The organism is Streptomyces canus, from assembly GCF_041435015.1.
GTDB classification, from domain to species: Bacteria; Actinomycetota; Actinomycetes; order Streptomycetales; family Streptomycetaceae; genus Streptomyces; species Streptomyces canus_G.
The window spans coordinates 7,472,049-7,529,719 of sequence record NZ_CP107989.1; the positions used below are offsets into that span (position 1 = coordinate 7,472,049).

A 57,671-nucleotide genomic window follows, 5' to 3' on the forward strand; every position below is an offset into this window, starting at 1 on the left:
CGGCCGCTGGGGAATGACAAGATTCAGCAGCCGGAGCGTTCATGGCGGAATCCGGTTGGCCAATTGGCGCAGAGGGGCGGGTTTCACGGGGGCGATTCCCTGCCTATCCTGAAGGGACCCCCCGAGTCGCCCCGGCGACTGCACGATGAGGAGGACTCCGTGCCGCTCTCGGAGCACGAGCAGCGCATGCTCGAGCAGATGGAGCGAGCGCTGTACGCCGAAGATCCCAAGTTCGCGTCGGCGCTCGAGGGAAGCGGGCTGCGTACGTACACCCGGCGGCGGGTCTACCAGGCAGTTGCCGGCTTCCTCGTAGGTATCGCGCTCCTCATGGCCGGTATGGTCGCCAAGCAGGTGTGGCTCAGCGTGGTGGGCTTCCTCGTCATGCTGGGTTGCGCGGTACTCGCCGTGACCGGCTGGCGCAAGGCCCCCAAGCCGGGCGAGCAGCCCGCCGCGGGCGCCCCGCATGCCCGTCGCCAGGGACGCCAGAAGCGCTCGATGATGGATCGGATCGAGCAGCGCTGGCAGCGGCGACGAGACGAACATGGCGGCCAGTAGCCGGCCCGCCGAGCCGCTCCCACAGACGTTCTGAGGGGGTGAGCACCCAGCCGGGTGCTCACCCCCTCACGTATGTCCTCAAGTGCGCGTATGTCCTCAGGACGTCACCCCCCGTCTCCGCAGGACACTCCCACCCCTCACAACACGGTGGCCCGGGCCTTGGGAAGGCCCGGGCCACCGTCGTTCCGCCCTCAGCGTGCGGCGTTTTTCAGCCTTGCTGACCGAACGGTTTGCGCAGGGTCGGCCGGATCGCCGCCGCACGTGCCCTGACCCCGGCCCACCACTCCGACGCCGCCCACACCACCCGCGCGGTGGAACGGGGGGCGATCAGCGCGCGCGCCCGCGTGACCCGGCCGACCGAGCCGCGCAGTCCGCCGATCACCCGGTGGACATCCTGGGCGAGGCCCGCCGTCGGCCGGGGGCGCGGGGCGTAGAGCACCTGCTCCACGGCGTCCGCCACCCGGTGCACCGAGGCCGCGGCCACCGGATCGAGATGCCCGAGCCGTACGATCCGCGCCGCCGCCTTCCGCGGCGTCTGCGAGTCGTCCGGCAGGATCCCGAAGTCCCACGCCGTGTCGGTCAGCTCCTGCCAGGCCGCCAGGGCGTGCGCGGCGGCATCCGCGTCGCTGCGGCCGTGCCCGCGCAGACGTACCGAACGGGTGCGCAGCCGCCACAGCATCGGCGCCAAGGGGATCGACAGCCCGACCAGCCCCACGAACACCCAGAACAGCAGCTTCAGGTACCACCACTGGCCCTGTACGGCCCACCAGGGGCCGCCACCGTCCCCGGACGCCGCGGCCGCGGGCGACGCGCTGTCGCACGCCTCCAGCTTGCGCAGCTGGGCCGAGCAGCTCTCGCTCGCCGACGGGGAGGCCGACGGCTCCGTGGAGGAACCCGCGGACGGCCTCGGCACGTCGGGGGTCAGATCGCCGGTGGCGTCCGGGACGGTGTACGAGGGCACCGTGCCCCGGGTCGGGGTGGGCTCGAAGCGGGTCCAGCCCACCCCCTCGAAGTACAGCTCGGGCCAGGCGTGGGCGTCCTTGAGCCCCACCGAGATCGAGCCGTCCGCCTGCGGGGTGCCGGGCGCGAAGCCCACCGCGACCCGGGCCGGAATGCCCAGGGAGCGGGCCATCGCCGCCATGGCGAAGGAGAAGTGCACGCAGAAGCCCTGCTTGTCCCGCAGGAAGTTGGCGATCGCGTTCGGTCCGTCGCCGACCTCCACCTTGGTGTCGTACTCGAAACCGCCGGTCACCGCGAAGTAGTCCTGGAGCGCGACCGCCTGCTCATAGGGGTTCTTCGCGCCCGCGGTGACCTCGCGGGCGGTCTTGGCCACCACCGACGGCACCGAGTCGGGCAGCTCGGTGTAGTCGCGCTCGATGGCAGCGGGCGCGGTCGGCGCCGACGCGAGCTGCTCTGCCGTCGGCTGCACGTCCAGGCTGTTCACCTGGTACGTCAGCCCGCGCGTGTTCTGCCCGTGGTCGCCGACGAGCGCCATTCCCTCGGGCTCGTAGCGCCAGCTGCCCTTGATCTTCACGCCGCTCGGCGGGTACGGCATCGGCAGGTAGTCCTGCGCGTACCAGTTCGCCGCCGCGATGTTCGTCTCCACCTCCGTGCGTTTGACGTCGCCGCCGAGGCCGACCGGGGTCGGGAAGTCGTCCGGTACGGCCTTGATGGGCCGCTTGGACGGCTTCCAGGTCCGGCCGTCGAACTCGTCCAGGGAGACGATCCGCAGGTACAGGTTGGAGATGTCGGTGTTGCTCCCGGTCCGCACGGACAGGACCTGGCGGTCCTCGTCCACGTTCAGGCTGTCGCGCAGGGTGAGCAGCGGGTTCACCGCGGAGATGGTGCCGCCGTTGCCGTTTCCGGTGCCCACGCCCGCCCCGGTGGCGTCCAGGAGGCCGCCGTTCATCGAGGGCAGAGCGGCCGATACCACGAGGGCGATGCCGAGGCTCGCCACGCCGATCCGCCGGCCGGTGCGCACCGGCGCCACCGGCCCGGGGTCCGCGCCCGGTCCGCGCGCGGCCCCGCCGAAGACGCGGCCCCACTGGGAGAGCCGCTCGCGCCCCTCGGCCAGAAGCAGCAGGAGATAGCCGGCCGCCGCGACCAGGAACCAGAACCAGCCGCCGTGGCCTTCGGACAGTCCCGCGGCGACGGAGTACAGCGCGAGCAGCGGCAGGCCCGCAGGGGCCGCGCTGCGGAAGGTCACCGCGAGGATGTCCACCACGAGTCCGATGACCAGGACACCGCCGAAGACCATCAGCTTGATGCCCTGGGACGCCAGCGGCGCCGGGATCGCGTAGCGCGAGATGTCGTCGCCGCCCTGCTGGAGCAGGTCCCCGAAGTGCACGAAGGCGCCCGGGCCGGGGATCAGCCCGAAGAGGGCCTGGTCCCGGGCGAAGATCAGGGTCAGCATGACCAGCGTGACGAGGGTCTGCGCCGCCACCGTCAGAGGACGGGCCAGCGGGATCCGCCGGGTCACCGCGCCCACGACCGTCTGCACTCCGAGCAGGAAGGCGGCCTGCACGATCCAGGTGACCGGCTCGACCAGCGGGAGCAGGGCGCACGCGGCCATGAGCGTGGCCGCCCACGCGCACAGCGCCACTCGTGCCCGCCCGCTCATCACGGTCCCTCCCCGGCGCCGGCCACGCCGACGCCCGTGCGCTCGCGGTCCGCGAGGCGCCACAGCTCCTCCAGCGAGGCGCCCCGCGGCACACCCAGTGCCGTCCAGCCCGCCTCGCGCAGCATCCGCAGCCGCTCCTGGCGCTCCTGCACCGCCCCGGGCACGTCGGTCGGTTCCCGCACCCAGCTCTCGCTGTCCAGCACGAAGGCGAGCGCGCCCCCGCTGCGCTGCCGCATCTTGGCGACCACCGTGGCCTGCTCCTCGTCGAGGTCGCCGAAGAAGGCCACCAGCAGTCCTTCGTTCCCCCTGCGCAGCACGTCGTACGCGCGCGACAGGCCGGTGTCGTCGGAGTGGTCGATCACCGCGAGCGTGTCCATCATCAGCCCGGCCGCGTCCGCCGTCCCCTGGCTGGCGCCCGCGAAGCCGTCGGCGCCCTCGCCGGGCACGGAGTTGCCGGTGTCCGTCAACAGCCTTACGGAGAAGCCCCGTTCGAGCATGTGGACCAGGACGGAGGCGGCGCCCGAGACGGCCCACTCGAAGGCCGAGTCCGGGCCCGCGCCCGCGTAGGCGAGGCCTCGAGTGTCCAGGAGCACCGTGCAGCGGGCGCGCTGGGGCTGTTCCTCGCGGCGGACCATCAGCTCGCCGTATCGGGCGGTGGAACGCCAGTGCACCCGGCGCAGGTCGTCGCCGTAGCGGTAGCCGCGCGGGATGGCGTCGTCCTCGCCGGCCAGGGCGAGCGAGCGCTGCCGTCCGTCGCCGTACCCCTTCGCCTCGCCGTTCAGCCGTACCGGCGGCAGCGCCTCCACGCGCGGGATGACGGTCAGGGTGTCGTACGTCGAGAAGGAGCGGGTCAGTTCGCACATGCCGAACGGGTCGGTCAGGCGCAGCTGGAGCGGGCCGAGCGGGTAGCGGCCCCGCAGGTCGGAGCGGACCCGGTAGGACACCTCGCGGCGGCCGCCCGGCTCGACGCGGTCGAGCACGAAGCGGGGGCGCGGGCCGAGGACGTAGGGGACCCGGTCCTGGAGCATCAGCAGGCCGGTGGGCAGCCGCGAGACGTTGTCCATCCGCAGATGGACGCGGGCCTCGCTGCCGGCGGGCACGCGCGCGGGGGAGAGCCTTCGGCTGCCCGCGACCCGGTAGCGGGTGCGGTAGAGCACGGTGGTGCAGACCAGGGGCAGCACGGCCAGCATCAGACCGACCCGCAGCAGGTCGCTCTGGCCGAGGACGTAGGCGCAGACGGCCGCGGCGATGCCGGCGGCGAAGAAGGAGCGGCCCCGGGTGGTCAGACCCGCCAGCGCGGTACGCACCCCGCCCTTGTCGCCCCGGTCGGCCTCGGGGCCGTCGGCCGAGGGCACCCCGGTGGACATCACAGGCTCCGCGGCGGCTGCTGCGGATACGCGGGTGCGGTGCGGCCGATCCCGAGGCCGCCCTGCTGGGGCGCGGCGGGAACCGGGGTGCGCTGGAGGATCTCCTGCACGACCTGTTCCGCGGTGCGCCGGTTCAGCTGGGCCTGGGCAGTGGGCAGCAGACGGTGGGCGAGGACCGCCACGGCGAGCGCCTGGACGTCGTCCGGCAGCGCGAACTCACGGCCGCTGAGGGCGGCGGAGGCCTTGGCGGCGCGCAGCAGGTGCAGCGTCGCGCGCGGGGACGCGCCGAGTCTGAGATCGGGGTGGGTGCGGGTGGCGGAGACCAGGTCCACCGCGTACCGCCGGACCGTTTCGGCGACGTGGACGCCGCGGACGGCCTCGACCAGTTTCACGATGTCGTGTGCGTGCGCCACCGGCTGGAGGTCGTCCAGCGGGTTCACGCCGCCGTGGATGTCGAGCATCTGCAGCTCGGCGTCCGCGCTGGGGTAGCCGATGGAGACCCGGGCCATGAAACGGTCGCGCTGGGCCTCCGGCAGCGGATACGTGCCCTCCATCTCGACCGGGTTCTGCGTGGCCACCACCATGAAGGGACTGGGCAGCTCGTAGGTCTGCCCGTCGATGGTGACCTGGCGCTCCTCCATCGACTCCAGAAGCGCCGACTGGGTCTTCGGCGAGGCGCGGTTGATCTCGTCGCCGATCACTATCTGCGCGAAGATCGCACCCGGTTTGAACTCGAAGTCCCGGCGCTGCTGATCCCAGATGGACACACCCGTGATGTCCGAGGGCAGCAGATCGGGCGTGAACTGGATGCGGCGCACCGAGCAGTCGATGGACCGCGCCAGCGCCTTGGCCAGCATGGTCTTGCCGACGCCGGGGACATCCTCGATCAGAAGATGTCCCTCGGCGAGCAGCACGGTCAGCGAAAGCCGAACGACCTCGGGCTTCCCCTCGATCACGCCCTCCACCGAACTGCGTACCCGCTCCACGACGGCGGTCAGATCAGTGAGGCTCGCTCGATCGTCATAGGTGGTCACCCGGCCCTCCTCGGCCCGTACTTTCCGGGCCGACGCTCTGTGACGCGTAACCGGCCCACCCCGAATCACGGACACCACGCGTGAAAAGTTCCGCGTGACGCCACACCCGCATTCTTGCTGCCGTTACCGATTCGTGTCACTCGACTGTGGACAACTGGCTGCACTATGTCGGGTCTTACGGTGTTTTGGGCACCCTGAGGGCCGAAATCAACAGCGAAACGACAGCTAAGGCGGCCGGTTACACGGGATCGATCTCGCGCAGCAGACCCGTCTTCACGTCGAACACGAAGCCGCGCACGTCGTCGGTGTGCACCAGGAAGGGCGAGGTGCGCACCCGCTGCATGGACTGCCGTACGTCCTGGTCGACGTCCCGGAAGGCCTCCACCGCCCACGCGGGACGCTGGCCCACCTCCATCTCCAGCTCGGTGCGGAAGTCCTCGGTGATCGCCTCCAGGCCGCAGCCCGTGTGGTGGATCAGGACGACGCTGCGGGTGCCGAGCTTGCGCTGGCTGATGGTGAGCGAGCGGATCACGTCGTCGGTCACCACACCGCCCGCGTTGCGGATGGTGTGGCAGTCGCCGAGCTCCAGGCCGAGCGCGGCGTGCAGATCGAGTCGGGCGTCCATGCAGGCCACGACGGCAACGTGCAGCACCGGCCGGGCGTCCATACCGGGGTCGGTGAAGGCTGCGGCGTACCGCTCGTTGGCGTCGACCAGGCGATCGGTCACACGGCCGCCGGGGGATATGGCGCCTTCGGTGGGAACGGATGCGGAAGTCGTCATAACCATGACGGTACTGGTCACCGTCGTTCCGGTCCTGCCGTGAGAAGGGAAAAAGAGCGTCATCACGTCCTCTGTGTGAGGTACCCCACAAGGGTCTCGGGTGCACCCGAACGGGTGTTTTCCGCTCTTTCATGGCGTCGAGTCCGCACCGGGGCGCGACGCGCAGGCCGGTTGATTGACCGCGAGAGGCCGTGGACTAAAGTGACGCGAAGCGGGAGGCGAGGCCTCCCTGCTGGACTTTCCCCGGAGACCCCGGCGATTTTCCGGAGATCTCCCCACGTGCGCGGCGCGTACGTACGGCTCGGCCTCCTCCCGCTCCCGGTCGGCTGACGCTTCCGGCGCCGGCAGGCCTCCCCTTTCACCGGAGTCCCCGGCGAAGGGGAGGGAGGGCGGGGACCCGGCGGTGCGTACGGACGCGCCGGACCTGAGAGGGCCCAGAATTCAATGGGGCGCGAAGCGCATTCGAATAAGGGCGGTGGTGGGCGGCGGGAGGGGCAGAGTCGACACGTTCCGGTGATGCTCCAGCGGTGCCTGGACCTGTTGGCCCCCGCTCTCGAGCGGCCCGGAGCGGTGGTCGTCGACTGCACGCTCGGCCTCGGCGGCCACAGCGAGGCACTGCTCCAGCGCTTCCCCGAGGCCCGGCTCGTCGCCCTCGACCGCGACAAGGAGGCCCTGCGCCTGTCGGGCGAGCGGCTCGCGCCGTTCGGTGAGCGTGCCACCCTCGTCCACGCGGTCTACGACGAGCTCCCCGATGTCCTCGACAGGCTCGGCATCGCGCGCGTGCAGGGTGTCCTCTTCGATCTCGGTGTCTCCTCCATGCAACTCGACGAGGCCGACCGGGGCTTCGCCTACGCCCAGGACGCCCCCCTCGACATGCGCATGGACCAGACGACCGGCATGAGCGCCGCCGAGGTCCTCAACACCTACCCGCCGGGCGAACTCGTCCGGATCCTCAGGGCGTACGGCGAGGAGAAGCAGGCCAAGCGGATCGTGTCCGCCATCGTGCGTGAGCGGGAGAAGCAGCCCTTCTCCCACAGTGCTCGGCTCGTCGAGCTGATCAGGGACTCCCTGCCGCAGGCCGCCAAGCGCACCGGCGGCAACCCGGCCAAGCGCACGTTCCAGGCCCTGCGTATCGAGGTCAACGGCGAACTCTCCGTCCTGGAGCGGGCGATCCCGGCCGCGGTGAAGTCACTCGCCGTGGGCGGCCGGATCGCCGTGCTGTCGTACCACTCGCTGGAGGACCGGCTGGTCAAGCAGGTCTTCGCGGCCGGCGCCGCCACCACCGCCCCGCCCGGACTGCCCGTCGTCCCCGAGCAGTACCAGCCCCGGCTCAAGCTGCTCACGCGCGGTGCCGAACTTCCCACCGAGGAAGAGATCGCCGAGAACCGGCGGGCCGCACCGGCGCGATGCAGGGGCGCCGAGCGAATCAGGGAGTCCATCGAGTGAAGTGCGTGAGGCGCGTGAGCCGCGTCAGTGAGTGGGGAAACCGGACTCACTGGAGGGTGAGTGAGTAGGAAACCCGAACTGAGGGGGAGGGCGGCCCGTCTCGCGCGCCTGTTCCCTGGCCCGACGGGCTCCGGACAGGCGGCCCGCACCCCCTTCGTGCTCCTCGTGGTCCTCCTCCTCGGCGGCGGCCTCATCGGGCTGCTGGTGCTGAACTCCGCGCTCAGCGAAGGGTCCTTCAAGCTCACCGACCTCCAGAGGGATACGAAGAGCCTCACCGACGAGCAGCAGGGCCTCCAGCGGGACATCGACGCCTACTCCGCGCCCGAGGCCCTGGTGCGCCGCGCCCGTGAACTCGGCATGGTGCCCGGCGGGGACCCGGCCTTCCTCGACCCGGACGGCACCGTCAAGGGCGTCCCGTCGCCCGCCTCCGACGCCGAACCGGCCTCCTTGCGGATGCCGCTCGTCCTCGCCCCCGAGGTGATCGACAGCGCGACCGTCCCGACGCCGACGGCCGGCTCCACTCCGACGGAGACCGTCGTACCAGCGCCCGAGGCCGTGCCCTCGGTCGTCCCGCCCCCCACGACCCCGACCCCCGGCAGGTGACGGAAGTGTCCGACGATTTCGGCAGGCAACCGCCGCGCCGCCGCGTGCCCGGACCCGCGCGCCCCGAGCGCTCCGCCCGCCCCGTCGGCCGACCGCGCCCGGGCCCCGGAGCCCGCCCGGCCCGCCGCCCCGCGGCCCCCAAGACCATCCGCCTGGGCAGTCCCCGCCCCCGGCTGCGCCTGGTCGGCCTCGCGCTGACGCTGGTGCTGACCGCCTTCGTCGTACGCCTGCTCCAGGTGCAGGCCGTCGACGCGAGCACGTACGCCGCCAAGGCCGAGCAGAACCGGTATGTCGGCTACACGCTGGCGGCCGAGCGCGGCGGGATCACCGACCGCGACGGCGTGGCCCTCGCGACCAGCGAGGACGCGTACGACATCACGGCCGACCCCACGCTGTTCAGCCGCGAGGAGTTGAAGATCGACGACGGCCCTGAGCAGGCCGCCGCCCTGCTCGCGCCGATCCTGGGGCAGGAGCAGGAGACGATCGTCAAGAAGCTGCGGCCCAAGGACCCCAAACTCCGCTACGCCCTGCTCGCCAACCGCCAGACCCCGCAGGTCTGGAAGCAGATCAAGGACCTGAAGTCCGCGCTCGCCACCAAGAGCGAGACCGACCCCGGCACGGCCAACGTCCTCGCGGGCGTCCTGTCCGTGCCGACCACCAAGCGCGTGTACCCGAACGGCGATCTCGCCGCCGGGATACTGGGCTGGGTCAACGCCGACGGCAAGGGCGGCGGCGGTGTCGAGCAGCAGCTGAACTCCCTGCTGACCGGCAAGGACGGCAAGATCCGCTACGCCCAGTCCGGCGGCCGCCAGGTGCCCACCGTGGGCTCCACCGAGACCCCCGCGGTGCCCGGCAGCGACGTCGAGCTCACCATCGACCGTGACATCCAGTGGGCCGCCCAGCAGGCCATCACCGAGCAGGTGAAGGAGTCCAAGGCGGACCGCGGGTACGTGATAGTGCAGGACACGCGGACCGGCCAGGTTCTCGCCATGGCCAACTCGCCCGGCTTCGACCCGAACGACCTGTCCCGGGCGAGCTCGGTGAACATGGGCAACGCGGCCCTCCAGGACGCCTACGAGCCCGGTTCCACCGCCAAGGTCATGTCCATGGCCGCCGTACTGGAACAGGGCGTCGCCACCCCGCTCACGCATGTGATCGTGCCCAACCGGCTGCACCGCGGTGACCGGCTCTTCAAGGACGACATCGACCACGAGACCTGGTACCTCACGCTCAACGGCGTGCTCGCCAAGTCCAGCAACATCGGCACCATCCTGGCGACCGGCCAGCTCGGCAAGACCCAGGCGCAGGCCAACCAGGTCCTCTACTCCTACCTGCACAAATTCGGCCTCGGCCGCTACTCCGGGCTCGACTTCCCCGGCGAGACCCCGGGCATCCTCGCCAAGCCCGCGGACTGGTCGACCTCGCAGCAGTACACGATTCCTTTCGGCCAAGGTGTGTCCCTCAACGCGATGCAGGCCGCGTCCGTCTACTCGACGATCGCCAACGGTGGTGTCCGCGTCGAACCCACGCTCGTGCGCGGCACGAAGGGACCCGACGGACGCTTCACACCCGCCGCGAAGCCCAAGGAGACAAGGGTCGTCAGCGCCAGGACGGCCAAGACGCTGGCCCGGATGCTGGAGTCGGTCGTGGACGACGTGGAGGGCACCGGCACCAAGGCGCGCATCCCCGGCTACCGGGTCGCGGGCAAGACGGGCACGGCCAACCGCGTGGATCCGGCCACCGGCAAGTACAAGGGCTACACCTCCTCGTTCGCCGGCTTCGCGCCCGCCGACAAGCCTCGGATCACCGTCTACTGCGCCATCCAGAACGCCACCAGCGGCAGTTACTTCGGCGGTCAGATCTGCGGACCCGTCTACAAGCAGGTCATGGAGTTCGCCCTGAAGACCCTGCAGGTCCCGCCCACGGGGGCGAAGGCCGCGAAGCTGCCCGTGTCCTACACGCCCTGATCAGCACACCTCAGCACCTCATCAGCGCTCGGAAAGGCCACCAGGAACCACCTCGTGACGACGATCACCTCCGATTCCGGGAACCAGGGCGCCCGTCGCCCCTCACTTCGCTCCGAGGCGGGTGAGCCCGGTACGCTCACCGCCGTGCCACACGCTGATCAGTCCCAAACCACCCAGAAGGGCGCACCCGTGACCTATCCGGGACCGCCCCGGCCGGTCCGGGTCTCCGCAACACCTCTCGCGGAGCTCGCCGACCAGCTGGGTGCCGAGCAGCCGGAGAACGCCGCGCAGGTCACGGGCATCACCCATGACTCGCGTGCCGTCCGCCCCGGCGACCTGTACGCCGCCCTCCCGGGCGCCCGCCTGCACGGCGCCGACTTCGTCACCCAGGCCGTCGGCCTCGGTGCGGTCGCGGTGCTGACCGACCCGGCAGGCGCCGAGCGCGCCGCCGCGACCGGGCTCCCGGTGCTGGTCGTCGAGGACCCACGCGCGCGCATGGGCGAACTGGCGGCCACGATCTACGGTCACCCCGGCCGGGACCTGCTCCAGATCGGCATCACCGGCACCTCCGGCAAGACCACCACGGCGTACCTCGTCGAGGGCGGTCTGAAGGGGGTCAGGTCCACCGGCCTGATCGGCACCGTCGAGATGCGCATCGGCGACGAGCGCATCAAGTCCGAGCGCACCACGCCGGAAGCCACCGACCTCCAGGCCCTGTTCGCGGTCATGCGCGAGCGCGGGGTCGAGGCGGTCGCCATGGAGGTCTCCAGCCACGCGCTGGTCCTCGGCCGGGTCGACGGCTGTGTCTTCGACATCGGCGTCTTCACCAACCTCAGCCCGGAGCACATGGAGTTCCACTCCGGCATGGAGGACTACTTCCAGGCCAAGGCGCAGCTGTTCACGCCGGAACGCAGCCGTCTCGGCGTGGTCAACCTCGACGACGAGTACGGACGCCGGCTCGTCAAGGAGGCCACGGTCCCGGTCGTCACCTTCTCCGCCGAGGGCCACCCCGACGCCGACTGGCGTGCCGCGGACGTCGAGGTCGGCCCGATGGACTCGACGTTCACCGTGATCGGCCCCAAGGACGAGCGGATCGGCGCCAGGTCGCCGCTGCCGGGCCCCTTCAACGTGGCGAACACCCTCGCCGCGATCGTCGCCCTGGCCGCCGCGGGCCTCGACCCGCAGACCGCCGCCGACGGCGTCGCCGCCGTACCGGGCGTGCCGGGCCGCCTGGAACGCGTGGACGCCGGGCAGCCCTACCTCGCGGTCGTGGACTACGCCCACAAGACCGACGCCGTCGAGTCGGTGCTCAAGGCGCTCCGCAAGGTCACCGAGGGCAAGGTGCACATCGTGCTCGGCTGCGGAGGCGACCGGGACACGACCAAGCGGGGGCCCATGGGCGCGGCCGCGGCCCGCCTCTCCGACACCGCCGTACTGACCTCCGACAACCCCCGCTCCGAGGATCCCCTCGCGATTCTTGCAACCATGCTCCAGGGCGCGGCGTCCGTACCGGCACACGAGCGCGGCGAGGTCCAGGTCTTCGAGGACCGGGCCGCCGCGATCGCCGCAGCAGTCGCCCGCGCGCGGCCGGGCGACACCGTACTGGTCGCCGGGAAGGGCCACGAGCAGGGCCAGGACATCGCCGGGGTGGTCCGTCCCTTCGACGACCGCCAGGTGCTTCGAGAAGCCATCCAGAAGACCCAGGGATGAACTTGTGATCGCCCTCTCTCTCGCCGAGATCGCCTCAGTCGTCGGCGGGCAGACGCATGACATACCGGATCCGTCGGCGCAGGTGCACGGGCCCGTCGTCATCGACTCCCGGCAGGTGAAGGACGGCAGTCTGTTCGCCGCCTTCGTGGGGGAGCGCGTCGACGGCCACGACTACGCCGAACAAGCCGTCCGGGCCGGCGCGGTGGCCGTGCTGGCCCAGCGCCCTCTCGGCGTACCCGCGATCGTCGTCGAGGACGTCCAGACGGCCCTCGGCGCCCTCGCGCGTCATGTCGTACGACGCCTCGGCGCGACCCTCGTCGCCCTCACCGGCTCCGCCGGCAAGACCAGCACCAAGGACCTGATCGCCCAGGTGCTCCAGCGCAAGGCGCCGACGGTGTTCACGCCGGGCTCACTCAACAACGAGATCGGCCTGCCGCTCACCGCGCTCACCGCCACCGAGGAGACCAGGTTCCTCGTGCTGGAGATGGGCGCCCGCGGCATCGGCCACATCAGCTACCTCACGGATCTGACGCCCCCGCAGATCGGACTGGTCCTCAACGTCGGCACCGCGCACATCGGTGAGTTCGGCGGCCGCGAGCAGATCGCGCAGGCCAAGGGCGAACTCGTGGAGGCCCTGCCGGCGGCACAGGACGGCGGCACCGCGATCCTCAACGCCGACGATCCTCTCGTACGTGCCATGGCCTCCCGTACGAAGGCGAAGGTGCTCCTTTTCGGAGAGTCCGGCGAAGCGGACGTTCGAGCCGAGAACGTACGACTCACGGACACCGGACAGCCTGCCTTCATGCTTCACACACCCTCCGGTGCAAGCGAAGTGACCATGCGCCTGTACGGTGAGCACCACGTGTCGAACGCGCTCGCCGCGGCCGCCGTCGCCCATGAGCTGGGCATGTCCGCAAGTGAGATCGCCACCGCGCTCTCCGAGGCGGGCTCCCTCTCCCGCTGGCGTATGGAGGTCACCGAGCGCCCGGACGGCGTGACCATCGTCAACGACGCCTACAACGCGAACCCCGAGTCCATGCGAGCGGCCTTGCGCGCGCTCGCGGCGATGGGCAAGGGGCGGCGGACCTGGGCGGTGCTCGGCAAGATGGCCGAGCTCGGGGACGAGGCGCTCGCCGAGCACGACGCGGTCGGACGGCTCGCCGTCCGGCTCAATGTCGGCAAGCTCGTCGCGGTCGGGGGCAGGGAAGCGTCCTGGCTGCAACTGGGCGCATATAACGAGGGTTCGTGGGGTGAGGAGTCGGTGCACGTGTCCGACGCACAGGCGGCGGTCGACCTGCTGCGCAGTGAATTGCGCCCGGGAGACGTCGTCCTCGTGAAGGCGTCCCGTTCGGTCGGCCTGGAGAGCGTCGCCCAGGCGCTGCTCGACGCCGAGGGTGAGGTTGCCGTCCGATGATGAAGCAGATCCTGTTCTCAGGAGTCATCGGCCTCTTCCTGACCCTGGTCGGCACCCCGCTGCTGATCAAGCTGCTCGCGCGCAAGGGTTACGGCCAGTACATCCGGGACGACGGCCCGCGCTCGCACGGCAGCAAGCGCGGTACGCCGACGATGGGCGGTATCGCCTTCATCTCCGCGACGGTCGTCGCCTACTTCCTGTCCAAGGTCATCACCGGCTACCCCCCGACCTACTCGGGCCTGCTGGTGCTCGGCCTGATGTGCGGCATGGGCCTGGTCGGTTTCCTCGACGACTACATCAAGATCGTCAAGCGGCGTTCGCTGGGCCTGCGGGCCAAGGCGAAGATGGCCGGCCAGCTGATCGTCGGCATCAGCTTCGCGGTGCTCGCGCTGATGTTCCCGGACGTGCGCGGCAACACCCCGGCCTCCACCAAGCTGTCGTTCATCACCGACTTCGGCTGGAAGATCGGCCCGATCCTGTTCGTGGTCTGGGCGCTGTTCATGATCCTCGCGATGTCGAACGGCGTGAACCTCACCGACGGTCTGGACGGCCTCGCCACCGGCGCCTCGGTCCTCGTCTTCGGCGCCTACACGTTCATCGGCGTCTGGCAGTTCCAGGAGTCCTGCGCCAACTCGGGCACCCTGACCAACCCGAACGCCTGCTACGAGGTGCGCGATCCGCTCGACCTCGCGGTGATCGCCTCCGCGCTGATGGGCGCCTGCCTCGGCTTCCTGTGGTGGAACACCTCGCCGGCCAAGATCTTCATGGGCGACACCGGTTCGCTCGCCCTCGGCGGTGTCCTCACGGGCCTGGCGATCCTGTCCCGCACGGAGCTCCTGGTCGCCATCATGGGCGGTCTGTTCGTCCTCATCACCATGTCGGTCGTCATCCAGGTCGGTTCCTTCCGGATGACGGGCAAGCGGGTCTTCCGGATGGCACCGCTCCAGCACCACTTCGAACTCAAGGGCTGGTCCGAAGTCCTCATCGTGGTCCGTTTCTGGATCATCCAGGGCATCTGTGTGATCGTCGGCCTGGGCCTCTTCTACGCGGGATGGGCAGCAGACAAGTGACCTCCTCGGAGCCTTTGGACTGGCAGGGCAAGCACGTCACCGTCGCCGGACTCGGTGTCTCCGGCATCCCGGCGGCCAAGGTGCTGCACGCGCGCGGGGCGAACGTCACCGTCGTCAACGACGGCGACGACGCACGCGCGCGTGAGCAGGCGGCCGAGTTGGAGGCGCTGGGCATCACCGTGCGCCTCGGTGACGGTGCGACCCTGCCCGAGGGCGCCGAACTCGTCGTCACCGCGCCCGGCTGGAAGCCGGACAAACCGCTGTTCGCCGCGGCGCGTGAGGCCGGCCTGGAGATCTGGGGCGATGTCGAACTCGCCTGGCGGCTCAGGGGCCCCGACGCGGCTCCCTGGCTCGCGATCACCGGCACCAACGGCAAGACGACCACCACCCAGATGCTGGCGTCGATCCTGAAGGCCGCGGGGCTGCGCACCGCCGCCGTCGGCAACATCGGCGTCTCCCTGCTGGACGCGGTGCTCGGCGACGAGCAGTACGACGTCCTGGCCGTGGAGTTGTCGAGCTATCAGCTCCACTGGGCGCCCTCCCTGCGCGCCCACTCCGCCGCCGTGCTGAACCTGGCGCCCGACCACCTCGACTGGCACGGCTCCATGGAGGCGTACGCCGCCGACAAGGGCCGCATCTACGAGGGCAATCGGGTCGCCTGCGTCTACAACGTCGCCGACAAGGCCACCGAGGACCTGGTGCGCGAGGCGGACGTCGAGGAGGGCTGCCGGGCCGTCGGCTTCACCCTCGGCACCCCCGGACCGTCCCAACTCGGCGTCGTCGAGGGCATCCTGGTCGACCGCGCCTTCGTCGAGGACCGGCACAAGAACGCCCAGGAACTCGCCGAGATCTCGGACGTCAACCCGCCCGCCCCGCACAACATCGCCAACGCCCTTGCGGCGGCGGCCCTCGCACGCGCATTCGGGGTGCCCGCCAGGGCCGTACGGGACGGGCTCCGGGACTTCACCCCGGACGCCCACCGCATCGCCCACGTGGCCGACGTGGACGCGGTCGCGTACGTCGACGACTCCAAGGCCACCAACACCCACGCGGCACAAGCCTCGTTGGCGGCCTACGAGTCGATCGTGTGGATCGCGGGCGGGCTCGCCAAGGGCGCGACCTTCGACGAGCTGGTCGCCAAGTCGGCAAAGCGACTTCGCGGTGTCGTGCTGATCGGCCAGGACCGCGCCCTGATCCGTGAAGCCCTCGCGCGACACGCCCCGGAAGTACCCGTGGTGGACCTCGACCGGACCGACACTGGGGCGATGCTCGCGGCTGTCCAGGAGGCTTCGCGCCTCGCCGTCGCAGGTGACACGGTGCTGCTGGCCCCGGCCTGCGCCTCGATGGACATGTTCGCCAACTACAACAAGCGCGGTGACGCGTTCGCGGAGGCGGTTCGCGAACTCGGCTCCTGACCGACGTAGCGGAGGCGTTGATGCCCAGTAGCCGTACCGGCAGGCCGCCCGTGCAGCGGGCGTCCCGGCGCCCCGCCGTCCCCCGGCCCTCGCGAGAGAACCCCGTACAACGGCTCTACACGCGCGCGCGCAAGGCCTGGGACCGGCCGCTGACCGCCTACTACCTGATCCTCGGCGGCAGCCTGCTGATCACCGTGCTCGGTCTGGTGATGGTCTACTCGGCCTCCCAGATCACGGCTCTGCAGATGTCCCTGCCGGGATCCTTCTTCTTCCGCAAACAGTTCCTGGCCGCCGTCATCGGCACCGTACTGCTGCTGATCGCCTCCCGGATGCCGGTCAAGCTGCACCGGGCGCTCGCCTATCCGATCCTGGCGGGCGCCGTCTTCCTGATGGCCCTGGTGCAGGTGCCGGGGATAGGGATGTCGGTCAACGGCAACCAGAACTGGATCTCGCTCGGCGGCTCCTTCCAGATCCAGCCCAGCGAGTTCGGCAAGTTGGCCCTCGTGCTGTGGGCGGCCGACCTGCTCGCCCGCAAGCAGGACAAGAAGCTGCTGACCCAGTGGAAGCACATGCTGGTGCCGCTCGTCCCGGTCGCCTTCCTGCTGCTCGGGCTGATCATGCTCGGCGGCGACATGGGAACGGCGATCATCCTGACGGCGATCCTGTTCGGCCTGCTGTGGCTCGCGGGGGCGCCGACCCGGCTGTTCGTCGGGGTGCTGTCGGTCGCCGCGTTCATCGGGTTCGTCCTCATCAAGACCAGCCCCAACCGCATGGCCCGGCTCGCCTGCATCGGCGCCACCGAGCCCAAGTCCGGCGCCGCCGACTGCTGGCAGGCCGTGCACGGCATCTACGCCCTCGCCTCCGGCGGAATCTTTGGCTCCGGGCTCGGTGCGAGTGTGGAAAAATGGGGCCAACTACCCGAAGCCCACACCGACTTCATCTTTGCCGTCACCGGTGAGGAACTGGGCCTCGCGGGGACGCTGTCGGTGCTCGCCCTCTTCGCGGCTCTAGGCTATGCGGGTATCCGCGTGGCCGGACGCACGGAGGACCCCTTCGTGAGGTATGCCGCGGGAGGCGTGACCACCTGGATCACCGCTCAGGCTGTGATCAACATCGGTGCGGTGCTCGGTCTGCTGCCGATCGCCGGCGTCCCGCTCCCGCTGTTCTCCTACGGAGGTTCCGCCCTGTTGCCGACCATGTTCGCCGTCGGGCTGCTGATCGCGTTCGCGCGTGACGACCCCGCCGCGCGGGCGGCGCTTTCGATGCGGCAACCCCGCTTTGGTAGAAAGCGGGCGGGAGGCGCCGTGCCGGCACGGGGGCCTCGGAGATGGAACACGATGCGACGGCGCGCCCCCTCGGCGCGTTCGTCCGGAGAGCGGTGAATTTCGGTGCATGTCGTACTCGCCGGTGGGGGGACCGCCGGCCACATCGAGCCCGCGCTCGCCCTCGCGGATGCCCTGCGCAGGCAGGACCCGAGCGTGGGGATCACGGCTCTGGGCACGGAACGGGGGCTGGAGACCAAGCTCGTCCCACAGCGCGGCTACGAGCTCGCGCTGATCCCGGCCGTCCCGTTGCCCCGTAAGCCCACCCCTGAGCTGATCACCGTGCCGGGCCGGCTGCGCGGCACGATCAAGGCCACGGAGCAGATCCTGGAGCGCACCAAGGCCGACGCCGTCGTCGGCTTCGGCGGCTATGTCGCGCTGCCCGCCTACCTCGCCGCCAAGCGCCTCGGTGTGCCGATCGTGATCCATGAGGCCAACGCCCGTCCCGGCCTCGCCAACAAGATCGGCTCCCGGTACGCCGCCCAGGTCGCCGTCGCCACGCCGGACAGCAAGCTGCGCAACTCCCGCTACATCGGCATCCCGCTGCGCCACACCATCGCCACCCTGGACCGGGCCGCGGCCCGCCCCGAGGCCCGGCACGTGTTCGGCCTCGACCCGAACCTGCCGACGCTGCTGGTCTCCGGCGGCTCGCAGGGCGCCCGGCGCCTCAACGAGGTCGTCCAGCAGGTCGCACCCTGGCTCCAGCAGGCCGGGATCCAGATCCTGCACGCGGTCGGCCCGAAGAACGAACTGCCGCACGTACAGCAGATGCCGGGAATGCCCCCCTACATCCCGGTAAGTTACCTGGACCGGATGGACCTCGCGTACGCCGCGGCCGACATGATGCTCTGCCGCGCGGGCGCGATGACCGTCGCCGAACTCTCCGCCGTCGGGCTCCCGGCCGCCTACGTCCCGCTGCCCATCGGCAACGGAGAACAGCGGCTGAACGCCCAGCCGGTGGTCAAGGCCGGCGGCGGACTGCTGGTCGACGACGCGGAACTGACGCCGGACTGGGTCCGGGCCAACGTCCTGCCCGTGCTCGCCGACCCGCACCGGCTGTACGAGATGTCCCGCGCCGCCGCCGAGTTCGGCCGCCGGGACGCCGACGAGCTGCTCGTCGGCATGGTGTACGAGGCGATCGCCTCCCACCGACGCCAGTAGCCAGGAAAAGGGAGTGGGCGTGGCCGGATCGACGACCGCCGAGCGCGGTGAACGCCAGCAGGAGTCGTCCGGCCCGCCTCCTGCCCGGCGGTTGAGGGTGCGTCGGCTTCGTACGATCATCATTCTTGCCGTGGCGCTCGTGCTTCTTTCCGCGGGCACCGTCTGGCTGTTGTACGGCTCCCAGTGGCTGCGCGTCGACAGCGTGTCGGTCTCGGGGACCAGGGTGCTGACCCCGGAGCAGGTCCGCGAGGCCGCCGACGTCCCGGTCGGATCGCCGCTTGTTTCCGTCGACACGGATGCCATTGAGGCGCGACTGCTCCGGAAATTGCCCCGAATTGACTCGGTTGATGTCGCTCGTGCCTGGCCCGACGTAATCGGGCTGAAAGTGACCGAGCGTACCCCGGTTCTGCTTGTCCAAAAGGGCGGAAACTTCGTCGAAGTGGACGATGAAGGCGTCCGATTCGCCACGGTTTCCGAGGCCCCCAAAGGTGTCCCCGCCCTGGAATTGACGCTCTCCCGGCCGGACTCCCGTGCCGCGAGCCTGCGCCGCTTCGGCGAGGCCCGGCTCGTGCGCGAAGCGGTGCGCGTGGCGGGTGACATTCCGGCCGCCGTCGCGCACGTTACCCGTTCCGTCAAGGTGCGTTCGTACGACGACATCTCGCTGGAGTTGGGGGGCGGTCGCACCGTCGCCTGGGGGAGCAGCGAGAAAGGTGCCGCAAAGGCCCGTACGCTCGCCGCTCTCATGAAAGCCACTCCCGATGCGCGGCACTTCGACGTCAGCGTCCCCACCGCGCCTGCGTCAGCAGGGAGTTGACGCACATCAGCGCAGGCCAGCACCCTGGTTGGGCACTGCTACGGCTGATCACATAGGGTGAAAAGAAAAACGGGAGGTTCGGCGTGTTCGTTGAACGTGCGCCACTTGTCGACTTAGTGTCCTGTTCAGAAGACTCCAGGGAACAGACACACTGGTAACCCTAAACTTCAGCGTTAGGGTTCGGGTCGGCGCTACGGACCGTCCCATTCGGCATCAGTCGGCGGATCGCGAGGCAGCAGTGCCTCGTTGGTTCGACGACACGTAACTCGAGGCGAGAGGCCTTCGACGTGGCAGCACCGCAGAACTACCTCGCAGTCATCAAAGTCATCGGTGTCGGCGGCGGTGGTGTCAATGCCATCAACCGGATGATCGAGGTCGGTCTCAAGGGCGTCGAGTTCATCGCCATCAACACCGACGCGCAGGCGCTGTTGATGAGCGACGCCGACGTCAAGCTCGACGTCGGCCGCGAACTCACCCGCGGACTCGGCGCCGGAGCCAACCCGGCCGTGGGCCGCAAGGCCGCCGAGGACCACCGCGAGGAGATCGAGGAGGTCCTCAAGGGGGCCGACATGGTCTTCGTGACGGCCGGTGAAGGCGGCGGCACCGGCACCGGCGGCGCGCCCGTCGTGGCCAACATCGCACGCACACTGGGCGCCCTCACCATCGGCGTGGTCACGCGCCCGTTCACCTTCGAGGGACGGCGCCGCGCCAACCAGGCCGAGGACGGCATCGCCGAACTCCGCGAAGAGGTCGACACCCTCATCGTCATCCCCAACGACCGGCTGCTGTCCATCTCGGACCGCCAGGTCTCCGTCCTCGACGCCTTCAAGTCGGCCGACCAGGTCCTGCTCTCCGGTGTCCAGGGCATCACCGACCTCATCACCACGCCCGGTCTGATCAACCTCGACTTCGCCGACGTCAAGTCGGTCATGTCGGAGGCCGGTTCGGCGCTCATGGGCATCGGCTCGGCCCGCGGCGACGACCGGGCGGTGGCCGCCGCCGAGATGGCGATCTCCTCGCCGCTCCTGGAGGCGTCCATCGACGGCGCCCGCGGTGTGCTGCTCTCCATCTCCGGCGGTTCCGACCTCGGCCTGTTCGAGATCAACGAAGCGGCCCAGCTGGTCAGCGAGGCCGCCCACCCCGAGGCCAACATCATCTTCGGTGCGGTCATCGATGACGCCCTCGGCGACGAGGTCCGCGTCACCGTGATCGCCGCCGGCTTCGACGGGGGGCAGCCGCCGACCCGCCGGGAGACGGTCATGGGATCGTCCTCGAACCCGGCCCGCCGCGAGGAGCCCACTCCGGTACGGCAGACCGAGAGCCGCCCGTCCTTCGGCTCGCTCGGCAGCGTCACGCCCAAGGAGGACCCGGAGCCCGCGCAGGAGCCGGTCGCCGACCTTCCGGTCGCCCCGCCGGTCCCGCCGTCGCGGAGCTACACCGACAGCTCGGCCGAGGAGCTGGACGTGCCGGACTTCCTGAAGTGATAGGACGGCGCGAGAGCGTGAGCGGCGCGCACTTCGCCTTCACCGACCGGTGGGGCGGGGTGAGCGCCGCTCCGTATGAGGAGCTCAACCTCGGCGGGGCGGTCGGCGACGACCCCGAGGCCGTGGGGACCAATCGCGAACTGGCCGCCAAGTCGCTCGGTATCGATCCCGCCCGGGTGGTCTGGATGCATCAGGTGCACGGGGCGGACGCCGTGGTGGTCTCCGCGCCGTGGGGCGAGCGGCCGGTGCCTCAGGTCGACGCGATCGTCACCGCCGAACGCGGTCTCGCCCTCGCCGTCCTCACCGCGGACTGCACCCCGGTGCTGCTCGCCGACCCGGTCGCCGGGATCGCCGCGGCGGCTCACGCGGGCCGGCCCGGCATGGTCGCCGGAGTCGTCCCCGCCGCGCTACGCGCGATGACCGAACTCGGCGCCGATCCCGCCCGGATCGTCGCCCGCACCGGACCGGCCGTCTGCGGCAAGTGCTACGAAGTGCCCGCGGAGATGCGCGCCGACGTCGCCGCCGTCGAACCCGCGGCGCACGCCGAGACGAGTTGGGGCACACCCTCGGTCGATGTGACCGCCGGAGTGCACGCGCAGCTCGACCGGCTCGGGGTGCGCGACCGGCAGCAGTCGCCGGTGTGCACGCTGGAGTCGGGCGACCACTTCTCGTATCGCCGCGATCGCACCACGGGGCGACTCGCGGGATATGTCTGGCTGGACTGATGGGGCATGACGGACCGTAAGGATGAACTCGCCGCAAATCTGGCGAAGGTGGAGCGGCGCATCGCCGCCGCGTGCGCGGCCGCCGGGCGGGCGCGGGAAGAGGTGACCCTCATCGTGGTCACCAAGACCTACCCCGCGAGCGATGTGCGGGTGCTGGCGGAGCTCGGCGTGCGCCATGTCGCCGAGAACAAGGACCAGGACGCGGCACCCAAGGCTGCCGAATGTTCTGATGTGCCGCTTACTTGGCACTTTGTTGGTCAATTGCAGACCAACAAAGTGCGATCCGTGGTCGGTTACGCGGATCTCGTGCAGTCTGTCGATCGTTCCAAGCTGGTGACGGCTCTTTCGAAGGAGGCCGTGAAGGCCGGGCGCGAAGTGGGATGCCTCATCCAGGTCGCGCTCGACGCGGGGGCGAGCGAGCGAGGGGAGCGGGGTGGCGTGGCGCCGGGCGGAATCGCGGAGTTGGCCGATCTCGTGGCCGGGGCTCCGGGGTTGCGGCTCGACGGGCTGATGACCGTCGCTCCGCTCACCGGGGAGTACGCGGGACGCGAACAGGCGGCATTCGAGCGGTTGATGGATTTGTCGACCGACCTGCGCCGAGACCATCAGGCTGCGAACATGGTCTCGGCAGGGATGAGTGCGGACCTCGAACAGGCCGTGGCGGCAGGGGCGACACATGTGCGCGTCGGCACCGCGGTACTCGGAGTCCGCCCCAGGCTCGGGTAACGTCGCCAAGAAGTCGGACCACAGCAGAAAATATGGTCATTACCGCCGAAAGGCGGTCATAACGACCTCGTGGATCGCGGGCACTTGGCAGTCGTCAGCCGATCCACCACAGAGCGGAGGACTCAGAGAATGGCCGGCGCGATGCGCAAGATGGCGGTCTACCTCGGCCTCGTGGAGGACGATGGGTACGACGGCCGCGGTTTCGACCCCGACGACGACTTCGAACCGGAACTCGACCCGGAGCCCGAGCGGGACCGCCGACGGCATGAGCCGTCTCACCAGTCACATCAGGCACTTCAGCCTGAAAGGGATGAATCGGTCAGAGTCGTGCAGTCCTCGGTGCCGCGCGACTCGGTGCCCCGATCCACTTCGCTGGCCGCGGAATCGGTGCGTCCCGCGCGCATCGCGCCCGTGGCGTCCATCACACAAGAGCGCGCAAGCCTGGAGAAGAACGCACCGGTGATCATGCCCAAGGTCGTGTCGGAACGAGAGCCTTACCGGATCACCACGCTTCACCCCCGGACCTACAACGAGGCCCGTACCATCGGGGAACACTTCCGTGAGGGCACCCCGGTGATCATGAATTTGACTGAGATGGATGACACAGACGCCAAGCGACTTGTCGACTTTGCGGCCGGTTTGGTGTTTGGTCTTCACGGCAGCATCGAGCGGGTGACGCAGAAGGTGTTCCTGTTGTCGCCTGCTAACGTCGATGTCACGGCGGAGGACAAGGCCCGCATCGCAGAGGGCGGGTTCTTCAACCAGAGCTGAGAAGCACAACCGGAACGAAGTACGGAACAGGGGAGAGGGAAAGACAGACCATGAGCGTGTTCGCGCAGGTGATCTACATCGCGCTGATGGTGTTCCTCATCGTGCTCATCTTCCGGTTGGTCATGGACTACGTCTTCCAGTTCGCCCGCTCATGGCAACCCGGCAAGGCGATGGTGGTCGTTCTGGAGGCCACCTACACTGTCACTGATCCACCGTTGAAGCTTCTGCGGCGGTTCATCCCGCCGCTGCGTCTCGGGGGCGTGGCGCTCGACCTGTCCTTCTTCGTGCTGATGATCATCGTCTACATCCTCATCTCCATCACGGGAAACCTGGCGAGGTGACTGTGGACGATACGGTCTTGCCGACTGCCGATGACTACGTTGAGGTGAAGAGATGCCGTTGACCCCCGAGGACGTGCGGAACAAGCAGTTCACGACCGTCCGCCTCCGAGAAGGCTATGACGAGGACGAGGTCGATGCCTTCCTCGACGAGGTCGAAGCCGAACTGACCCGCCTGCTGCGCGAGAACGAGGACCTGCGCGCCAAGCTGGCCGCGGCGACGCGTGCTGCTGCCCAGAACCAGCAGAACATGCGCAAGCCCCCGGAGCAGCAGGACCAGCAGCAGGGTGGCATGCCCGGACAGGGAATGCCGCAGCAGGGCATGCGTGGGCCAGGTCCTGGCGCTCCCGTGCCTGCCGGCATATCCGGTCCGCCGCAGCAGCAGATGGGCGGCCCCATGGGTGGCCCGCCCCAGCTGCCGAGCGGTGCGCCGCAGCTGCCCGCCGGCCCCGGCGGTGGCCAGGGCGGCCCGCAGGGTCCCGGTCAGATGGGCCAGGGCCCCATGGGTCAGGGGCAGATGGGCCAGGGCCAGATGGGCCAGGGCCAGATGGGCCAGGGTCCGATGGGCCAGGGCCCCATGGGCGGTCAGCCGCCCATGCAGCAGCAGATGGGTGGCCCGATGGGCGGCCCCATGGGCGGTCCGATGGGCGGCCCCGGTCAGGGCCCCGGTGGCGACAGCGCCGCCCGTGTCCTCTCGCTGGCCCAGCAGACCGCCGACCAGGCGATCGCCGAGGCTCGTTCCGAGGCCAACAAGATCGTCGGCGAGGCCCGTTCGCGTGCCGAGGGTCTTGAGCGTGACGCGCGTGCCAAGGCGGACGCGCTGGAGCGGGACGCGCAGGAGAAGCACCGCGTCGCGATGGGCTCCCTCGAGTCCGCCCGCGCCACGCTGGAGCGCAAGGTCGAGGACCTGCGCGGCTTCGAGCGCGAGTACCGCACGCGTCTGAAGTCGTACCTCGAGTCGCAGCTGCGTCAGCTGGAGACCCAGGCCGACGACTCGCTGGCTCCGCCGCGTACCCCGGCGACCGCGTCGCTGCCGCCGTCCCCGGCGCCTTCCATGGCTCCGGCCGGTGCGAGCGCGCCGTCGTACGGTGGCAACCAGGGCATGGGCGGCGGTCCTTCGCCGGCCAGCCCGTCGTACGGCGGCCAGCAGCAGATGTCTCCTGCGATGACCCAGCCGATGGCGCCGGTGCGGCCGCAGGGTCCTGGCCCGATGGGACAGGCTCCCTCGCCGATGCGTGGTTTCCTCATCGACGAGGACGACAACTGACGGCCTCTAGTACGCCTTAGGCGTCGGCAGCGTTCAGGGCGAGGCCCCGGATTTCGACCCGGGGCCTCGCCCTTTTACGCGGGTTGATCACCGTGACGTGGAGACGCGGAAGGCCCGGCCCCTCCTGGGGACCGGGCCTTCGCTCTCGCGGTTACGCCTTGCGCAGGCGGAACGTCAGGGACAGGCCCTCGTCGGTGAACGGGGTGCCGTAGGTGTCGTCCGCCTCACCCTGGGCGAAGTCCGTGGCAAGGACCTCGTCGGAGATCAGGGGCGTGTGCTCGGACAGGGCCGCGATCACGGCCGGGTCCGTGGCCGTCCAGCGGAGCGCGATGCGGTCGGCCACGTCGAGGCCGCTGTTCTTGCGGGCCTCCTGGATCAGGCGGATCGCATCCCGCGCCAGGCCCGCCTGGCGGAGTTCCTCCGTGATCTCCAGGTCCAGCGCCACCGTCGCACCGGAGTCGGACGCCACCGACCAGCCCTCGCGCGGAGTCTCTGTGATGATCACCTCATCGGGGGCCAGCGTGATCGTCTCGCCGTCGACCTCGACCGACGCCGTGCCCTCGCGCAGGGCGAGGGAGAGCGCGGCCGCGTCGGCGCCCGCGACGGCCTTCGCCACATCCTGGACGCGCTTGCCGAAACGCTTGCCCAGGGCGCGGAAGTTGGCCTTGGCCGTGGTGTCGACCAGGCTGCCGCCGACCTCGCTGAGGGAGGCGAGCGCGCTCACGTTCAGCTCCTCCGTGATCTGCGCGTGCAGTTCACGGTCGAGGGAGCCGAAGCCGGTCGCGGCGATGAGCGCCCGGGACAGCGGCTGACGGGTCTTCACACCCGACTCCGCGCGCGTGGCACGGCCCAGCTCGACGAGGCGGCGCACCAGGACCATCTGCTTCGACAGCTCCGGGTCGATGGCGGAGAGGTCCGCCTCCGGCCAGGAGGCCAGGTGCACGGACTCCGGGACGCCGGGGCTGACCGGCACGACCAGGTCCTGCCAGACCCGCTCGGTGATGAACGGGGTCAGCGGGGCCATCAGCTTGGTGACGGTCTCGACGACCTCGTGCAGCGTGCGCAGCGCGGCCTTGTCGCCCTGCCAGAAGCGGCGCCGGGACCGGCGTACGTACCAGTTGGACAGGTCGTCGACGAACGCCGACAGGAGCTTGCCGGCGCGCTGGGTGTCGTACGACTCCAGGGACTGGGTCACCTGGTCGGTCAGCGCGTGCAGTTCGGACAGCAGCCAGCGGTCCAGAACCGGCCGGTCGGCCGGGGCCGGGTCCGCCTCGCTGGGCGCCCAGCCGGACGTACGGGCGTACAGGGCCTGGAAGGCGACCGTGTTCCAGTACGTCAGGAGTGTCTTGCGGACGACCTCCTGGATCGTGCCGTGGCCCACGCGACGGGCCGCCCACGGGGAGCCGCCGGCCGCCATGAACCAGCGCACCGCGTCCGCGCCGTGCCGGTCCATCAGGGGGATCGGCTCGAGGGTGTTGCCCAGGTGCTTGGACATCTTGCGGCCGTCCTCGGCCAGGATGTGACCGAGGCAGACGACGTTCTCGTACGACGACTTGTCGAAGACCAGGGTGCCGACGGCCATCAGCGTGTAGAACCAGCCTCGTGTCTGGTCGATGGCCTCGCTGATGAACTGCGCCGGGTAGCGGGACTCGAACAGCTCCTTGTTCTTGTACGGGTAGCCCCACTGCGCGAACGGCATCGAACCCGAGTCGTACCAGGCGTCGATGACCTCCGGCACGCGCGTGGCCGTCTTCTGGCACTGGGGGCACGCGAAGGTGACCTCGTCGATGAACGGGCGGTGCGGGTCGAGGCCGGAATGGTCCGTGCCGGTCAGCTGGGTGAGCTCCGCGCGGGAGCCCACGACGGTGAGGTGGTCGTCCTCGCAGCGCCAGATCGGCAGCGGGGTACCCCAGTAGCGGTTGCGGGACAGCGCCCAGTCGATGTTGTTCTGCAGCCAGTCGCCGAAGCGGCCGTGCTTCACCGTCTCCGGGAACCAGTTGGTGTTCTCGTTCTCCTGGAGGAGGCGGTCCTTGGCGGCGGTGGTGCGGATGTACCAGGACGGCTGCGCGTAGTACAGGAGCGCCGTGTGGCAGCGCCAGCAGTGCGGGTAGCTGTGCTCGTACGGGATGTGCTTGAAGAGGAGGCCGCGCTGCTGGAGGTCCTCGGTGAGCTTTTCGTCCGCCTTCTTGAAGAAGACGCCGCCGACCAGGGGGACGTCCTCCTCGAACGTGCCGTCCCTGCGGACGGGGTTCACGACCGGCAGGCCGTAGGCGCGGCAGACCTTGAGGTCGTCCTCACCGAACGCGGGGGACTGGTGGACCAGGCCCGTACCGTCCTCGGTCGTGACGTACTCGGCGTTGACCACGTAGTGGGCCGGCTCCGGGAACTCCACGAGCTCGAACGGACGTTGATAGGTCCAGCGCTCCATTTCGGCGCCGGTGAAGGACTGGCCGGTGGTCGCCCAGCCCTCGCCGAGCGCCTTGGCGACGAGCGGTTCGGCGACGACGAACTTCTCCTCACCGTTGGTCGCGACGACGTAGGTGACCTCGGGGTGCGCGGCCACGGCCGTGTTGGAGACCAGCGTCCAGGGGGTCGTCGTCCAGACCAGGAGCGCGGCCTGGCCGGCGAGCGGACCGGAGGTGAGCGGGAAACGGACGTACACGGAAGGGTCGACGATCGTCTCGTAGCCCTGCGCCAGCTCGTGGTCCGACAGGCCCGTCTCGTCGCGGGGACACCAGGGGGCCACGCGGTAGTCCTGGACCAGCAGACCCTTGTTGAAGATCTCCTTGAGCGACCACCAGACGGACTCGATGTACTCCGGGTCCATGGTGCGGTAGGGGTCGTGGAGGTCGGTCCAGTAGCCCATGCGGGTCGTGAGCGCCTCGAAGGCGTCGGTGTGGCGGGTCACGGACTCGCGGCACTTGGCGTTGAACTCGGCGATGCCGTACGCCTCGATGTCCTTCTTGCCGGTGAAGCCGAGCTCCTTCTCGACCGCCAGCTCCACCGGCAGGCCGTGACAGTCCCAGCCGGCCTTGCGGGCCACGTGGTAGCCGCGCATGGTCCGGAAGCGGGGGAACACGTCCTTGAAGACGCGCGCCTCGATGTGGTGGGCACCGGGCATGCCGTTGGCGGTGGGCGGGCCCTCGTAGAACACCCATTCGGGGCGGCCCTCGGACTGCTCCAGGCTCTTGGCGAAGATCTTCTGCTCGTGCCAGAAGTCGAGCACCGCGTGCTCGAGCGCGGGCAGGTCGACCTGGGCGGGCACCTGGCGGTACGTCGGCGTTGTCATCAGCGAGCTTCCTCCGGCGGACTTGCTGCCTTCCGTCCGGAGGGACGAGAGTCCGTGCGCCGGTTTCGGCGCGCTCCCGCGGTACCACCCTCCTTGGCCCGCCGACGCCTGGTGTGCGTCGGTGAGCCCCCTCATTGGGGCCGCGATGCCGGGTCTACTGGCCCTGGCGGCCCGTGGGCGGAGCCCACTGATCCAAGGCCTTCTTCCGGCGGCTCCGGGGTGATCTTCACGTCGCGCTCGCCCCCGGGCTTCCACCGTCCCCGGGTCGCTCTGGGCTGCCTACGCCGCTACTCGTCCCCATCCACGCTTTTCGCTCCGCCCAGTGTACGGCGCCCCGGGGACAGTGGCCGACCGGTTTTGCGGGTCCGGACGCGGAGGCCGCCGTAGGGCCCGGAGTGACCCGAATGGAGCGGCATGACTGTTCGGATTCCGGGACGGGCGGTTCGGCGGATTACCTGGCGGGGAGCTGGGCACAACGCATGCATGCTTCCCGCCCCGCGCGCGCGGGGCGGGCGAATCGAGCGGCGTGCCCCGTTGCCGCGGGACCCAAGTCGATTTATCGTCCCAGCACGATTCGCGAGCAAGATCACAATATGTGAAGGGGCCGCGGCATGGTGGCGAAAAAGACCGCCGTACAGCAGTCGGCGTCGGGCCGGTCCACCCATGCCCGAGCCCCCGGCGGCGAGGCCAAGGGTGCGGCTGCCAAGGCCGTGAAGGCGGTCGGAGCGGCGGCGAGGAGCGTCGCGAAGAAGGCCGCCGTCAAGAGCACGCGCGCGGGTGGCGAGAAGGCCGCGGCGAAGAAGGCGGCGCCGCGGAAGGAGAGCGGCGCCAAGAAGGCCACGGCGGCTCCCGGCGGGCGGACGGCCGCGGAGGAGGTCTCGGCCGGGAGAGCGGCGGCCGAGCCGCCTGCCGACGGGACGGCAGAGGCCACGGCAGAGGCCACCGAGGGCGTAGGCAAGGCCTCGGTCACGAGGAAGGCCGCGGCGCCGAAGAAGGCGGCCACCAAGAAGACCTCCGCCGCGAACAAGGCGGTCGCGAAGAAGGCAGCCACGAAGAAAGCGGTGACGAAGAAGGCGGTCGCGAAGAAGACCGCAGCGAAGGACACGGCCGCGGCCGAGAGCGCGGCCAGGGGCACCACCGCGACGAAGGCCGCGGGGAAGAAGACGGCGGCGAAGGACAGCGCGGTCGAGGAGAAGGCAGCCACGAAGACATCCGCAGCGAAGGACACGGCCGCGACCGAGAGCGCGGCCAGGGGCACCACCGCGACGAAGGCCGCGGGGAAGAAGACGGCGGCGAAGGACAGCGCGGTCGAGGAGAAGGCAGCCACGAAGACATCCGCAGCGAAGGACACGGCCGCGACCAAGAGCGCGGCCAAGGGCACCACCGCGACGAAGGCCGCGGGGAAGAAGACGGCGGCGAAGGACAGCGCGGTCGAGGAGAAGGCAGCCACGAAGACATCCGCAGCGAAGGACACGGCCGCGACCAAGAGCGCGGCCAAGGGCACCACCGCGACGAAGGCCGCGGGGAAGAAGACGGCCGCGAAGGACAGCGCGGTCGAGGACAAGGCCGCCACGGAGGCCGGTGCCCCGCAGGGGGACGCCGGACAGGGCACCTCCGGGAAGAACACCCTCACCAAGAGGGCGGCCAGGAAAAGCACGGCCAAGAAGGCGGGCGCGGCCGAGGCCGCGAAGCAGACGGGAGCCACGACAGTGGTTGCGAAGAAGACTCCTGGCACGGCCACGGCGGCTAAGACCGCCCTACCCAACGCGCGTGTCTCCGCGGTGGAGCCCGGCGAGCTCGCGGTGCGCCCGGGTGAGGACCCGTGGACGCCCGAAGAGGTCTCCGAGGCGCGCGCGGAGCTGACGGCCGAGGCCCTGCGGCTGCGTACCGAGATCACCACCTCGGAGGAGTCCCTGGTGGGGCTCATGCGGGACTCCGGGGACGGCGCCGGCGACGACCAGGCCGACACCGGGACCAAGAACATCACGCGCGAGAGCGAGATGGCCCTCGCGGCCAACGCACGCGAGATGCTGCTCCAGACCGAACGCGCCCTGGGGCGGCTCGACGCCGGCACCTACGGCCTGTGCGAGAACTGCGGCAATCCCATCGGCAAGGCGCGCATGCAGGCCTTCCCGCGCGCGACCCTGTGCGTGGAGTGCAAGCAGAAGCAGGAACGCCGGTACTGAGGGTCCTTGGAGGCGTGTCGTACCCTCGTCCTCAGTCAGGTATCTAGGTCGAGGGACTCACGTGACAGAGGCGGAGCGCATCATCGGTACGCCGGATACCCCAGAGGCGGCGGGGGCGGAGCCGGAGCAGGACCAGACGGCGCGGCCCAGGGGCAAGCGTCGTATCGCCGTGCTGTTCTCGGTGGCCGCCTTCGCGTACGCCCTCGACCTGGTCAGCAAGATGATCGTGGTCGCCAGGCTGGAGCACCACGAGCCGATCGAGATCGTCGGGGACTGGCTGAGGTTCGAGGCGATCCGCAACGCGGGCGCGGCCTTCGGCTTCGGTGAGGCCTTCACCGTGATCTTCACGGTGATCGCGGCGGCCGTGATCGTGGTCATCGCCCGCCTCGCCCGCAAGCTCTACAGCCTGCCCTGGGCGATCGCGCTGGGGCTGCTGCTCGGCGGCGCGTTCGGCAACCTCACCGACCGGATCTTCCGCTCCCCGGGCGTGTTCGAGGGCGCGGTCGTCGACTTCATCGCCCCCAAGCACTTCGCCGTCTTCAACCTCGCCGACTCGGCGATCGTGTGCGGCGGCATCCTGATCGTGCTGCTGTCGTTCAAGGGGCTCGACCCCGACGGCACGGTCCACAAGGACTGATCCACAGGCGCCGGTCGGGGCTGTCGGTGGTGTCCGGCATACTCGACGGGTGAGCACCGTTCCCGAGATCCGTACCCTGCCCGTGCCCGACGGCCTGGAGGGCGAGCGCGTCGACGCCGCCATCTCCCGCATGTTCGGCTTCTCCCGGACCAAGGCGGCCGAGATCGCCGCCGCGGGGAAGGTCACGGTCGACGGGTCGGTGGTCGGTAAGTCCGAGCGGGTGCACGGCGGGGCCTGGCTGGAGGTCGAGATGCCACAGGCGGCCGCGCCGGTGCAGATCGTCGCCGAGCCGGTCGAGGGCATGGAGATCGTCCATGACGACGACGACGTGGTCGTGATCGTCAAGCCCGTGGGTGTCGCCGCGCATCCCAGCCCCGGCTGGACCGGGACGACCGTGATCGGCGGGCTCGCCGCCGCCGGGTACCGCATCTCGACCTCCGGTGCCGCCGAGCGCCAGGGCATCGTGCACCGCCTCGACGTGGGTACCTCGGGCCTGATGGTCGTGGCCAAGTCGGAGCGGGCGTACACCTCGCTCAAGCGGCAGTTCAAGGAGCGTACGGTCGACAAGCGGTACCACACGCTCGTCCAGGGCCACCCGGACCCGACCAGCGGCACCATCGACGCACCCATCGGCCGCCACCCCCAGCACGACTACAAGTGGGCGGTCACGGCCGAGGGCAAGCCGTCCGTGACCCACTACGACCTCATCGAGGCGTTCCGTGCCGCCTCCCTGCTCGATGTGAAGCTGGAGACCGGGCGCACCCACCAGATCCGCGTCCACATGGCGGCCCACCGCCACCCCTGCGTCGGCGACCTGACGTACGGTGCCGACCCGACGCTCGCCAAGCGGCTCCGGCTGACCCGGCAGTGGCTGCACGCCGTGCGGCTCGGCTTCGAGCACCCCGGGGACGGGGAGTGGGTGGAGTTCGCGAGCGACTATCCGGAGGATCTGCAGCAGGCCCTGGACCTGGTGCGTGAGGAGACCTACGGGTGAGCACGCACGCGTACGTGGTGCGGGTCGCCGAGGATCCCGCCGACCGTGAGGCCTGCTTCACGGTGCGCAAGGAGGTCTTCGTCGGCGAGCAGGGCGTGCCGGAGGACATCGAGTACGACGCCTACGACGCCGTAGCGGTGCATGTGCTGGCCGTGCGGGAGGACGGGGTGCCGCTCGGGACCGGACGGCTGCTGCACGGCGCGGCGGCGGCCGGGAAGACCGGCGGTGACATGACCGTGGGGTCGCTGGGGCGGCTCGCCGTGACACAGATGGCCCGCGGACTCGGCGTGGGGGCGGCTCTTGTGCGGGCCGTCGAGGACGCGGCACGCGCCCGTGGGCTCGTGGCCGTGGATCTGCACGCGCAGACGCACGCGCTGGGGTTCTACGAGCGGCTGGGCTACGTGGCGTACGGGCCGGAGTTTCCGGACGCGGGGATGGCGCACCGGGCCATGCGGCGGGTTCTCTGACGGCCGGATCTCGGATTCGTCGACGGGAGACGGCGAGCGGCGGTCGGGAAGGTCTGGGCGGGAAGCGGGCAGACTGAAGTGACCGTAGATTTGTCGATCTGCCCGGAGTTCTCACCGTGGATCAGTTGGCCCTGTTGTTCGTGTTGTTGCTGGGGGCTCTGATCAGTGTCCCGGTGGGAGACCGGTTCGGGTTGCCGGCGCCGGTGCTGATGACGCTGCTCGGGATCGTGCTCGCGGTACTGGACTTCGTACCGAATGTCGATATTCCACCCGAGCTGATCCTGCCCATCCTGTTGCCGCCGTTGCTCTATGCGGCGGTGCGTCGGACGTCGTGGCGGCAGTTCGCGGCCAACAAGCGGCCGATCTTCCTGCTCGCCGTCGCGCTCGTGTTCGTCACCACCCTGTGCGTCGCCGTCGTCGCCCAGGCGATCGTGCCGGGACTGCCGATCGCCGCCGCCGTCGCGCTCGGCGCGCTGGTCGCACCGCCCGACCCGGTCGCCGCGACCGCCGTGGCCGGCCAACTCGGGCTGCCCCGGAGGCTGGTGTCCATCCTGGAGGGCGAGGGGCTCTTCAACGACGTGACGGCGATCGTGCTCTACCACGTGGCCGTCGCCGCGGCCGTCAGCGGCTCGTTCACGGCCGGGAAGGCCGTCTTCGAGCTGGTGCTCTCCGCGGTGGTCGCCGTCGCCGTGGGGCTCGCGCTGGGCTGGGGGGCCAACAAGCTGATGGATCTGCTGGGTGACGCCACTCTCCAGATCGGGCTGACGGTACTCGTGCCGTACGCCTCCTACGTGCTCGCCGAGGAGCTCCACGGGTCCGGGGTGCTCGCGGTGCTGACCACCGCCCTGTTCATCGCCGAGTACGCCACCGACGCCGACGACGTGATGACCCGGCTCGCCGGGCACACCTTCTGGGACATCGTCGACACCCTCGTGACCGGCGTGGCCTTCGGGCTCATCGGACTCGAACTGCACAACGCGATCCGGACCGCGTCCGGACGCTGGGGCGAGATGCTCGGCTGGGCCGCCGCGATCGTGGCCGTGGTCGTGCTCGTACGGCTGCTGTGGCTGTTGCCGGCGACCTGGCTCACCAAACGCATGCACGCCAAGCGGGACATAGACGAGGAGATCCCGATGGGATGGCGGGAGACCGTCGTCATGTGGTGGTCCGGGATGCGGGGCGTGGCGTCCGTGGCGCTGGCGCTGGCCATCCCGCTGGAGACCGACTCGGGGGCGGGCTTCCCCGACCGGGACGAGATCGTGTTCATCGCATTCGGGGTGATCATGGCGACGCTCGTGCTGCAGGGGCTGACCCTGCCGTGGCTGGTGAAGCGGCTGGGGGTGCGGGCGGACAGCGAGCGGGAGATGGAGTTCGAGAAGATCCTCGCGGTCCGGGCGGCGAAGGCGGCCAAGAAGCGGCTGCGGGAGATCGAGGACGTGGAGGAACTACCCGAGGAGCTGTCGGAGCAGATGCTGCGGCGGGCGTTCGAGATCGGTGTGCGGATCTCTCCCGAGATGGGGGACGAGGAGCGGCGGGAGGCCAGGCGGCGGCTCAAGCGGGCGCGGCGCATCCACGGCGAGATGCTCAGCGCGGCGCGGCACGAGGTGCTGGCGGCGCGGAGCGAGCCGGGGGCCGATCCCGAGATCGTGGACCGGGTGCTGCGGCATCTGGACGTCCGCAGTCTGCGGTGAAGGTACGGAAACCGGGATGAGCTCACCGACCGGGCGTTTGTAGGCTGCGGTTATGACTCGCAACGTGATCATCAGCGGTGGCGGTACGGGAATCGGACTCGCGGCGGCGCAGGTGTTCGCCGCGGAAGGGGACCGGGTGCTGTTGCTCGGCCGGCGTGCCGAGGTGCTCGAGAAGGCCGGGGTGCCCGGCGCCCTGACGTACGCCGCCGATCTCGGTGACGTCGACGAGGTGCGCGAGGTCGTCGGGTTCGTGGAGCGTGAACTCGGGACCGTGGACGTGCTGATCCACAGCGCCGGGGGTACCGGGCAGCTCGAGCCGCCCGTCGACAGTTCTGATCCGCTCGATGCCGTCGCGCACAACTGGACCGTGAACTTCCGGCTCAATCTGCTGACCGCGGCACTGCTCACCGAGGGGTTGAAGGAGCGGCTCGCCTCGCCGGGCGGGCGCGTGCTGTTCGTGAGTTCCATCGCCGCGTACCGGGGGTCCGGGAGCGGGGCGTACGGGGCGGCGAAGGCGGGGCTGCATCCGTACGCCCATGATCTCGCGCGGGAGTTGGGACCGCGGGGGATCACCGCGAATGTGGTCGCGCCGGGGTACATCGAGGAGACGGAGTTCTTCGGCGGGGCCATGGATCCCGCTCGGCGGGAACGGCTCGTCAACGACACGTTGAACGGGCGGGCCGGGACGCCGGGGGATGTCGCCGCGACGCTTCATTGGCTGGCGTCCCACGGGGCGGGGCATGTGACTTCGCAGGTCGTGCAGGTCAATGGCGGGGCTGAGCGGGGGCGGTGACGGGGGCCCGGTGGCGGGTGGCGGCTGCGGGCCCCGTCGTGGCTGGTGCCATGCCCCGCGGTCAGCCGCGGCCCGTCCGAGGCGCCTCGTGGGCGCGACGGGCGGGCACGCCGGAGTGGGCGCCGTCCGGACGATGGCCGTCCCTCGACCGGAATCCCGGCGCCATCGTCGCGTCCGCGGTGTTGACCCGGGGCAGGGCGTACGGGTGGTGGTCCGTCAGCCAGCGGATCATCTGCTCGCGGACCGTGACCCGTACCGTCCAGATGTCGTCGGCGTCCTTGGCGGTCACCAGGGCTCGTACCTGCATGGTGTTCGGGGTGGTGTCGGTGACGGCGAGGCCGTAGTCGCGGCCGTCCCAGGCCGGGCACTCGCGGAGGATGTCCCGCAGCCGCTCGCGCATCAGCTCCACCGGGGCCGTGTGATCGACGTGCCAGAAGACGATGCCGGTCATCTGCGGGGTGCCGCGGGACCAGTTCTCGAACGGCTTCGAGGTGAAGTACGACACCGGCATGGTGATCCGGCGCTCGTCCCAGGTCCGTACCGTCAGGAAGGTCAGCGTGATCTCCTCGACCGTGCCCCACTCGCCGTCCACCACCACGGTGTCGCCGATGCGCACCATGTCACCGAAGGCGATCTGCAGCCCGGCGAACATGTTGCTGAGCGTCGACTGGGCGGCGACACCGGCGACGATGCCGAGGATTCCGGCGGAGGCCAGCAGCGAGGCACCGGCCGCGCGCATCGCGGGGAACGTCAGCAGCATCGCGGCCACGGCCACCACGCCGACGGTCGCGGCGACCACCCGCATGATCAGCGTGACCTGGGTGCGGACCCGCCGCACCCGGGCGGGGTCGCGGTGCACGCGCGCGTAGCGGGTGTACGTCGTCTCCACGATCGCGGCGGCGATTCGGATCACCAGCCACGCGGCCGACCCGATCAGAACCAGCGTCAGCGTCTGCCCGATACCGGCGCTGTGCCGCTCCAGCATCCTCGCCTGGTCGAAGGACCCTCTGAGCATCGCCCCGCACAGCACGAGCTGGTAGGGGATGCGACCACGGCGCAGCAGACCCCACATCGGGGTCTCGCTGTGGCGTGCGTCGGCCTTGCGCAGCAGAAGGTCGGTGGCCCAGCCGATCACCAGGGTGAGCAGCACCGAGCCGCCGACCACGATCAGTGGGCGGAGTACGTTCTCCATGACCCCGAACCTAACCGGACCCGGGCGCTCATGAACATGTGACTTCGGCCGCGAAGTGGGTACGACGGCCGCACGCCCGCGAAACGGCACTGTCGGTGCAGGCTGGCACCATGGCCTCATGAACATCATGCTCTTTCACTCGACCTACGGCCTCCGGCCCGCCGTCCGTCAGGCCGCCGACCGGCTGCGGGAGGCCGGCCACGAGGTGTGGACGCCGGACCTCTTCGAGGGGCGCATGTTCGAGACGGTCGAGGAGGGCATGGCCTTCAACGCGGAGATCGGCAAGGACGAGCTGCTCAAGCGGGCCGTCCTGGCCGCCGCGCCCTACTCCGAGCGCGGCCTCGTCTACTCCGGCTTCTCGCTCGGCGCCTCGATCGCGCAGACCCTCGCCCTCGGTGACGAGAAGGCCCGCGGCCTGCTGCTCCTGCACGGCACGTCGGACATCGCGCCGAACGCGACCGCGGACGAGCTGCCGGTCCAGCTGCACGTGGCCGAGCCGGACCCCTTCGAGACCGACGACTGGCTGAGCGCCTGGTATCTCCAGATGGGCCGCACCGGCGCCGATGTCGAGATCTACAGATACGCCGGGGCCGGTCATCTCTACACCGACCCCGGCCTCCCGGACTACGACGAGGAGGCCGCCGAGGCCACCTGGCGGGTGGCCCTCGGCTTCCTGGGGACGCTCTAGACGGGGGTGTACGTCCGCTCGACCTTCTGTGTGCCGGTCCGCGTGCGGTACGAACGCGCCCAGGACGAGGTCGCGTTCGCCTTGGTCTTGTCGGACAGCACGTAGTAGTCCATCTGCGCCCGGTCGGCGGTGATGTCCAGGACGCCGTAGCCGTGGCGGTCGGTGTCGACCCAGTGGACGTGCCGGTTGGCGACCTGGATGACCGGCGCGGCGAGGGCGGTGACCGTGCCCTCGGGGACCTTCAGGAGGTCGTCGAGGTTGTCGGAGGTCACCGAGGTGACGACGAACTCCGTGGCGGCGGAGGCCGACAGCGGGTAGGTGCCGGCGTCCACCGGCACGTCGTTGGCCCACGCCATGTGGATGTCGCCGGTCAGGAAGACGGTGTTGCGGATGGCGTTGGAGCGCAGGTGGGCCAGCAGCTCGCGGCGGTCGTCCGTGTAGCCGTCCCATTGGTCGGTGTTGAGGGCGAGGCCCTCCTTCGGCAGGCCCAGCAGCTCGGCGAGCGGCTTCAGCAGATCGGCGGAGAGCGAGCCGATCGCGAACGGCGAGATCATCACGGAGTTGCCGACCAGGCGCCAGGTCGTGTCGGAGGACTTCAGCCCCGCCTTGAGCCAGTCCAGCTGCGCGCGGCCGGTGATCGTGCGATCGGGGTCGTCCACCGAGCCGTTGCCCACGGTGACCTGCTGCGAGCGGTAGGACCGCAGGTCGAGCAGCGAGAGGTCGGCGAGCTTGCCGAACCGCAGCCGGCGGTAGGTGGTGCCCGCGATCGCCGGACGTACCGGCATCCATTCGAAGTAGGCCTGCTTGGCGGCTGCCTGACGGGCCGACCAGGCGCCCTCCGTGCCCTCGGTGTGGTTCTCGGCACCGCCCGACCAGGCGTCGTTGGCGAACTCGTGGTCGTCCCAGATCGCGACGACCGGGGCGACCGTGTGCAGGGCCTGGAGGTCCGGGTCCGTCTTGTACTTGCCGTGCCGGATCCGGTAGTCGGCGAGGGTGAGGATCTCGTGGGTCGGCGCGTGCGGTCGTACGACGGTGTCGCGCGTGCCGTACCCGCCGGTGCCGTACTCGTAGATGTAGTCGCCCAGGTGCAGCCAGGCGTCCAGGTCGCCGCGGGTCGCGAGGTGGCGGTACGAGGAGAAGTAGCCCGCCTCCCAGTTGGCGCAGGAGACCACGCCGAAGCGGAGGTTCGCGACGGCCGCGTCCGCCGCCGGCGCGGTGCGGGTGCGCGCCGCCGGGGACTCGGTGCCGCCCGCCGAGAAGCGGAACCAGTAGTCGGTGGCGGGGGCGAGGCCGCGGACGTCCGCCTTGACGGTGTGGTCGGAGGCGGCCGTCGCGGTGACGGACCCCTTGGCGACGACGGTCGTGAAGGCCTTGTCCCTGGCGACGACCCAGCCGACCTCGGTGTCCGGGCCGAGCCCGGAACCGGGCACGGCCTCGGCGGTCGGGGTCACCCGGGTCCACAGCAGGACGCCGTCCGGGAGCGGGTCGCCGGAGGCGACGCCGTGCAGGAAGGCGGGGGCCTCGTCGGCAGCTCGGGCCGGCAGGGCGGCGGCGAGCGGGGCGGCGAGGACAGCGGTGGCCGCCGCGGCCTTGACGACCGTACGGCGGCGCGGGGACAGGGAGTTGCTCTCGGCTGATCTCTGTCTACTGGTCACGGCCGATCAGGTTACTGGCCGGTATGAACGAGAGCGGGCGAACTCGTGAAAGTTCGCCCGCTCTTTGCCTGAAGAGTGCGGGGATCAGGCCTTCAGGGCCGCCTCGAGCGCCGTGTTGAAGTCGGCGACCGTCATCGGCGCGCTCTTGCCGTCGGAACCGGTCAGGTTCTTGCCGTCCATCCTCAGGGTCGGAGTGCCGGTCGCGCCGTCCTTGTTGAACTTCTCGGACATGTCCAGGGCCCACTTGTCGTAGGTGCCGTTCTTCACGGCGTTCTGGAAGGTCTTGTTGTCCTTCAGCTCGGGGACGGTCTGCGCGATCTTGATGAGGTAGGCGTCGTCCTTGAACTTGTCGGGGCCGTCCTCGGCAGGGTGCCACTTCGTGGAGTACATCGCGGTCTTGTACTTCAGGAACGCGTCGGTGCTGACGTTCAGCGCGGCGCCGAGGGCGCTGAGGCCGTTCTTGGAGCCCTCACCCCCGAGGTTGCCGTCGAGGAAGGTGGCGCCCACGTACTGGATCTTGAACTTGCCGTCCTCGACGTCCTTGTCGACGGTCGAGCCGACGGTCTGCTCGAACTGGGCGCAGACGGGGCAGCGCGGGTCCTCGTACATGACCAGGGTCTTCTTGGCGGTGCTCTTGCCGATGACGACCGTCGTGCCGTTGCTGCCCGAACTGTTGGCCGGCTTGACGAGCTTGTCGTTCTTGGCCTCTTCCCAGTAGCTGGGCTTGTTGTTCTGGACGACCGCGTAGCCGATGCCGCCGGCTATCGCCAGGACGCCGACGACGGAACAGGCGACGATGACCTGCCGCTTGACCTTGTCGCGCTTGGCCTGGCGCTCGCGCTCCTGCCGCAGCCGCTCACGGGCGGCAGTCTTCGAGGCCTGGCTGTTCCGCTTGCTCATGGTGGTGTTCTCCATCGAGGGGACGCGCACACGTCGTGTGCGGGGGATACGTAGATCGGGACTGGTGGTGCTCAGGTGCTGTTCCGGTTCAGGCGACAGCGACCGAGCACGGCGGTCCACGCCGTCCCAGGGAGTGCACGAGGATCTCGTCGAGAACGACGGCCGTACGGCGGCCGGGGCGCACCGGGCGGGCCGGTTCCGGCGCCGACCGCACGGTCAGCGCGGCGGCCACCAGGAGGAGCGGCCGGAAGGTCGTGGCGGCCACGGCCCGCAGCAGCTGGGCCAGCGCCCGCTCGCCGCGGCGCAGCCAGGCGGCCGCGAGAAGACCGACGCACAGGTGCGCGCCCAGCAGCAGCCAGGCGGTCTGCGGGTCGGCGTGCGCGAGCAGGCCGCCGAGCCGGTCGGGGGTGGTGCCGGTCATCCGCGCCAGCGGCGAGCCCACGCTGGTGCCGTCGCCGCAGAACACGTCCCAGCCGACCGAGCGCAGCGGGCCCGCCACCGGGCCGCCCGCGGCGCCGTAGCAGACGTGCTGGCCGGTGGTGAAGACGGTGTCGGCGGCGAGCTCCAGCGGGATCAGCACGGCGGCGATCCGTCCGAAGCCGCGCTCCCGGCCGGCCAGGGCGTAGGCGAGCGCGAACACGGCGGCGGCGACCGCGGCCACCGTGTTCAGCGGCAGGGGAGCCCGGGACAGCAGCACGTGCGACGCGGTGCTGAGCGTCACGACGAGTGCCGTGAACAGCGCCGCGCGGAGCGCTCGTAGCTGGGTCCCGGATATGTCCATAGCGTGGAGAGTGTGTCACGCGGGCCTGTAAGGGACCCCTAAAGAGTCCCTGTGAGCGGCCCTATCGTTATCGACAGCGGTATGGGGCCTGTCACAGGCCGGGGATCCGGCCGTTGCGGAACAGGTCCACGAAGGTCTGGTGGTCGGCACGCGCGCGTGCGCCGTAGCTGTGCGCGAAGTCGACCAGGAGGCCCGCGAAGCCGTCCTCGTCCGCCGCGATCGCCGCGTCGATGGCCCGCTCGGTGGAGAAGGGCACCAGGGACTCGCCGGAGGTGTCGTCCGCCGCCGCGTGCATGGTGGCCGTGGCCCGGCCGAGGTCGGCGACGACCGCCGCGATCTCCTCCGGGTCGTCGATGTCGCCCCAGTCCAGGTCCACGGCGTACGGCGAGATCTCGGCGACCAGCTGGCCCGCACCGCCCAGCTCGGTCCAGCCGAGCCACGGGTCGGCGTGCTGCTGGAGGGCGCGCTGGGAGATCACCGTGCGGTGGCCCTCGTGCTGGAAGTAGTCACGGATCGCCGGGTCGGTGATGTGGCGGGAGACGGCCGGGGTCTGGGCCTGCTTGATGTAGATCACGACGTCGTTCTCCAGGGCGTCGGTGTGCCCCTCGAGCAGGATGTTGTACGACGGCAGACCGGCCGATCCGATGCCGATGCCGCGGCGGCCGACGACGTCCTTGACGCGGTAGGAGTCCGGGCGGGACAGGGAGGCCTCGGGGAGGGTCTCCAGATAGCCGTCGAAGGCGGCGAGCACCTTGTAGCGGGTGGCCGCGTCCAGCTCGATGGAGCCGCCGCCCGGCGCGAAGCGGCGCTCGAAGTCGCGGATCTCCGTCATCGACTCCAGGAGGCCGAAGCGGGTCAGGGAGCGGGCGTCGCGCAGCGCGTCCAGGAGGGGGCCCTGGGCGGTGTCCAGCGTGAAGGGCGGGACCTCGTCGTCCTTGGCGCCGGTGGCCAGGGCGTGGATCCGCTCGCGGTACGCGCCCGCGTACACCTCCACCAGCTCGGTGATCTGCTCGTCGCCGAGGGCCTTGGCGTACCCGATCAGCGCGACGGAGGCGGCGAAGCGCTTGAGGTCCCAGGTGAAGGGGCCGACGTACGCCTCGTCGAAGTCGTTGACGTTGAAGATCAGCCGGCCGTTGGCGTCCAGGTAGGTGCCGAAGTTCTCCGCGTGCAGGTCGCCGTGGATCCACACGCGCGAGGTGCGCTCGTCGAGGTACGGGCCGCCCCTCTTCTCTGCGTCCAGGTCGTGGTAGAAGAGGCACGCCGTGCCCCGGTAGAACGCGAACGCGGAGGCCGCCATCTTCCGGAACTTCACGCGGAACGCTGCCGGGTCGGCGGCCAGGAGCTCGCCGAAGGCGGTGTCGAAGACAGCGAGGATCTCCTCGCCGCGGTGCTCGTCGTTGAGCTGCGGAACCGACATCGCGGGGTGCCTCCTGGTGCATGTGTACGACAGCGTTTCTGTCGTCAGTCCAACGGGCGGGCCCGGGTGAAAGTGCCCGCGACCCTCGTTGTGAAGGTACGCGGGGCGACCCTCGGAGTGTCAGTGCCGAGGCATAGACTTCGACGCTGTCCCCCGAACTGTCCGCCCGCCTGTCGTCGAGTGTTTTCCATGGAGGCCACGCCGTGTCAAAGCCGCCGTTCACGCACCTGCACGTCCACACCCAGTACTCCCTGCTGGACGGTGCCGCGCGGCTCAAGGACATGTTCGACGCGTGCAACGAGATGGGCATGACCCATATCGCCATGTCCGACCACGGCAACCTGCACGGGGCGTACGACTTCTTCCACTCCGCGAAGAAGGCCGGGGTCACCCCGATCATCGGGATCGAGGCCTATGTCGCGCCCGAGTCCCGGCGCAACAAGCGGAAGATCCAGTGGGGTCAGCCCCACCAGAAGCGGGACGACGTCTCGGGTTCGGGTGGTTACACCCACAAGACGATCTGGGCGGCGAACAGGACCGGTCTGCACAACCTCTTCAAGCTCTCCTCGGACGCGTACGCCGAGGGCTGGCTGCAGAAGTGGCCCCGCATGGACAAGGAGACCATCTCCCAGTGGTCCGAGGGGCTCATCGCCTCCACCGGCTGCCCGTCCGGCGAGCTCCAGACCCGGCTGCGCCTCGGCCAGTTCGACGAGGCGCTGAAGTCCGCCGCCGAGTACCAGGACATCTTCGGCAAGGACCGCTACTTTCTGGAGCTGATGGACCACGGCATCGAGATCGAGCACCGGGTCCGCGACGGCCTCCTGGAGATCGGCAAGAAGCTCGGCATCCCCCCGCTGGTCACCAACGACTCGCACTACACGTACGCGCACGAGGCGACCGCCCACGACGCGCTGCTGTGCATCCAGACCGGCAAGAACCTCTCCGACCCGGACCGCTTCAAGTTCGACGGCACCGGCTACTACCTGAAGTCCACGGACGAGATGTACGCCGTCGACTCCTCGGACGCCTGGCAGGAAGGCTGCCGCAACACCCTCCTGGTGGCCGAACAGGTCGACACCGAGGGCATGTTCGAGGCCAAGAACCTCATGCCGAAGTTCGACATCCCCGAGGGCTACACCGAGGTCACCTGGTTCAAGGAGGAGGTCCGCCGCGGCATGGAGCGCCGCTTCCCGGGCGGCATCCCCGAGGACCGCCAGCGGCAGGCCGAGTACGAGATGGACGTCATCATCCAGATGGGGTTCCCGGGCTACTTCCTCGTGGTCGCCGACTTCATCATGTGGGCCAAGAACAACGGCATCGCGGTCGGCCCCGGCCGAGGCTCCGCGGCCGGCTCGATCGTCGCCTACGCCATGGGCATCACCGACCTCGACCCGATCCCGCACGGTCTGATCTTCGAGCGGTTCCTCAACCCCGAGCGCGTCTCCATGCCCGATGTCGACATCGACTTCGACGAGCGCAGGCGCGTCGAGGTGATCCGGTACGTGACCGAGAAGTACGGCGCCGACAAGGTCGCCATGATCGGCACCTACGGCAAGATCAAGGCGAAGAACGCCATCAAGGACTCCGCGCGCGTGCTGGGCTACCCGTACGCGATGGGCGACCGGCTCACCAAGGCGATGCCCGCCGACGTCCTCGGCAAGGGCATCGACCTGAACGGCATCACCGACCCCTCCCACCCGCGCTACAGCGAGGCCGGCGAGATCAGGTCGATGTACGAGAACGAACCGGACGTGAAGAAGGTCATCGACACCGCCAAGGGCGTCGAGGGCCTGGTCCGGCAGATGGGTGTGCACGCGGCCGGCGTGATCATGTCCAGTGAGCCCATCGTCGACCACGCCCCGATCTGGGTGCGCCACACCGACGGCGTGACCATCACGCAGTGGGACTACCCGCAGTGCGAGTCGCTCGGCCTGCTGAAGATGGACTTCCTGGGGCTGCGCAACCTCACGATCATGGACGACGCCATCAAGATGGTGAAGGCCAACAAGGGCATCGACCTGGAGATGCTCGCCCTGCCGCTGGACGACCCCAAGACCTTCGAACTGCTCTGCCGCGGTGACACCCTCGGTGTCTTCCAGTTCGACGGCGGCCCGATGCGCTCGCTGCTCCGCCAGATGCAGCCCGACAACTTCGAGGACATCTCCGCCGTCTCGGCCCTCTACCGGCCGGGCCCGATGGGCATGAACTCGCACATCAACTACGCCGAGCGCAAGAACGGCCGCCAGGAGATCACGCCGATCCACAAGGAGCTGGAGGAGCCGCTCGAAGAGGTCCTCGCGGTCACCTACGGCCTGATCGTCTACCAGGAGCAGGTGCAGAAGGCCGCCCAGATCATCGCCGGCTACTCGCTCGGCGAGGCCGACATCCTGCGCCGCGTCATGGGCAAGAAGAAGCCCGACGAACTGGCGAAGAACTTCACCATCTTCCAGGCCGGCGCCAAGAAGAACGGCTACAGCGACGAGGCGATCCAGGCCCTGTGGGACGTCCTGGTCCCCTTCGCCGGCTACGCGTTCAACAAGGCGCACTCCGCCGCGTACGGACTGGTCTCCTACTGGACCGCGTACCTCAAGGCCAACTACCCGGCCGAGTACATGGCCGCGCTGCTCACCTCGGTGAAGGACGACAAGGACAAGTCGGCGGTCTACCTCAACGAGTGCCGTCGCATGCGCATCAAGGTGCTCCCGCCGAACGTCAACGAGTCGGAGCACAACTTCGCCGCCCAGGGCGACGACGTCATCCTGTTCGGGCTCGAAGCCGTGCGCAACGTCGGTACCAACGTGGTCGAGTCGATCATCCGCAGCCGCAAGGCCAAGGGGAAGTACGCCTCCTTCCCCGACTACCTCGACAAGGTCGAGGCGGTCGCCTGCAACAAGCGCACCACGGAGTCGCTGATCAAGGCGGGTGCGTTCGACACGATGGGGCACACCCGCAAGGGCCTCACCGCGCACTTCGACTCGATGATCGACAACGTGGTCGCGGTCAAGCGCAAGGAGGCCGAGGGCCAGTTCGACCTCTTCGGCGGGATGGGGGACGAGGACACCAGCGAGCCCGGCTTCGGCCTGGACGTGGAGTTCACCACCGAGGAGTGGGACAAGACGTATCTGCTCGCCCAGGAGCGGGAGATGCTCGGTCTGTACGTCTCCGACCACCCGCTCTTCGGCCTGGAGCACGTGCTGTCCGACAAGGCCGACGCGGGCATCGCCCAGCTCACCGGCGGTGAGCACTCCGACGGCGCGGTGGTGACCATCGGCGGCATCATCTCGGGCCTCCAGCGCAAGATGACCAAGCAGGGCAACGCCTGGGCGATCGCCACCGTCGAGGACCTCGCCGGTTCCATCGAGTGCATGTTCTTCCCGGCGACCTACCAACTGGTGTCGACGCAACTGGTCGAGGACGCCGTGGTGTTCGTCAAGGGCCGCCTCGACAAGCGGGAGGACGTGCCCCGCCTGGTCGCGATGGAGCTCCAGGTCCCCGACCTGTCCAACGCCGGCACCAACGCGCCCGTGATCCTGACCATCCCGGCGCTGAAGGTCACCCCTCCGATGGTCAGCAGGCTCGGCGAGATCCTCAGTCACCACAAGGGGGAGAGCGAGGTCCGCATCCGGCTCCAGGGCCCCAGCAGGACCACGGTCCTGCGGCTGGACCGGCACCGGGTGAAGCCGGACCCGGCGCTCTTCGGGGACCTGAAGGTGCTGCTCGGGCCGTCCTGCCTGGCGGGCTGACCCACCGGGGCTCGGACCATGCAGAGGGGCGCACTCCTGACGGGGTGCGCCCTTCTGCGTACCTGGGTCTCAACAACCCTTTATGCAGATGTCAGTTGTGACCGAAGCTCTTCTGCCGGCCCTTGCGGGCGACATCGCCGGGGGTCACCTGCGTGGCACGCTGTTCGGCCTGTGCCTCCATCGAGGAGTGCTGGTCCTCCTGCCGGCCACGCTCGGACTGCGGCTGCTTTCGGTTCTGCTTCTTGTTCTTGGCCATGGTGATCTGCCTCCTGAGGGGGAATCTAGGGGCCAGGGCCGGGACCAGATTCACATAGGCTGGCAAGAGGCGCATTTCGGATAATTACCGTGTGTGACAGGGAATGTCGCCGCGCGACGCCTCGAAACGCCACGCCGAAGATCGAGTTCGGGCCGTTAACCCTCGCGCGGTCGGGCAGACTCGAAGGAAGCCCGAAGCAAACCTCCCGGAAAGAGGGTGGATCGCGTGGACCGCTGCATCGTCCTGGTGGACGCCGGGTATCTGCTGGGGGCCGCCGCCAGTCTCCTTGCCGGAGAGCCCTCCCGCTCCCGTATCACCGTCGACCACACCGCCCTGGTCCAGGGGCTGCGCGACCGGGCCGAGTCCGACACGGAACGGCCCCTGCTGCGCATCTACTGGTTCGACGGCGCCCCCGACCGCGTCCCGCAGCCCGAGCACCGCAGGCTGCGCGTGATGCCCCGGGTCACCGTCCGGCTCGGCGCCCTGACCCGCAGCGACGGACGCTGGGCCCAGAAGGGCGTGGACGCCGCCATGCACGCCGAGCTCACCGAGCTGGCCCGCAACCGCGCCTGCTCCGACATCGTGCTCGTCACCGGCGACGGAGACCTGCTGCCGGGCATGATGGCCGCCAAGGAGCACGGGGTCGCCGTACACCTGTGGGCCGTGCAGGCCGCCGACGGGGACTACAACCAGTCGGAGGACCTGGTGGCCGAGGCGGACGAGCGGCGGGTGCTCGACCGTGCGTGGATCACCAAGGCCGTACGCGCCAAGGACCTCGGCGGGATCTGTGCGCCGCCGCCCGTGCCGCGGCCCGAGATCGCCGCGATCCTTTCGGCGCCGCTGCCCGAGTCCGCGCCCGAGCGGGCCGGGGAGGAGCGCGAGCACGCCACGGCCGCCGCCTCGGAGAACGGCACGCAGGAGCGGGTGCCGGCGTCCAAGGGGGTGCCGACGCCCAAGGACCTGGCCGCGCTGCGGGCGCCCGGTACCCAGGCCGCGCAGCACCCCGCGAGCGCGACCCTGCGGTGGTCCTCCGACAAAGGATGGGTCGACCGGCCCGGTGGTGCCGCCGAGCCGCCCGAGGTCGCCTCCATGCCGACCCTCGCGCAGCTGACCACGGCGGAGCAGCGGTGGGCCGACCGGGAGGAGGACATCACCACGGTCGGCGGGGACCCGTTCGAGGTGGGGCAGGTCTTCGCGCGGCGGTGGATGGAGCGGCTGGGGGACCAGGCGCATCTGCAGCGGCTGTCCGGGATGTATCCGCGGGTGCCGCACCGGATCGACGGGGAGCTGCTCAGGTACGCGGCGCGGTTCGGGCTGCTCGCGCACAAGGACGACCAGATCGACGAGCACGACCGTTATGCGATCCGGGCCGGGTTCTGGCGCGAGATCGATGTGCGGACGGCGGCGGAGCACGCGCCCGCCGGGGAGTGAAACGGCACATACGCCGCCCCAAGAGGGAACAGGACGCCCCGACCCCGTAGTCTCGTTCTTTGTGAGTACGCGCGCGGCACAGGCACTTCGGCACGGTGGTGATGTCGTGTGTGCGGTGCGCGGGCTGACCAAGACCTATCCCGCGGTGCGCGGGCGGCGCGGGGCCCCGGGGACACCCGAGGTGCGGGCCACCGACGACGTGGCGCTGAACATCCGGCGCGGTGAGATCTTCGGGCTGCTCGGGCCGAACGGCGCCGGGAAGACCACGCTCGTACGGCAGCTGACCGGCCTGATGCGGCCCGACCGCGGCAGCGTCGAGATCCTCGGGCACGACATCGTGCGCCACCCGGACCGGGCCTCGCGGATCCTCGCCTACCTCGGCCAGGAGTCCACCGCCCTCGACGAGCTCACCGTCTCGCTCGCCGCCGAGACCACCGGGCGGCTGCGCGGCCTGGAGGCACGGCGGGCGCGGGCCGAGCGGGACGCCGTACTCGAGGAGCTGGGGCTCACGCCGATCGCCGGGCGGCCGCTGAGGAGGCTGTCCGGCGGGCAGCGGCGGCTCGCGTGCTTCGCGTCGGCGCTCGTGGGGGAGCGGCCGCTGCTCGTGCTCGACGAGCCGACCACCGCGATGGACCCCGTGGCGCGGCGCGCGGTGTGGTCCGCCGTGGACCGGCGGCGGGCCGAGCGGGGCACGACGGTGCTGCTCGTCACCCACAACGTCATCGAGGCGGAGACCGTCCTGGACCGGGTCGCCGTCCTCGACCAGGGCCGGGTGATCGCCTGCGACACACCCACCGGCCTCAAGGAACAGGTCGCGGGCGAGGTCCGCGTCGACCTCGTGTGGCGCGAGGCGGCCCCGCTGCACGTGCCCGAGGTCGCCGCGCTCCAGGACCGTGCCGTGGCCTCCGGGCGCCGCTGGACGCTGCGGCTCGCCCCAGAGGAGGCCCGCGCGGTCGTGGCCACCGTCACCGGCGGGGCCGCGTTCGCCGCGCTGGACGACTTCACGCTCGCCACACCCAGCCTGGAGGACGTGTACCTCGCGCTGGGCGGGGCCGCGCGACAGGGGCTGGTGAAGGCTTGAGCACGTCGAGTACGCGGCCGGCCGTATCCGTACGTCACAGGGCGACCGCCGGAGCGAAGAGGAGCAGAGCCACGTGAGTGTCGTACCCGCCGAGGTTCTGCCGGGCGGCGCTCCGGCCGTCGAGGAGACGGGCCGGGGTGCGGCCGCCGAGCTCGGGCCGCGCGCGCGGCTCTGGCCGTCGCTGGCGGCCGTCTACCGGGCGCAGCTGTCCCGCGCGCGGGTCGCGCGCATCCCGCTGCTGTTCGTGGCGACCTTCCAGTCGATCGGCATCATGGTCCTGATGCGGGGGGTCGTGGACGGCGGGGGCGAGGCCCGGTCCGTGGTCGCCGGGGCGTCCGTGCTGGTCGTCGCCTTCGTCGCGCTCAATCTGCTCGCGCAGTACTTCGGCCAGCTGCGGGCGAGCGGCGGGCTGGATCACTACGCCACGCTGCCGGTGCCGCCGGCCGCCGTGGTGCTCGGCGCCGCGGGGGCGTACGCCTCCTTCACCGTGCCCGGGACCGTGGTGACCGCCGTGTTCGGGTGCGTGCTGTTCGGGCTTCCGCTGGCCCATCTGTGGGTGCTCGTGGCGGTGATTCCGCTGGCCGGCGCGGCCCTGGCGGGGCTGGGCGCCGCGCTCGGGCTGCTCGCGCCCCGGCCGGAACTGGCCACCCTGCTGGGGCAGCTCGGCATGTCCGCCGCGCTGCTGCTCGGGGTGCTGCCCGCCGAGCGGATGCCCGAGGCGGTGCGGTTCACGCGGGACCTGCTGCCTTCGACCTACGGCGTCGAGGCGTTCGCACGTACCTTCGGACCGCATCCCGACTGGGCCTTCGTGCTCGGTGACCTCGCCGTGTGCGGGTGCGTGGGCGTGGTCTCGCTGGCCGTCGCCACCTGGGCGTATCGCCGGGCGGCCGTCCGGTGACGCGCCGCACAGGCGGGCCTGGCACGATGTCAGGGTGACCGCACCGTTGACTCCTCCTCCGCCGCCCCACGAACCGTCCCCGCACGATGCGTGGCACGCCCCTGATGCCCGGTACGCGGCTCCCGCCGAAGCCCGGTACGGGCAGGACGGGCCCGGCATGAAGACCGAGCTGCTGGAGGCCGTGGTCGTCACGGTCGCCGTGGCGGTCGTCGGGGCGCTGCTCGGGGTGCTGTGGTGGTGGCTGGCACCGCATGTTCCGCTGGTCGGGGATGTGGACGAGCAGGGCAGCTGGGTCGTCTATCTCAAGGACACCGAGGGGGAGCAGGCGGTGGGGGTGGACGGGACGTTCACCCTGCTGGCGCTGGCCTTCGGCTTGGTGAGCGCGCTCGTGGTGTTCCTCTGGCGGCGGCGGGGCGGGGTGCCGTTGGTGGTGGGGCTGGCCGTCGGTGGGGTGCTGGGATCCTTGCTCGCGTGGCGGGTGGGGACGTGGCTCGGGCCGTCCTCGGATGTGCTCGCCCATGCGAAGGCTGTGGGCAAGGGCGTCACGTTCTCCGCGCCGCTGAAGCTGGGCGCGAAGGGGGCGTTGCTGGCCTGGTCGCTTGCCGGGCTGGTCGTGCATCTGGGGCTGACGGCGTTGTTCGGGCCCCGGGATCCGGAGCCCATATATGGGGAGACGGTTCCCAGGGACGGGTACGGAACGCCCACGCAGTAGGGCGCCGGGATCGAGCCGTGACGTCCCGTCGCGGCCCTACGCCGGCCGCCTGCCGTGGTTCGAGCGGCCCTTCTTGGTGCGCCATTTGCGTTTCCGTGTTTTCTTCGACATGCCCCTTCTGCTTAACCGAGGAAGAGGGTCCGTCGAGGGGTCACGCGCGGGCGATGGGCGCCACGACCGCTTTCGTGAGACGGGCCAGGTCGGTCGGCGCCAGTTCCACCTCCAGGCCCCGGCGGCCGGCCGAGACACAGATCGTGTCGTGGGTGGCGGCGGAGGCGTCGAGGACCGTGGGGAGCGTTTTGCGCTGGCCCAGGGGAGAGATGCCGCCGCGGACGTAGCCACTCGTACGTTCGGCGAGGACCGGGTCCGCCATCGCCGCCCGTTTGCCGCCCGCCGCCGTCGCCAGGGCCTTCAGGTCCAGTGAGCCCGCCACCGGGACCACCGCCACCGTGAGGGCCCCGTCCACGTCCGCCACCAGCGTCTTGAAGACGCGGTCGGGGGAGACACCCATCGCCTCGGCCGCCTCCTCGCCGTAGGAGGGGTGGGAAGGGTCGTGGTCGTAGGCGTGCACGGTGAAGGGCACGCCTGCCGCGGTCAGGGCCACCGTCGCGGGGGTGCCTCCCGACTGCTGTTGCCTCTTCGGCTTCTTCGGCATCTGGCGGCTCCGGCCTCAGTTCAGACTCGTCGGGCCGAGCGTCAGTTCCGACGCCGGCAACGACGGAAGATTACGGATGATCGCCGTCTCCGCGCGCAGGAGTTTCAGTTCGTCCCGGAGCCGGGACGCGGTGTCGGGGGCCTGGAGCAGCCGCTGCTTCGTGGGGGTGTCCAACATCATCGCCGCCGCCACCAGGTACGACACCACGGACGGTTCGTCGGGGAGCTCCGTGCCGGACGACAGGGTGCGTTCCCTGGCCCCCGCCAGGCGCTTCTGGTACTGGAGGAAGGCCCGCAGGACCCCTTCCGCCAAGGGACCGGACTCCTCGCCCGCCTCCTCCGGCAGCTCCTCCAGTTCGGCCGTCAGATACGGGCCCGACGCGTCGACGGACAGCAGGCGAACCCGGGTCGTGCCCGTCGCCAGGACCTCGAACGTGCCGTCCGCCCGCTCCCGTACCGTCGCCGCGTCCGCCACGCAGCCCACCGCGTGGAACGCCTTGACGGGGTCGTCGCCGAAGCCGGCCGCGGGGCCGCGCTCGGGCACGGCCGTCTGGTCCGGCAGGCCGGGCGCGCTGGGCGCCACCTCGTGGCCGTCGCGGATCGCCACGACGGCGAACCGGCGCGGTTCCTCCTCGGGGGTCTTCAGCAGTTCGCGCATCATGGCGCGATAGCGCTCCTCGAAGACGTTGAGAGGAAGCACGAGCCCCGGGAACAGTACCGAGTTCAGGGGGAAGAGCGGGAGCCGCACGGTGGTCACGGCGCCAAAGCCTAATGGCCTCCGGAGCGGACACGTCCCCCGTGCCCACTCCGTGGATGGATCAGGGCGTGCCGCCGGACCTCCTCGCGGACCTCCAGGAAGCGCCCCAGCGGGTCCTCGGACTCCCGGCCCCACGGGAACGAGGTCGCGTACGGGCCGATCATGCGCAGCTGCTCCAGAGCGTCCGTCCAGCGGCCGAGGCGCACCAGGACGTACACCAGCTTGTTGCGGACCTCGGCCGGCCAGAGGTCGGCCGCCGCGAACGTGGCGGACAGCTCGATCGCCCGGTCCGCCGCTGCGTCCAGCCGCTCGCGCGCCACCGCGGTGCCACCGCCCTCGGTCAGACAGGCGAGGGCCGCCCGCGCGGGCAGCGCCTGGATGAGAGAGCCGGGCGGGGCGTCCTGCGCGGCCCGGTCGGCGAAGTCGAAACACTCGCGGTACGAGCCGCGCCAGGAGGTCGCCAGGTAGCGCAGAGCGGCGACATGGCAGCCGTAGTGGAGCGGGGCGCGCCTGAGGGCCGCCTCCCACAACTCCCCGAAATAGGTGTGCCCCGCCTGCGAGCCGCGCGCGTGGTCCAGCGCGATACGCCACGGCACCGGGTCGCGGTCCTCGCCGCGCGCCGCGGCCGTGATCAGCGGGCTCACCTCGCGCAGCAGCTCCGTCCGGGCCGGTGAGTCCCAGACGCGGTCCACCGCGAGCTGGGCGCCCAGCAGCAGCTGGTCCGGGTCGTACGGGGCCTCGGCGCGCCAGGTGTCGTACCACTCGGGGCGCGAGCGGGCGAAGGCGGAGAGCCGCCGGACGTACCGGTCGCGCAGTTCCCAGGCGTCGCTCTCGCGAGTCGCGGCGAGCAGCTCGGCCGCGCGCCCGTACCCGCCCTGTCCGGCCGCGACCAGCGCAGGCCCGAGCCGGTCGTCGGGCACGTCGAGCAGTACCTCGTCGTCGGCGGGCAGTCCGCCGGCGAGGTGGTATGGGGGGATCCGTGACGCGCGGATGAAGGGGGGCAGCAGAGCCATGGTGTCGACCATTGAAAGTCCGCGGCTCAGCCTCGCGCCAGTGCGCACGTGCAACTCGTGGAAAGTTGTACGGCGGACGGTCAAGGCGCGGCAAAGACGTGACCTTCGTTCACCTTCCGCACCACGGACCTCCCTAATTTCGCCGCAACAGCCTCGTGGCCCCGGCCGCCACGGTGGTCGCCAGGATCCAGCCGAGGAGGACCATCGCGGCCGCCAGCCATTGCCAGCCGCCCCGCAACTGCCAGAAGCCGACCTGTCCCAGGTCGATCACCGGGAGCAGCAGGTCGAGGGCGAAGAGGGCGGGATTCCAGACCGGATGGTCGCCGCCCTTGAGCGGCGGATGGCTCGCGTGTGCGAACGCCATGGAGCCCGCCGCCCACAGCACCGCCATCCATACGGCGGCCCGGCCGGGCCGGTACCCGTAGGCGACCGTCCAGTCCTGCACGTATCCCCACAGCTTGGCGGCCAGCGGCAGGCTCTCGCGGCGGCGGCGCTGCTTGGCGAGCAGCACCTCGCGCGCGTCCTCGTCCTCGCCGCCGGCCCGCAGTACGGCCGCGAGCCTCTCGTACGGCTCCGGGTTGTACTCGGCGGTCGCGGCCGCCACCCACTCCAGCCGCTCGGCCAGCGGGAAGGGACCGTGCGGGACGAGGCTCTCGTAGACGAAGCCGCCCATGTGGAGGTTGCCCGGCCCCGGCCAGGCGCTCGCCCGGTCCACGAGGTTGCCGACCCGCGCTCCCGAGAGGACCACCTTGCCGCGCTGCGGCCTCTCACCCAGGAAGCGCAGCTCCGGGGCCTGTACCCGGCGCAGCGACAGCTCCTGCTCCTCCGTGAAGGTGAAGCGGGCCCGCTCCAGGTCGACCGCGTCCCCGAACCGCCCGTCGTCCAGCCGCACGCCGCCCACGCACTCGAAGCGCTGGATCCGCGTCCCGCGCGCGGGCGTCGCCCCGCTCAGCATGGAGGCCCCGACGCCCGCCGGGGTCAGGTACAGCGTGCGCTCGACGGTCAGCTGGGGGGCGTTCAGCGCGAGCCGGGTGTACGGGTTGTTCAGCCGGGCGCCACGCAGGCTCAGCGAGACGCCGATGGTGGCGCTGCGCAGGCTCAGCTCGCCGTGCGACTCCAGGAGCTCGGCCTGCAGGTCCTGGCCCACGGTCATGCCGTCGGCGGCGAGCGAACGGCCGCTGCGGTCGCGGTAGACGATCGCCTGGTTCATCAGCAGATCCGTGCCGATGTGCGCGTCGGTCAGTCGCACGCCGTTGTGGAAACGGCAGCGCGGCAGATGCAGATCGCCCTCCGTGTGCACCCTGGCGGCCTCCAGGCGGGGCACCGAGCAGTTCACGAACCGCGCGGTGGTGAAGCGGGCCTCCGGCAGCAGGATCTCCCGCTCGAAGCGGCAGCCCTTCATCTCCAGGTACGGCTCGACCGTGCCGCCGGCGAGGTCCAGGGTGCCGCTGATCTGCACGCCGGTGAGCTTCAGGGAGGGGACCCGGCCGGCGAGCGCGGGCGGACCGTCCAGGAGCAGCCAGCAGACGATACGCGCGCGTACCGTGCGCTCGGGACCCCAGGGGTGCCCGCCGTGCGGGTCGTCGACGACGGTGTCGCCGCTGGTCAGGTCGTACACGGTGCCGTTGCGGAAGGCCTGCCACATACCGGCCTCGGCGGCGGTCAGATCGTCCGGCAGGTCTCCGTCCCGGATCCCGGCCCCCTCGCTCACGGTTCTTCCAGCCCCTCGGTCACTTGTGATTCGTACAACTGTTCATGCCCGCTGAGTAACCCACTGAACGCTAGACGTGAGGGCGATCTTCCGGGTTGCGTATCAGCCATTGGAATGCGCGAACGGGCCCTGAGGAGGGTCTGAGAGAATTGACCACGTGATCTCCCGAATCGATCTGCGCGGCGACGCCCTCCCCGAGGGCCCCGCCCTGCGCGACCTGCTGCCCCGAGCCGACTTCGACGTTCAGGCCGCCCTGGAGAAGGTGCGTCCGATCTGCGAGGCCGTCCATCATCGGGGCGACGCGGCGCTGATCGACTTCGCGGAGAAGTTCGACGGGGTCCGCCTGGCGTCGGTACGGGTGCCGGCCGCCGCTCTGGACAAAGCGCTCGAAGAGCTCGACCCCGCCGTGCGCGCGGCCCTGGAGGAGTCCATCCGCCGCGCCCGGCTCGTCCACCGCGAGCAGCGCCGTACGACGCACACGACCCAGGTCGTGCCCGGCGGTTCCGTCACCGAGAAGTGGGTGCCGGTGGACCGGGTCGGGCTGTACGCGCCCGGCGGGCGGGCCGTGTATCCGTCGACCGTGGTCATGAACGTGGTCCCCGCGCAGGAGGCTGGCGTCGAGTCGATCGCTCTCGCCTCGCCGGCCCAGGCCGATTTCGGCGGTCTGCCGCACCCGACGATCCTGGCCGCCTGCGCGCTGCTCGGCGTCGACGAGGTCTACGCGGCCGGTGGCGCGACCGCCGTCGCGATGTTCGCGTACGGCACCGAGTCCTGCGCTCCCGCGCCGATGGTCATGGGCCCCGGCAACATCTGGGTCGCTGCCGCCAAGCGCTACTTCGCGGGCAAGATCGGCATCGACACCGAGGCCGGCCCGACCGAGATCGCGATCCTCGCGGACGACACCGCCGACCCGGTGCACGTGGCCTCCGACCTGATCAGCCAGGCCGAGCACGACCCGCTCGCCGCGTCCGTGCTCGTCACGGACTCCGTGACGCTGGCAGACGCGGTCGAGAAGGAGCTGGAGCCGCAGGTCGCGGCCAGCAAGCATGTCGAGGAGCGGATCCGTCCGGCCCTCACGGGGCGCCAGTCCGCGATCGTCCTCGTCGACGGCATCGACGAGGGCCTCAGGGTGGTCGACGCGTACGGCGCCGAGCACCTGGAGATCCAGACGGCCGACGCCGCCGCGGTCGCCGACCGGGTCCGCAACGCGGGCGCGATCTTCATCGGACCCTGGGCGCCGGTCTCGCTCGGCGACTACTGCGCCGGGTCCAACCACGTGCTCCCGACCGGCGGGTGTGCCTGCCACTCCTCCGGACTGTCCGTGCAGTCCTTCCTCAGGGGCATCCACATCGTCGACTACACGAAGGACGCGCTCGCGGACGTGGCGCACCACGTGGTGACGCTGGCGGAGGCGGAGGACCTGCCCGCCCACGGGGCGGCGATCAAGGCCCGGTTCGGGTGGAAGGTGCCGACGAGCAAGTGAACTTCGGAATCGACGATCTTCCCGTACGGGACGAGCTGCGCGGCAAGTCCCCCTACGGCGCGCCCCAGTTGGACGTCCCCGTACGGCTGAACACCAACGAGAACCCCTACCCGCTGCCCGAGCCGCTGGTCGAGCGCATCGCCGAGCGGGTCCGTGAGGCCGCCCGCGATCTCAACCGCTACCCGGACCGCGACGCGGTCGAGCTGCGCACCCAGCTCGCCAAGTACCTCACCGACACCTCGGGGCACGAGGTCCGCCTCGCCAACGTCTGGGCGGCGAACGGCTCCAACGAGGTCATCCAGCAGTTGCTGCAGACCTTCGGCGGACCGGGCCGTACCGCGATCGGTTTCGAGCCGTCGTACTCGATGCACGCCCTCATCGCGCGCGGCACCGGCACGGGCTGGATCTCCGGTCCCCGGGGCGCGGACTTCACGATCGACCTCGCCGCCGCCGAGCAGGCCGTCGCCGAGAACAAGCCGGACGTCGTGTTCATCACGACCCCCAACAACCCCACGGGAAACGCGGTCCCGCCCGAGACGGTCCTCGCGCTGTACGAGGCCGCGCAGGCGGCGAAGCCCTCCATGGTCGTGGTCGACGAGGCCTACATCGAGTTCAGCCACGGCGACTCGCTGCTGCCGCTGCTCGAAGGACGGCCGAATCTCGTCGTCTCGCGGACGATGTCGAAGGCGTTCGGGGCCGCGGGCCTGCGCCTCGGCTACCTCGCCGCGCACCCGGCGGTCGTGGACGCCGTACAGCTCGTACGGCTGCCCTACCACCTGTCGGCCGTCACGCAGGCGACCGCGCTGGCCGCCCTGGAGCACACCGACACCCTGCTGAAGTACGTCGAGCAGCTGAAGGACGAGCGGGACCGGCTGGTGAGCGAGCTGCGCGCGATCGGCTTCGAGGTCGTGGAGTCGGACGCGAACTTCGTGCAGTTCGGACGGTTCGACGGCCCCGGGGGCTCGCACGCGGCCTGGCAGAAGATCCTCGACCGGGGTGTCCTGGTCCGGGACAACGGCATCCCGGGATGGCTGCGGGTCAGCGCCGGAACCCCGGAGGAGAACGACGCGTTCCTCGACGCGGTACGTGAGTTGCAGTGTCTTGTGGGGGACACCCCCACACCCCCGAAGGAGCAGAGCACATGAGCCGCGTAGGACGTGTGGAACGCGTCACCAAGGAGACCTCGGTCCTGGTCGAGATCGATCTCGACGGGTCCGGGAAGGTCGAGGTGTCGACGGGCGTCGGCTTCTACGACCACATGCTCGACCAGCTCGGCCGGCACGGTCTGTTCGACCTCACCGTGAAGACCGAGGGCGACCTGCACATCGACTCCCACCACACCATCGAGGACACCGCCCTCGCGCTCGGCGCCGCCTTCAAGCAGGCGCTCGGCGACAAGGTGGGCATCTACCGCTTCGGCAACTGCACGGTCCCGCTGGACGAGTCCCTCGCCCAGGTGACCGTCGACCTGTCCGGCCGCCCCTACCTCGTGCACACCGAGCCCGAGAACATGGCGCCGATGATCGGCGAGTACGACACCACGATGACCCGGCACATCCTGGAGTCCTTCGTCGCCCAGGCGCAGATCGCGCTGCACGTGCACGTGCCGTACGGGCGCAACGCCCACCACATCGTGGAGTGCCAGTTCAAGGCGCTGGCCCGGGCCCTCAGGTACGCCAGCGAGCGCGACCCGCGCGCGGCCGGCATCCTCCCCTCCACGAAGGGCGCGCTGTGACCGGCCTCTCGACCCTCCTGATCGTCGTCGGCCTCTTCCTGGCCGGCGGCATCTACTCCTTCGTCAAGCAGGACATGCCGAAGAGCCTGATCGTGCTGCTCTCCATCGGCGCCGCGATGTGTCTGGTCGCGGGCGTCGTGAGGCTGGAGGTGTGGAATTGAGCGCATCCAAGCGAGTGGTCGTCTTCGACTACGGCTTCGGGAACGTGAGGTCCGCCGAGCGCGCCCTCGCGCGCGCGGGAGCCGACGTCGAGATAACGCGTGACTACGACACGGCCATGAACGCCGACGGTCTGCTGGTGCCGGGCGTCGGCGCCTTCGCCGCCTGCATGAAGGGCCTGCACGAGGCCCGCGGCGACTGGATCATCGACCGCCGGCTGTCCGGCGGGCGCCCGGTCATGGGCATCTGCGTCGGGATGCAGATCCTCTTCGCGCGCGGCATCGAGCACGGGGTGCAGACCGAGGGCCTCGACGAGTGGCCCGGCTCGGTCGAGCCGCTGAAGGCCGACATCGTGCCCCACATGGGCTGGAACACCGTCGACGCGGCGGCCGGCTCCCAGCTGTTCGCGGGCCTGGACGCCGACGCCCGCTTCTACTTCGTGCACTCCTACGCCGTCCACGACTGGTCGCTGGAGACGCACAACACGGCGATGACGGCCCCCAAGGTCACCTGGTCGACGCATGGCAAGCCCTTCGTGGCCGCCGTGGAGAACGGCGCGCTGTGGGCCACGCAGTTCCACCCCGAGAAGTCCGGCGACGCCGGTGCCCAGCTCCTCACCAACTGGATCGGAACACTGTGAGCAAGCTCGAACTCCTTCCCGCCGTCGACGTCCGCGACGGCCAGGCCGTCCGCCTCGTGCACGGCGAGTCCGGGACCGAGACGTCGTACGGCTCCCCCCTGGAGGCCGCCCTGTCCTG

The 57,671-nt window shown here is 70.3% G+C and carries 50 protein-coding genes (1 of these 50 only partly in view); 35 read left to right on the top strand and 15 right to left on the bottom strand.

Annotation, left to right across the window (positions count from 1 at the left end):
* The first annotated feature begins 159 nt into the window (after nucleotides 1-159).
* On the top strand, nucleotides 160-555 hold the full coding sequence (locus OG841_RS34145) for a DUF3040 domain-containing protein (protein ID WP_371567962.1): 396 nt from the start codon (nucleotides 160-162) through the stop codon (nucleotides 553-555).
* A 208-nt stretch (nucleotides 556-763) separates the two neighbouring features.
* Here OG841_RS34145 and OG841_RS34150 read toward each other — a convergent pair whose 3' ends face one another.
* The 4 genes from OG841_RS34150 to OG841_RS34165 form a co-directional block, all read right to left on the bottom strand.
* A complete protein-coding gene (locus tag OG841_RS34150) occupies nucleotides 764-3,175 on the bottom strand; it encodes a transglutaminase TgpA family protein (RefSeq protein ID WP_328637871.1) in 2,412 nt (803 codons plus the stop codon).
* Nucleotides 3,175-4,542 carry a DUF58 domain-containing protein gene (locus OG841_RS34155; protein ID WP_328637870.1) on the bottom strand — a complete coding sequence of 456 codons (1,368 nt, stop codon included), beginning with the start codon at nucleotides 4,540-4,542 and terminating at the stop codon, nucleotides 3,175-3,177. The genes OG841_RS34150 and OG841_RS34155 overlap by 1 nt, the downstream gene beginning before the upstream one ends.
* On the bottom strand, nucleotides 4,542-5,576 hold the full coding sequence (locus OG841_RS34160; protein WP_306982765.1) for an AAA family ATPase: 1,035 nt from the start codon (nucleotides 5,574-5,576) through the stop codon (nucleotides 4,542-4,544). Before OG841_RS34160 ends, OG841_RS34155 begins: the two co-directional genes overlap by 1 nt.
* 238 nt (nucleotides 5,577-5,814) lie before the next feature.
* Nucleotides 5,815-6,420, bottom strand: a complete 606-nt coding sequence (locus tag OG841_RS34165; RefSeq protein ID WP_371567969.1) for a beta-class carbonic anhydrase — start codon at nucleotides 6,418-6,420, stop codon at nucleotides 5,815-5,817.
* A gap of 381 nt (nucleotides 6,421-6,801) precedes the next feature.
* On the opposite strand from OG841_RS34165, the gene rsmH reads away from it, so the two are divergent.
* The 16 genes from rsmH to OG841_RS34245 all read left to right on the top strand — a co-directional run bounded on the left by rsmH (nucleotide 6,802) and on the right by OG841_RS34245 (nucleotide 24,590).
* Entirely contained in the window at nucleotides 6,802-7,803 is a 1,002-nt protein-coding gene (rsmH, locus tag OG841_RS34170; protein WP_328637868.1) for a 16S rRNA (cytosine(1402)-N(4))-methyltransferase RsmH, read from the top strand.
* A gap of 60 nt (nucleotides 7,804-7,863) precedes the next feature.
* Nucleotides 7,864-8,406, top strand: coding sequence for a hypothetical protein (locus OG841_RS34175; protein WP_328637867.1), 543 nt, complete (start codon nucleotides 7,864-7,866; stop codon nucleotides 8,404-8,406).
* Nucleotides 8,407-8,411: 5 nt separating this feature from the next.
* The gene (locus OG841_RS34180; RefSeq protein WP_328637866.1) at nucleotides 8,412-10,373 is read left to right on the top strand and encodes a peptidoglycan D,D-transpeptidase FtsI family protein; all 1,962 of its coding nucleotides are present in this window, start codon (nucleotides 8,412-8,414) and stop codon (nucleotides 10,371-10,373) included.
* A gap of 189 nt (nucleotides 10,374-10,562) precedes the next feature.
* Nucleotides 10,563-12,083, top strand: a complete 1,521-nt coding sequence (locus OG841_RS34185; protein WP_328643506.1) for a UDP-N-acetylmuramoyl-L-alanyl-D-glutamate--2,6-diaminopimelate ligase — start codon at nucleotides 10,563-10,565, stop codon at nucleotides 12,081-12,083.
* 4 nt (nucleotides 12,084-12,087) lie between these two features.
* Nucleotides 12,088-13,497, top strand: coding sequence for a UDP-N-acetylmuramoyl-tripeptide--D-alanyl-D-alanine ligase (locus OG841_RS34190; RefSeq protein ID WP_365118393.1), 1,410 nt, complete (start codon nucleotides 12,088-12,090; stop codon nucleotides 13,495-13,497).
* Nucleotides 13,494-14,567, top strand: a complete 1,074-nt coding sequence (gene mraY, locus OG841_RS34195; protein ID WP_328637864.1) for a phospho-N-acetylmuramoyl-pentapeptide-transferase — start codon at nucleotides 13,494-13,496, stop codon at nucleotides 14,565-14,567. The genes OG841_RS34190 and mraY overlap by 4 nt, the downstream gene beginning before the upstream one ends.
* Entirely contained in the window at nucleotides 14,549-15,982 is a 1,434-nt protein-coding gene (murD, locus tag OG841_RS34200) for a UDP-N-acetylmuramoyl-L-alanine--D-glutamate ligase (RefSeq protein ID WP_328637863.1), read from the top strand. The genes mraY and murD overlap by 19 nt, the downstream gene beginning before the upstream one ends.
* Before the next feature lie 20 nt (nucleotides 15,983-16,002).
* Nucleotides 16,003-17,364 (top strand): putative lipid II flippase FtsW, encoded by a 1,362-nt coding sequence (gene ftsW, locus OG841_RS34205; RefSeq protein WP_328637862.1) that lies wholly within the window; start codon nucleotides 16,003-16,005, stop codon nucleotides 17,362-17,364.
* A 6-nt stretch (nucleotides 17,365-17,370) separates the two neighbouring features.
* Nucleotides 17,371-18,465 (top strand): undecaprenyldiphospho-muramoylpentapeptide beta-N-acetylglucosaminyltransferase, encoded by a 1,095-nt coding sequence (murG, locus tag OG841_RS34210; protein WP_328637861.1) that lies wholly within the window; start codon nucleotides 17,371-17,373, stop codon nucleotides 18,463-18,465.
* A gap of 19 nt (nucleotides 18,466-18,484) precedes the next feature.
* Nucleotides 18,485-19,279 carry a cell division protein FtsQ/DivIB gene (locus tag OG841_RS34215; RefSeq protein ID WP_371567979.1) on the top strand — a complete coding sequence of 265 codons (795 nt, stop codon included), beginning with the start codon at nucleotides 18,485-18,487 and terminating at the stop codon, nucleotides 19,277-19,279.
* A gap of 287 nt (nucleotides 19,280-19,566) precedes the next feature.
* On the top strand, nucleotides 19,567-20,763 hold the full coding sequence (gene ftsZ / locus OG841_RS34220; RefSeq protein ID WP_328637859.1) for a cell division protein FtsZ: 1,197 nt from the start codon (nucleotides 19,567-19,569) through the stop codon (nucleotides 20,761-20,763).
* Nucleotides 20,760-21,488, top strand: coding sequence for a peptidoglycan editing factor PgeF (gene pgeF, locus OG841_RS34225; RefSeq protein ID WP_371567982.1), 729 nt, complete (start codon nucleotides 20,760-20,762; stop codon nucleotides 21,486-21,488). Before ftsZ ends, pgeF begins: the two co-directional genes overlap by 4 nt.
* A 6-nt stretch (nucleotides 21,489-21,494) precedes the next feature.
* On the top strand, nucleotides 21,495-22,214 hold the full coding sequence (locus OG841_RS34230; RefSeq protein ID WP_328637857.1) for a YggS family pyridoxal phosphate-dependent enzyme: 720 nt from the start codon (nucleotides 21,495-21,497) through the stop codon (nucleotides 22,212-22,214).
* Nucleotides 22,215-22,343: 129 nt separating this feature from the next.
* A complete protein-coding gene (locus tag OG841_RS34235; protein WP_266525569.1) occupies nucleotides 22,344-22,985 on the top strand; it encodes a cell division protein SepF in 642 nt (213 codons plus the stop codon).
* Between the two features lie 50 nt (nucleotides 22,986-23,035).
* Entirely contained in the window at nucleotides 23,036-23,326 is a 291-nt protein-coding gene (locus OG841_RS34240; protein ID WP_057618503.1) for a YggT family protein, read from the top strand.
* A 52-nt stretch (nucleotides 23,327-23,378) separates the two neighbouring features.
* A complete protein-coding gene (locus tag OG841_RS34245; RefSeq protein WP_371567987.1) occupies nucleotides 23,379-24,590 on the top strand; it encodes a DivIVA domain-containing protein in 1,212 nt (403 codons plus the stop codon).
* Nucleotides 24,591-24,741: 151 nt separating this feature from the next.
* Here OG841_RS34245 and ileS read toward each other — a convergent pair whose 3' ends face one another.
* A complete protein-coding gene (ileS, locus tag OG841_RS34250; protein ID WP_328637855.1) occupies nucleotides 24,742-27,879 on the bottom strand; it encodes an isoleucine--tRNA ligase in 3,138 nt (1,045 codons plus the stop codon).
* A 611-nt stretch (nucleotides 27,880-28,490) separates the two neighbouring features.
* On the opposite strand from ileS, the gene OG841_RS34255 reads away from it, so the two are divergent.
* The 6 genes from OG841_RS34255 (at nucleotide 28,491) to OG841_RS34280 (ending at nucleotide 34,647) form a co-directional block, all read left to right on the top strand.
* Nucleotides 28,491-30,065, top strand: a complete 1,575-nt coding sequence (locus OG841_RS34255) for a TraR/DksA family transcriptional regulator (protein ID WP_371567990.1) — start codon at nucleotides 28,491-28,493, stop codon at nucleotides 30,063-30,065.
* A gap of 61 nt (nucleotides 30,066-30,126) precedes the next feature.
* Complete coding sequence (gene lspA / locus OG841_RS34260; RefSeq protein WP_371567993.1) at nucleotides 30,127-30,702, top strand: signal peptidase II; 576 nt, start codon at nucleotides 30,127-30,129, stop codon at nucleotides 30,700-30,702.
* A gap of 49 nt (nucleotides 30,703-30,751) precedes the next feature.
* Nucleotides 30,752-31,696: an RluA family pseudouridine synthase gene (locus OG841_RS34265; RefSeq protein ID WP_059206042.1), complete on the top strand. Its 945-nt coding sequence runs from the start codon at nucleotides 30,752-30,754 to the stop codon at nucleotides 31,694-31,696.
* Entirely contained in the window at nucleotides 31,693-32,163 is a 471-nt protein-coding gene (locus OG841_RS34270) for a GNAT family N-acetyltransferase (RefSeq protein WP_371567997.1), read from the top strand. The genes OG841_RS34265 and OG841_RS34270 overlap by 4 nt, the downstream gene beginning before the upstream one ends.
* A 116-nt stretch (nucleotides 32,164-32,279) precedes the next feature.
* A complete protein-coding gene (locus tag OG841_RS34275) occupies nucleotides 32,280-33,854 on the top strand; it encodes a Na+/H+ antiporter (RefSeq protein ID WP_328637851.1) in 1,575 nt (524 codons plus the stop codon).
* A gap of 52 nt (nucleotides 33,855-33,906) precedes the next feature.
* Nucleotides 33,907-34,647, top strand: a complete 741-nt coding sequence (locus tag OG841_RS34280; RefSeq protein ID WP_371568000.1) for an SDR family NAD(P)-dependent oxidoreductase — start codon at nucleotides 33,907-33,909, stop codon at nucleotides 34,645-34,647.
* A 61-nt stretch (nucleotides 34,648-34,708) separates the two neighbouring features.
* On the opposite strand, the gene OG841_RS34285 is transcribed toward OG841_RS34280, so the two are convergent.
* Complete coding sequence (locus tag OG841_RS34285; protein ID WP_371568003.1) at nucleotides 34,709-35,839, bottom strand: mechanosensitive ion channel family protein; 1,131 nt, start codon at nucleotides 35,837-35,839, stop codon at nucleotides 34,709-34,711.
* A gap of 118 nt (nucleotides 35,840-35,957) precedes the next feature.
* Between OG841_RS34285 and OG841_RS34290 the strand changes: the two genes are divergently transcribed.
* Nucleotides 35,958-36,527, top strand: a complete 570-nt coding sequence (locus OG841_RS34290; RefSeq protein WP_328637848.1) for a dienelactone hydrolase family protein — start codon at nucleotides 35,958-35,960, stop codon at nucleotides 36,525-36,527.
* On the opposite strand, the gene OG841_RS34295 is transcribed toward OG841_RS34290, so the two are convergent.
* The 4 genes from OG841_RS34295 to OG841_RS34310 form a co-directional block, all read right to left on the bottom strand.
* Complete coding sequence (locus OG841_RS34295) at nucleotides 36,524-38,182, bottom strand: alkaline phosphatase D family protein (RefSeq protein WP_371568007.1); 1,659 nt, start codon at nucleotides 38,180-38,182, stop codon at nucleotides 36,524-36,526. The two genes, OG841_RS34290 and OG841_RS34295, sit on opposite strands and share 4 nt — an antisense overlap.
* An 84-nt stretch (nucleotides 38,183-38,266) precedes the next feature.
* Nucleotides 38,267-39,082, bottom strand: a complete 816-nt coding sequence (locus OG841_RS34300) for a thioredoxin domain-containing protein (protein ID WP_328637846.1) — start codon at nucleotides 39,080-39,082, stop codon at nucleotides 38,267-38,269.
* Nucleotides 39,083-39,170: 88 nt separating this feature from the next.
* Nucleotides 39,171-39,863: a hypothetical protein gene (locus OG841_RS34305; protein WP_328637845.1), complete on the bottom strand. Its 693-nt coding sequence runs from the start codon at nucleotides 39,861-39,863 to the stop codon at nucleotides 39,171-39,173.
* A 91-nt stretch (nucleotides 39,864-39,954) separates the two neighbouring features.
* Nucleotides 39,955-41,280, bottom strand: a complete 1,326-nt coding sequence (locus tag OG841_RS34310; RefSeq protein WP_328637844.1) for a DUF2252 domain-containing protein — start codon at nucleotides 41,278-41,280, stop codon at nucleotides 39,955-39,957.
* 203 nt (nucleotides 41,281-41,483) lie between these two features.
* Here OG841_RS34310 and dnaE point away from each other — a divergent pair, with 203 nt between their 5' ends.
* Nucleotides 41,484-45,023 carry a DNA polymerase III subunit alpha gene (gene dnaE / locus OG841_RS34315; RefSeq protein WP_328637843.1) on the top strand — a complete coding sequence of 1,180 codons (3,540 nt, stop codon included), beginning with the start codon at nucleotides 41,484-41,486 and terminating at the stop codon, nucleotides 45,021-45,023.
* Between the two features lie 91 nt (nucleotides 45,024-45,114).
* Here the strand turns inward: dnaE and OG841_RS34320 are convergent, their stop codons facing one another.
* Entirely contained in the window at nucleotides 45,115-45,279 is a 165-nt protein-coding gene (locus OG841_RS34320) for a hypothetical protein (RefSeq protein WP_371568010.1), read from the bottom strand.
* A 225-nt stretch (nucleotides 45,280-45,504) separates the two neighbouring features.
* On the opposite strand from OG841_RS34320, the gene OG841_RS34325 reads away from it, so the two are divergent.
* The 4 genes from OG841_RS34325 to OG841_RS34340 all read left to right on the top strand — a co-directional run bounded on the left by OG841_RS34325 (nucleotide 45,505) and on the right by OG841_RS34340 (nucleotide 49,401).
* A complete protein-coding gene (locus OG841_RS34325; RefSeq protein ID WP_328637842.1) occupies nucleotides 45,505-46,710 on the top strand; it encodes an NYN domain-containing protein in 1,206 nt (401 codons plus the stop codon).
* 106 nt (nucleotides 46,711-46,816) lie between these two features.
* Nucleotides 46,817-47,791 carry an ABC transporter ATP-binding protein gene (locus OG841_RS34330; RefSeq protein WP_371570902.1) on the top strand — a complete coding sequence of 325 codons (975 nt, stop codon included), beginning with the start codon at nucleotides 46,817-46,819 and terminating at the stop codon, nucleotides 47,789-47,791.
* 73 nt (nucleotides 47,792-47,864) lie between these two features.
* Complete coding sequence (locus OG841_RS34335; RefSeq protein ID WP_328637841.1) at nucleotides 47,865-48,689, top strand: ABC transporter permease; 825 nt, start codon at nucleotides 47,865-47,867, stop codon at nucleotides 48,687-48,689.
* 34 nt (nucleotides 48,690-48,723) lie between these two features.
* Nucleotides 48,724-49,401 carry an AAA family ATPase gene (locus OG841_RS34340; protein ID WP_328637840.1) on the top strand — a complete coding sequence of 226 codons (678 nt, stop codon included), beginning with the start codon at nucleotides 48,724-48,726 and terminating at the stop codon, nucleotides 49,399-49,401.
* A 151-nt stretch (nucleotides 49,402-49,552) separates the two neighbouring features.
* Here the strand turns inward: OG841_RS34340 and ybaK are convergent, their stop codons facing one another.
* The 4 genes from ybaK to OG841_RS34360 form a co-directional block, all read right to left on the bottom strand.
* Nucleotides 49,553-50,056, bottom strand: coding sequence for a Cys-tRNA(Pro) deacylase (ybaK, locus tag OG841_RS34345; protein ID WP_371568012.1), 504 nt, complete (start codon nucleotides 50,054-50,056; stop codon nucleotides 49,553-49,555).
* 15 nt (nucleotides 50,057-50,071) lie between these two features.
* The gene (locus OG841_RS34350; protein ID WP_328637838.1) at nucleotides 50,072-50,812 is read right to left on the bottom strand and encodes an LON peptidase substrate-binding domain-containing protein; all 741 of its coding nucleotides are present in this window, start codon (nucleotides 50,810-50,812) and stop codon (nucleotides 50,072-50,074) included.
* 11 nt (nucleotides 50,813-50,823) lie between these two features.
* On the bottom strand, nucleotides 50,824-51,837 hold the full coding sequence (locus OG841_RS34355; protein WP_371568015.1) for a hypothetical protein: 1,014 nt from the start codon (nucleotides 51,835-51,837) through the stop codon (nucleotides 50,824-50,826).
* Nucleotides 51,838-51,958: 121 nt separating this feature from the next.
* Complete coding sequence (locus OG841_RS34360; RefSeq protein WP_328637836.1) at nucleotides 51,959-53,536, bottom strand: oxidoreductase; 1,578 nt, start codon at nucleotides 53,534-53,536, stop codon at nucleotides 51,959-51,961.
* Nucleotides 53,537-53,693: 157 nt separating this feature from the next.
* Between OG841_RS34360 and hisD the strand changes: the two genes are divergently transcribed.
* The 6 genes in view from hisD to priA are tightly spaced (each overlapping or abutting the next) and all read left to right on the top strand, a layout consistent with a single transcriptional unit that may run on beyond the window.
* Entirely contained in the window at nucleotides 53,694-55,019 is a 1,326-nt protein-coding gene (gene hisD, locus OG841_RS34365; protein ID WP_328637835.1) for a histidinol dehydrogenase, read from the top strand.
* A complete protein-coding gene (locus OG841_RS34370) occupies nucleotides 55,016-56,164 on the top strand; it encodes a histidinol-phosphate transaminase (RefSeq protein ID WP_328637834.1) in 1,149 nt (382 codons plus the stop codon). The genes hisD and OG841_RS34370 overlap by 4 nt, the downstream gene beginning before the upstream one ends.
* Complete coding sequence (gene hisB, locus OG841_RS34375; protein WP_007381383.1) at nucleotides 56,161-56,754, top strand: imidazoleglycerol-phosphate dehydratase HisB; 594 nt, start codon at nucleotides 56,161-56,163, stop codon at nucleotides 56,752-56,754. The genes OG841_RS34370 and hisB overlap by 4 nt, the downstream gene beginning before the upstream one ends.
* Entirely contained in the window at nucleotides 56,751-56,915 is a 165-nt protein-coding gene (locus OG841_RS34380) for a hypothetical protein (protein ID WP_057618481.1), read from the top strand. Before hisB ends, OG841_RS34380 begins: the two co-directional genes overlap by 4 nt.
* Nucleotides 56,912-57,553, top strand: coding sequence for an imidazole glycerol phosphate synthase subunit HisH (gene hisH, locus OG841_RS34385; protein ID WP_371568017.1), 642 nt, complete (start codon nucleotides 56,912-56,914; stop codon nucleotides 57,551-57,553). The genes OG841_RS34380 and hisH overlap by 4 nt, the downstream gene beginning before the upstream one ends.
* Nucleotides 57,550-57,671, top strand: partial view of a bifunctional 1-(5-phosphoribosyl)-5-((5-phosphoribosylamino)methylideneamino)imidazole-4-carboxamide isomerase/phosphoribosylanthranilate isomerase PriA gene (priA, locus tag OG841_RS34390; RefSeq protein WP_328637832.1) — the start only. The gene runs 604 nt beyond the window's last position; 122 of the gene's 726 nt are visible here — the first part of the coding sequence; its start codon is at nucleotides 57,550-57,552; its stop codon lies off the right edge, out of view. Before hisH ends, priA begins: the two co-directional genes overlap by 4 nt.

Coding starts and splice junctions, on each gene's coding strand:
- OG841_RS34150 (WP_328637871.1), bottom strand. CDS start 3,175: ATGAGCGGGCGGGCACGAGTGGCGCTGTGCGCGTGGGCGGCCACGCTC.
- OG841_RS34155 (WP_328637870.1), bottom strand. CDS start 4,542: ATGTCCACCGGGGTGCCCTCGGCCGACGGCCCCGAGGCCGACCGGGGC.
- OG841_RS34165 (WP_371567969.1), bottom strand. CDS start 6,420: ATGACGCTCTTTTTCCCTTCTCACGGCAGGACCGGAACGACGGTGACC.
- rsmH (WP_328637868.1), top strand. CDS start 6,802: ATGGGGCGCGAAGCGCATTCGAATAAGGGCGGTGGTGGGCGGCGGGAG.
- mraY (WP_328637864.1), top strand. CDS start 13,494: ATGATGAAGCAGATCCTGTTCTCAGGAGTCATCGGCCTCTTCCTGACC.
- murD (WP_328637863.1), top strand. CDS start 14,549: ATGGGCAGCAGACAAGTGACCTCCTCGGAGCCTTTGGACTGGCAGGGC.
- ftsW (WP_328637862.1), top strand. CDS start 16,003: ATGCCCAGTAGCCGTACCGGCAGGCCGCCCGTGCAGCGGGCGTCCCGG.
- OG841_RS34230 (WP_328637857.1), top strand. CDS start 21,495: ATGACGGACCGTAAGGATGAACTCGCCGCAAATCTGGCGAAGGTGGAG.
- OG841_RS34235 (WP_266525569.1), top strand. CDS start 22,344: ATGGCCGGCGCGATGCGCAAGATGGCGGTCTACCTCGGCCTCGTGGAG.
- OG841_RS34240 (WP_057618503.1), top strand. CDS start 23,036: ATGAGCGTGTTCGCGCAGGTGATCTACATCGCGCTGATGGTGTTCCTC.
- OG841_RS34245 (WP_371567987.1), top strand. CDS start 23,379: ATGCCGTTGACCCCCGAGGACGTGCGGAACAAGCAGTTCACGACCGTC.
- ileS (WP_328637855.1), bottom strand. CDS start 27,879: ATGACAACGCCGACGTACCGCCAGGTGCCCGCCCAGGTCGACCTGCCC.
- OG841_RS34255 (WP_371567990.1), top strand. CDS start 28,491: ATGGTGGCGAAAAAGACCGCCGTACAGCAGTCGGCGTCGGGCCGGTCC.
- OG841_RS34280 (WP_371568000.1), top strand. CDS start 33,907: ATGACTCGCAACGTGATCATCAGCGGTGGCGGTACGGGAATCGGACTC.
- OG841_RS34285 (WP_371568003.1), bottom strand. CDS start 35,839: ATGGAGAACGTACTCCGCCCACTGATCGTGGTCGGCGGCTCGGTGCTG.
- OG841_RS34290 (WP_328637848.1), top strand. CDS start 35,958: ATGAACATCATGCTCTTTCACTCGACCTACGGCCTCCGGCCCGCCGTC.
- OG841_RS34300 (WP_328637846.1), bottom strand. CDS start 39,082: ATGAGCAAGCGGAACAGCCAGGCCTCGAAGACTGCCGCCCGTGAGCGG.
- OG841_RS34305 (WP_328637845.1), bottom strand. CDS start 39,863: ATGGACATATCCGGGACCCAGCTACGAGCGCTCCGCGCGGCGCTGTTC.
- OG841_RS34310 (WP_328637844.1), bottom strand. CDS start 41,280: ATGTCGGTTCCGCAGCTCAACGACGAGCACCGCGGCGAGGAGATCCTC.
- OG841_RS34320 (WP_371568010.1), bottom strand. CDS start 45,279: ATGGCCAAGAACAAGAAGCAGAACCGAAAGCAGCCGCAGTCCGAGCGT.
- ybaK (WP_371568012.1), bottom strand. CDS start 50,056: ATGCCGAAGAAGCCGAAGAGGCAACAGCAGTCGGGAGGCACCCCCGCG.
- OG841_RS34355 (WP_371568015.1), bottom strand. CDS start 51,837: ATGGTCGACACCATGGCTCTGCTGCCCCCCTTCATCCGCGCGTCACGG.
- hisB (WP_007381383.1), top strand. CDS start 56,161: ATGAGCCGCGTAGGACGTGTGGAACGCGTCACCAAGGAGACCTCGGTC.